Source organism: Vibrio sp. MMH1-50 (genome assembly GCF_022347645.1).
Lineage (GTDB): Bacteria > Pseudomonadota > Gammaproteobacteria > Enterobacterales > Vibrionaceae > Vibrio > Vibrio harveyi.
In genome coordinates, this window is the sequence record NZ_JAKRGG010000009.1 from 57,672 (window position 1) to 115,342 (window position 57,671).

Genomic DNA, 57,671 nt, shown 5'->3' on the forward strand with positions numbered 1-57,671 from the left:
CGCCAATTGCTATTAAGAGGCTCAGGTATTGCGCAGTTACCGACCTTTATTGCAGCCAAAGACTTTGCAGCAGGCAACTTAAAACCGCTTATGGAAGAATTCTCTCTTCCTGAGCATGCCATCTATGCGGTATTTCCAGAGCGTAAGCACATGCCATTGAAGGTACGTGTGTTCATCGACTTCATTAGCGAGAAGCTTGGCACTGATACACCGTACTGGGATCGCTATTGATCGATTTGAATACCAACTGACGAATACACATGTTTTGCTGAGATCAGTTATTGGTCTCAATCAGAAGATCTTTCTTCAATTTTAGCGCCATAATTTCCTTTCTCAGCACTTCTTTAGTTTCAGGATCTTCTGAGCTTTCGAATTCTTTCTGCTTCTTATCGATAAGCCGCATCATTTGCACCGCTGGCGGTAGGCAGTTTGCATCTTTAAGAATCTTCATACCCATTCGGTGCTCTGCGGGTGTTTTAAAATAGTCTTCAAGGTCGAGCTTTTTTCCTCTGTAGGGGTTGTCTTTAAGCTCACCTGTTTTTTCAGCATTGCGAATCCAACCACCGATCGCGTTATCAATGTATGACGACATATTCACCTCTCGTGTAATGCGTTCTATTTGTAAACGGCTTTGAGACCTTCGATCGTGATTCGAATACCATCATCGAAGTACTTTTCATAGTTCACGGGCTTAGCTTGACTCATTAACCACGCAAAATGAGGCAGTTGCTCGTCGTCCAATTCAGGAAGAGATTGAGGTTTATTGCGTGCAGCTTGCTCTTGATGCTCAACGATATCCGTCACTCGCGTATAAACACTCGCAAACGCCATAAAACCAACTTCTGCTTCAAATTTGGCCTCTCTGAAGATACCTAAAATATCGTTGACGATGATGCTTGAAGCCGGCGTGAAACTTTGGCTATGGCGAATAAACGCGACCGAACCCGGAATAGACATAAGTGCTTGTCTAAAGTTTTTCGCAAACGTGTAAAGGTATGCTTCCCAGTCTTTCTCTTGCGGCAATGCGACTTTCCCTAGTACATAGTCGCAACATAAATCGACCAACGCTTCTTTAGAGCCAACATGTCGGTACAGTGCCGTCGCGCTGACCCCCAATTGTTTGCCCAGTGCATGCATGCTTACATTTTCTAACCCTAGGTTTAAGGCACACTCAACCACGTCTTTTCTAGAAATTTGCGCAGGACGCCCTTTACTGCTTTTTTCGCTCATCATCGTCTCAAAATAAATAGTTAACACCATTAAGTTAATGCCATTAACTTAACCTGTCAATACTGCGATTTATTCAAAACGACGTACCACCTTATTTAGTTAATCTAATGTTTCATTTTTAACAGGTGCGCAACCGCTGTAGGAGCGCTAACTTAAGTAGCACGTCAACCACACCGGAGCGTTAAGCTATGAAAGTACTGATTCAATACACCCAAGCGGGTAAATATCGTGACCAAGCGTGGGAATCACTGACGCTAAAAGCAAAAGGCGAGATTCAAGCCGTGACGCCTTCTTATGCCGCTCAGCTTATCGAGCAAAACAAAGCGACGCTTGTAATGACCGAAGACGAACAAGTGATCTTCCATTCTTAATCTAATAGCGACTGACACTAAAAAGGCCTGCGTTTCTGCAGGCCTTTGTTTTTATTAGTTGAGGTTTAATTACTCAAAATCACTCGCTTCTGGCAGACGATCTAGCATTTCATAGTACTCACCGGCTACCGTACCGATGTCACCACGAATGTACGCTTGGATTAGATTCAGATCTTTCAGCCATAGATCTTTGTCTGCATCCGCAGACGCGACATAGCCAGCATACACATTATCAACTGCAAACATCATGTCTTTTGTGTAGTTGTTATAAATCAGAGCCATTGCGTCAGTGTAAGCTTCAAATACTTTTGTCGTCTTATGTGCTTTGCCACCTTTATAACTTAATGTTCCTGCAACTGAATCCATCACAAGATCACCTGAAGTCAGGTTCGCTCTCACAAAGTTACCGAATGAAGTACTAAACGTCAGCACACCTGCTGCAATGTCTGCATCAATGGTAGTTTTCATTGCATTTACCATTGGAGCATCCAGTAGCAATACCGCATCGTGGTATGCAGGAAGAATCGATGTACGGAATGGTCCCCATGCCTTTTCAATGTCCGAAGCAATCTTGCTTAGTTGCGCTGAGTCGTAGTTATCCAAGTAGTTTTTCAGATCGTAGCCTTCGCTGGTAACTAGCTGATTTGCGTAATCATAAGCCAGTTTGTTGGCTTTCGTTGCCACAAACTTCTTACCATCAATTACAAACTCTACTTTGTCACCTGCAATAATACCGTAGCGATCTTGTTGTTTAGTGAATGCATCAAACTGCGCTTTACCACGAGCCTTAACTTTGTAATCGTCAGACTGCATTTGGCTAACGCCCATTTCAAGGATCACATCACCGATACGTTCACGACTGACTGCGTCAATGCCCAAGAATCGATAAATACCACGTGGCATTGGAGGTAAGGACTCCATTTGCTCAGTAAGGTGTAAGTTCACCGTGGTACCTTTTAGGTTGGTGTATGACTTACCCTCTTTATCTACCAGCGCGACAGGCGTGCTTAACGCATCATTTGCCACAATGTTGCCCATGATATCTTCATATTCAGCTTGAACACCTGGTAGATCCAACAACGAAGCAAAGCTCACTTCATCGGTGTAGCGGTTAGAGAATCGACGTGCCAAGAAATAGCTCGCAAGCGCTTTGTCTGGCCAGTAACCCAACACTGACACAGCGTTTGACCAAGGGTAATCAGGGTCAAAGCTGCCAATAGAGTTCAAGAAGCGTCCGTTTTGTGTCTCTGCAACCGCCTTGTAACCTTCATCAGCATCTTCAATGAAACGCGCCGCTAACTCATCAAAACAATTTGCTGCCGACAAATCGTAATCCGCCGGAATTTGGTGTGAGTTATTATCCAGCAATTTACCAAACGAAATCACTTTTTGATTGCCTGACGCATTTTCAATCACACATTGGTGCTCTGGTGTACGCAAAACATCAAGGAAGAACGCTGCTGATTTCTTCGCACCATTAGCGTAGTCACAGAACCATGAGTTATCTGCTTTGCCTTCACTACAGTATTGAGGGTTTGATGCTAGGCGCAGCAAGAAATCGCCCGGCTTATCTGTACTAGCGGTATAACCTAAGTTGGTGTACAAGTTATCGATGCGTTCTAGATCTTCCACCTTGTCACGAATCGAGTTCATCTCAGAATAGCGGCGTAATAGGTAACCTATGTAATCTGTGGAGTACAACCCTGTCGTTCCGTAAAGCTGCAAATTGCGGCGGTCATAACTATCAAGGTAGTTTTGCCATTCATAAGAGACAATTTCTTCTAAGTTTGTCCCTTCATCAAAACGGTTACAGTCGCTGTTTAGCGATACGTTACCATCAGTACAGAAGTCATATGACTTACGCTCAATCTCATTGACTTTATCAAGATAATAGAGCACACCGTAACGCGTCTTCGCCTTAAGTTCCGAGTCATCAGACAGTGCTGCAGTGTCAAATCGGCTAAAGTCACAGTTGTACAGAGATTTACCACTGTCTGTGCCCGTTAACTTCTTAACTTCAGAACACACCATGAGTGCATCATTCTCAGCGTTATCACCAAATCTGTAGGCGAAGCTTTGCTGATAGTCTTGCAGTTCTTTTAGGTAGCTGTTGTATGCTGCTTTCGCTTCATCGCTAGCGTCGTCTGCTGGCTTCGCTACAGGTGTTGGAGCTGAGCCCGAAGATGCTTGAACGGTTTCAACTTTACGACCATAACCGAACTTAAACGCTGCAATATCGTACAGCCCCCATGTTGGTGTTTCATCCAACATACTTGGCGCGTAGTCCATGGTTGAGCTGTACGCAGGAATATTATTCAAGCCCAGTTGATGTGCTTGCTCTAGCGTGTAGTAGTTTGATTTGTCATTCGAACCTTTAAAGTTATGACGTAAACCTAAGTTATGACCAAGCTCATGAACCAGCGTATTACTGTAAGTCGCTACAGTAATCGCATCTGCCGTTTTAACCTGCAGATCTTTTGGTAGATGTTTCCAACGCTTAAGCTCTCGAGAGACTTCTTTGCCAGCGTCATCTAGCTTGATTTCGAAGTAACGGTCATCATCCAGTTTCAAATTATCAAGCATGGCTTTGCTGGTTGAAGAAACCCACGATGCTTCGATTGGGTAAACATTGTGCTCAGCCCAGAAAGACAAACGGTTTTCTTCTGTTGCGACCACCTTTTCAAAATCTAACTCATCGCTGAAGGTTTTCTTTAGCTCCGTTGGCGCTTTAGTCGCTGCTTTGCTTGTGGTCATTTCTTCTTTTGACACAAGAGGCGCAGGAATACTTTCGTCCGCTTCCAGCTTCGCGATTGCCGCCATAGTTGAGAGCGACTCAATTCTCTCTGAAACTTCTGATGTTGTTGTCGCGGAGCTTGTCGTTGGTAACGGATCGAGACCGTCTAAGTCCAATTGATTACGGTTGTAGAATCGGGCTAGGTTATCCCAGTAATAAGGAACCCCAGTTCTTGCCACACCAGCGTATTGGTTTACGTGACCTTTGATGATCTCGCCCGTCATTGGGTTAGCAACGGAAGGACCATAACCTAACAAGCCGTTCGCCAGCGGCTCATCCACCAAGTTGATCACGTTGTAACGCAAATCACCTGGGTGTATACCTGCACCTTTGGTTTTGTTTACGATTTCAATTTCTGGCTTACCAGAATCCGCACCAAATAATCTAAGTGCTTGGTTCATCTTATCGATGGATTCAAGCGTCGCATCTAAGAAGATTTTGTTTTTCTCTTCAAAGAAGTTATCGGTCAGATAATACTTGATTGAATCTTGATCAGGGTTGAAACGGTTCAGGTACACCACATCACGATCATACTTGTTTGTGATAGGGTTAAGCTGCTTTGTCTCAGAGACAAAGAAACCAATGTCATTCTCGTCACCAATAGGATATAGAACCGGTTGGTAGTCTTTGGTTGCCACCACACTCTCGTGCATTAGAGAGTAATAAAAACGAGATTTAAACGCGCCATCGACCAGCATGTCGTCAAGACCCGCTTTGGTATCTTCGTTGATGTAGGCTGACATGTTATCCAAGTCAATGCGGAACGAGCGCTCAAGTTCGAAGTTTAACGTGCCCTTCTCTGGATCAAAATCCCATGAGATTACGCGCGGCGAACCAATTTCGGTTAGCCCATCCGTGATCCCATACAGATCTTCCATATTGAATTCGGCGATCTCAAGATCTTCCGGACGCGGAGTAAAGTGGGTCTTACTCTTGTAGTTTAGACTCGCATCCTCGTTAGTTTCTTCTTTATTCGTACAGTCACCGTGACCATCTTCTTTACAGCGGTATGCTGCAAAGTCACCAGGAATAGTCAGAACATGTGCAAAGTTAACATCGTCATCATCGGCAACGAACTTCTCCTCGCCACAATAGTTGTTCGCGTCTTTGGTCAGATGTGCGTCTGGGTAGTTTTTGTCGTAATTACGAACTTCCAGACCTTCTTTACTGAAACACAGCTCAACATAACGAGGCGAACCTTGTAAAAATGGGAATTGGTTTAGCGCGAATCTTGGTGCTGCACCAGTTGTTGGTACGTAGAACCAACGACCGTCTTTTAGGTCTTTAACCGCGATTTCTTTTGCATCTCTTTCGACATAGTCATAAGCCTGATCGTCAGCACCACAACCGGCAAGTCCGGCAGTGATCGCTGACACCAGAGTTAATTTTTTAAACATGGTTTGGATATCCTTAATTTTTGTTATTTTCCTAGAAGGAGTAAGCAACAGAGGCGATGTATGACGCTTTCTCTTGGTCAAGCAGGTCGATATTGCCCAGCGTTCCTCGTTCCGCATCTTGATAGAAGCCGGTAGAGGATGCTGCCAACGTTAGTGACCAGCTCTTGTTGAATTTGTAGGTTCCGTATAAGGCACCTTCATACTGCCAACTGCTCCGTCGAGTCCCTTGATAACTGATGGTGTTACCACCTAAAGCCGTGATGCCCAGAGAGAACGAATCCCAAGACTTTTCAGCGACAGAAAACAGTGAATAGGTCCACTCTGTGAGTGAGCGACCGCCATTCGTTTTGTACTTGTGGAAGTTCTTTTTGAGTCGTGGCGCGATAGAAAAATCAACGCTCCACAAAGAAAAAGAGACCGGTACGGCTAAACGAAAAGCTGTTTGTAGCTCATCGTTTCGCGAGTCTTCTGAGGTAGGTATGGTGAACTGACCTGCAACAGCAATTTTCCCCGTTTCACCAAAGCGATACAGATTCGAGTATTGCAAGCCCAGTACTGAATCCGTTGCGTAAGTTCCAACTTCATCTTCTAGAGCGCGGTAGCCACCGGCAGAAAAGAAAGCTTTGATGTCTTTTGAAATCGCGTAGTTGAGATCCCCGCCCCAAGAAAAGTTGCGAACGGAGCGATAGTCGTCTTTGTCGTAAATATTTGTATCGTAAGAGAGGTAAACGGACCCACTTAGTTTACAAACTATACATGACGACTCTCCTTCATTTTGTGTAGATTCGATCCCGCTGCTATCAGCTACGTTGTTTTCTTCTGCGAGTAACGGCATTGAAAACAGCGTACCTAACAGCATCGCAAGCGGGGTCATCGTCCACTTAGTTGTGTGCTGCATGTTTTTAAACTTCCATGAAAATTAAGTTCATTAGAACAAACTTAAAGACAAACAGATTATTGGAATGACATTCTAAATAAGTAACAATCAGACCAATAAACCTATCAACCATAAGATTTCTCGTATGGTTAAATCCTTATTCTATTTTTGATAGATCTATTTTTAGTTATTTGTGCTATTTGAAATTTATAACTCGTGATAAGTCAACGTTGTTACAATATAACGATTCCATTTTTAAAAATTGCACAATCATATAAAGCAATCGTTGTCGTCATTACTAAAAAGACAACAATACCGACCTTTATCAACAACTTACAAAAACAAGCTTTGAAAGAGACAGAAATGAGAAATACATGTTAATAGAACAGATGCATTTATGAGAACATCATTCCGTTATAACAATCCTTGTTATGTCATTTTGGTAGGCTAATTATTTAATCTTATAACTGAAGAATACTAATAAGAGAAATCATCAAAACCATCCGTTGTTAATAATGAATTTCGCATTTAAAACAAAAGATGGAAATAATATCAAATTCGAATTTTCTAATATATTGACGTAACCCAAGAGTAGTTTGAATAGAAAGTCACCCATTAAGGTCGATAAAAATTACACAAACATTCACAAAATGAATAATTAAAGGCAGAGAACTCTAATTACAACACAAATGGGCTGCATATCTGTGAATTTATATTCATTTGACTATTTTTTATAAATTTGCATTTTATGTGACAAAAATCACAACAATGTGAAACAAAAGACACAAATGTCAATAAACTTGAGCATCAATTATCTCATCAACTCTCAAAAATGAAGGGAAGCTTAAGGTTGTCTTTCTCTGTTCTTCTTACAATAAAGTTTGAATTATTTATCAACAATAGCAGTAGGTTAGCGCCGACAGTCTCTCATCAAAAACTGAGTAGCAGGCATGGAAAGACGTTAAGAGTAAAAGCACTAACTCAATAAATTTCGGGTTTGAATATTCAGCGAATCAAAACGCACACTTATGCTCTGGGTAAGCTGCCAAGGCGACAGCTCAATCTTGAATGGTTTTGTTACCACAATTTTCACAGATCAAATGACGAGAAAAATCGTCCATCGAAGCTAAAAAAGCACCGAAGACAGCACTTTTGAGAAACCCAGTAATGAACTCTTTCTTCCTGCGGTTTTTATCACCCTCAAAAGCACTTTTCTTTCTAACTAAAACCACAACGTGGTGCGTTTCCACTCCACATTTAGGACACAGAAACACTTCTGTCTTTCTTGACATATTCGCCTCCTAGGTAGGTATTTCTTAGCAACGTAACGATTACCATGACCGTGCATCAACTTTGGCTCGCAATGCTCGAGCATACTCGGTTAACAGCCTTGCATTGTCTGCGCTTTCAGCGTCTCCACAAACTCGACCTTGATAGGTAATATTGGGGCTGGAATAGATGGGTACTATGTTCTTTTCGTAGCTCATGATGGTTCCAGAGTCACCACATAATGCAGCATGAGCATACCGCTTGATCTGTAACTGGTTATCCTCAGCTGTCATGGATTCAAGTGTTCTACCTTGAACTTGAGATGATAGCGTTTCTAAATCATGTTGTGCCCATGCTAAGTGCCCTAGTTCATGCTCCAAAGCTAGTGGACCAGCTCGTACATCGGAAACCACGAAGTTAGGAAATAAATCAACCCATGTTTCTGCTATTTTGTACTCAAAATCAAAGTAACTGCTGTCCTCACTTAACACCAACACGACATAAAAATTTGGTTCCTGATACGCACGTTCCAACAAACTGCTGTGTTGCAGGTTGAGTTCGTAATGTGAAGACAACATATCTTCAGGTTTAGCGTTGTGAGCATCAAAGAACTCATAACCAGCGCTCTTACGGATCATAGGAACACATGAGTTTGCGAGAATAAGATTCGAAAGGGCTAAATCCTCGTCGATTCGCTCTTCCAAGGCTTCTATGCTGAAGTCATTGAGAATTGAATAGTCAAATACGAATTGAACCCAAGTCTCCACTTTTTCTTCGTCAGCGCATTGCGAAAGTACGAGCTTTCGAGAGTCAAAATAGAGCAAAGCACTTACGAACGCCGTCCCCACAATTAAGCAAATACTTACAACTTTCAGCTTCATACATTCTTCTTATGAATTTCATAGACAACAAAAATAAGCATATGAAATTTATAAATTAATGAAATTGATATGTAAATAAGCGCTTATTGATTATGAGAATAAGCACCATGAGTAAGTGTGGTTATTCGTCCTCGTTTAGACGACGAATCAATTTGGCTGGCGTTCCACCATATAAACAATCTGGCGGCACATCACTGTTCACCACTGAGTTAGCAGCAATCACAGAACGAGCGCCAATGGTTACGCCTTGGTTGATGACTGAGTTCCCGCCAATCCAAACGCTATCTTCAATCGTGATTGGTTTACAAAACGTTTCCCATTTTAGTCGGCTACGGTAATCCAGCGAGTGAGATGCAGTGTAAAGCTGAACACTTGGTCCAATAAGCACATGATTACCAATGGTGATTTTAGCGCCATCAAGCATCACGACATTCATATTGATAAAGGTCTCTTCACCGATTTCAATCGTTTTACCAAACTCACAATGGAACGGCGCACGGATGATGCTCATCCCAACCTTGCCAAATAGGTTCTTTTGCAGTGCATCACGTTGGGATTCATCGGTGTTGCCATTGAATGCCATCAATGCATGAGTTGCGTGGGTTCGAATCGCATCAATTTCTTTGTCTGCGCCATCGAATACTTGGCCTGACATCATTTTCTCTAGTTCGGTCACAGGATCTTTCCTACAGCTTTTAACGTAGCTAGGTTAATGCAAAAGAGGAATAAAAAAAGAGAAAAGCACGCGCTTTTCTCTTTCCTATTTTATTTAAGTGGCACTAGGGTCGGTTACACGATTTCCCAGCTGTGAGTCATCTCTACGCCCTTACCGAGCATCAGGCACACGGAACAGTATTTCTCTAACGAATCAGCAGCAACTTTCGCTACGATTTCTGGCTCTAAGGCTTCACCCGACACTTCAAAATGAATGTTCACTTGAGTAAAAATACGCGGTGCCGTTTCACGACGTTCGGTTGTGAGCTTCGCATTAACAGAAGCCACTTTCTGACCTGCTGACTTCAATCCATCAACCACATCAACAGAACTACAACCACCAGCAGCCATCAATACCATCTCCATTGGGCTTGGTGCAGTCGCACCGCCATTGCCATCCATCACAACGGAGTGACCAGATTGAGACTGACCTAGGAATTTAAAGTCTTCGACCCATTTTACTTCTGCTTGCATGGTTTCCCTCATTATTACTTCTGTCTCATCGGCAACCTATCACCAATGAGCGTTTGTTTGGTGCCATTACTGTAGCCCTCCGGTATAAAAGGGCAAAGAATTTTTCACTATTGTTGCAATTTTTTAGCTCTAACTTCTGTCTCCTTACGTAACATTCATTGAGAAAAATGACGTTTGAGGAAGTTATGAAGAAAGTATCTAAGCTATTGGTGGGATTCTCATTCACACTCCCTGTACTGTCCATCTTATTAAGTAAAACAGGCACTGCCGATACCATGGATAAGGTGAACGCATCTGGCAAAACCGACATTGCTACTTTGGCTGGCGGCTGTTTCTGGTGTACTGAATCAGATTTAGAACAATTACCGGGTGTGTTGGACGTCGTATCTGGTTATTCAGGTGGTGATTTAGCAAATCCGACCTACCGACAAGTCTCTTCTGGCAAATCTGGCCATATAGAAGTGATTGAAGTGAAGTACGACCCAAGCATTGTTAACTACGAGCAAGTTTTGGATTACTTCTTCCGCCATATCGACCCGACTGACGACAAAGGCTCATTCGTCGACCGTGGTCCCCAATACCGTCCTGCGATCTTCTACCATAATGCGGAGCAAAAACAGATTGCTGAGCAATTTATGATGGAAATCGACAAGGCGATGATTTATCCGAAGCCACTTAAAACGGAGCTTATTGAGTTTGAAAAGTTCTACCCTGCGGAGTCTTACCATCAGGATTACTACAAAAAGAGTGCCCTGAAATACAAATATTACCGCTATGCGTCAGGTCGAGATAAATACCTAGATGAAGTGTTTGGTGAGGATCGTAAAGACAACCCAAAAACACTACGCGAGCTTATCAACGAAAAAGATCTGATGACAAAACTGAAGGTCTATGAAAAACCGTCTGATAAAGAGATCAAAGCGAAGTTGACTGATCTGCAGTACTACGTAACACAAGAAGAAGGCACAGAGCGTCCCTTTAACAACGAGTACTGGGATAACAAAGAAGCGGGCATCTATGTGGATATTGTCACTGGTGAGCCACTGTTTTCATCGACGGATAAATACAAATCAGGTACAGGTTGGCCAAGCTTTACTAGACCAATCAATCCAGGTTACATCGTTGAGAAGACCGACTTTAAATTGGTTTATCCACGAACAGAGATTCGCAGCAAGTTTGGAGATTCGCATATTGGTCATGTTTTCAAAGACGGACCAAAACCAACAGGGTTACGTTACTGCATGAACTCAGCAGCCATGAAGTTTGTACCAGTAAGCGAAATGGCAAACCTAGGTTACGACGATTATCTGTACCTATTTAATAACTAAACTCGCTTAAGACAACGAATTAGGAGTGAACATTCAGAACGATGAAAGGTTTTAAATCCAACCTTCCCATAAAAGTCTGTCCAGTCTGTGAGCGCCCGTTTTCTTGGAGAAAGAAGTGGGCGCGAAATTGGGATGAAATCGTTTATTGTTCTGAGCGTTGCCGAAGAAGAAAATCAACGAAGACGTAGGTCACTCCGAACCTCTCTAGTGCGTATTTTGCCCCAGTTAGTACAATCTTTACCAAGGTAGTAATGCGCCATCATAAGCCCAAAACGCCCCGCTATCTTGCGGGGTTGCTTTTTCTATTAACCCTAGCAAATCCTTTGCCACTCGCTCTGGCGTGAACAGTTTTCCCTCTGGCACATTGGTTTGAAAAGGCGCAGACAACGCCGTATCGGTGGTTCCCGGATGGAGCGCGAGTACCGTGCCATGCTTGAGCATTCTTTGCCATTCGATTGACATGGTTTTAAGGAACATATTCAACGCGGCTTTTGAGGCTCGATAGCTATACCAACCGCCCAATTGGTTATCGTTAATACTGCCAACTTTAGCAGAAACAGCCGCGAACTTAGGCTGTGTGCTGCGTTTGAGCTTAGGTGTAAAGTACTTCGCCAGCAGTAAACTGGGCAAGGTGTTTACCATTATCGTTTGCTGGAAAAAGTCTGCGTCGAGAGAACTCAAATTCTTCTCCGGACCTTTCTCTTGGGAGTGCAACATACCCACGCAGTTCACCAACCAATCAACATGCTCGATGTACTCACTGAGCGCTTTCACCTCCTCATCTTGTGTCACATCCACTTGATGCCAAATAACATTGGGATGATGCCAGTTGGGGTGTTGCCTACGATAGGTCGCGTGAACACGAGCTTGAGGAAAATGTTCCGCCGCGCACGCAACCATGGCAAATCCAATTCCGCCATTCCCACCTACGATCAATATTTCCATTACAAGGTCTCCAAATTTTCCATGTGGTGCTCCGCGGTTTCAAGGATAGCTTGTCGTTGCTGTGGTTCCATATTGTCCCAAGAGCGGAAAATCATCCCGATACGAGGATTGGTCGCCAATCGCTTGTCATGCTTGTTCATAAAACGCCAATACAAGCTGTTGAATGGGCATGAACCTTCACCACTGCGTGCTTTGTTGTCGTAATGGCAGCCCTTACAGTAATCACTCATTTTATTAATGTAAGAACCACTAGCTGCATAAGGTTTAGTGCCGACAATACCTCCATCAGCAAACAGCGCCATACCACGTGTGTTTGGCATCTCTACCCACTCGATCGCGTCAACGTATATACCGAGATACCATTCATCCACTTGGGATGGTTCGATCTCAGTTAGCAAACAGAAATTACCAGTGACCATTAAACGTTGGATATGGTGCGCATAGGCGTAGTCAAGGGACTGACCAATCGCATTACGCATGCACGCCATTTTTGTTTCGCCATTCCAGAAGAAATCAGGCAGTTTTCTGTTCGCTTCCAGTTCGTTCTTTTTCGGGTAATGAGGCATGTTCGCCCAGTACACTCCGCGGATGTACTCTCGCCAACCTAAAATCTGGCGAATAAAACCCTCAACCTGAGAAATATTAATGTCTGGGTTTGAATGGAATGCCTTGAGTGACGCATCAATGACTTCTTGCGGGTGTAGCTGTTTGCTGTTGAGAGAAAACGAAATCCGACTGTGATACAAACTCCATTTAGCGTCGTGTTGCCCAGTCATCGCGTCTTGAAAACGACCAAAAAGAGGCAAACAAACTTGGCAAAAATGAGCAAGTAGAGACAAGCTTTGAGCACGGTTAATCGGCCACAATAAATCCCCTTCAAAGTGCCCTATCGTTTTAATTCCATGACGTGTTAATCGCGCTTGTATCTCACTGACATCGGTACTAAACATTAAAGGTTGTGGCAACTGCTCAATATCTTTAGTTTTGAGTTTGTTGCGATTATTCGCATCATAGTTCCACTTCCCCCCAACAGGTTTGCCATTTTGCATTAAGATGTTGAAACGCTTGCGCATACGGCGATAAAAGTGCTCCATCATGATGTGTTTGCCTTGCGGGAACTGCTCTTCGATCTCTTCAAACGGCAACAAAAAGTGCTCTGAGTCAACGCAACGCGTTACTACGCCATTGAGCTTAAGTTTGGCAAGTTGTTCCAATAATCGGTATTCATCAGGGCGTTGATATTCAAACTTGCTTGCACCAACTTCGCTGACAAAATGCTGGAGAAGTTGCTCAAGATCCCCAAAAGATTGGGTATCATCCAACGTAAGGTGCAAGACTTGATGGCCTTCGCTCTGACGCTCTTTCGCAAACTTTTCCATTGCAGAAAAGAACGCACATACTTTTTGAATGTGATGCGTCACATACGTATTCTCTTGTTTTAACTCTGCAATCAAATAGAGAACGTGGTCATCAGGTTGCTGAAACCAAGTATGTTCGCAATTGAGTTGATCACCCAAGATCAACCGAACGGTATCAAACTGCATCATGATTTCTCCGTAGAAGACGCATTGCCATGACTTTCCATCGCAATCGGCCAATCAACCATGTCCACATTATCCAAACGTGCACCATCACAATGCCCATCCCACTTATCAATAAACTCATGGTTGGGGTCGTACATTTGCGTCTGCTTTTCAAGATTGAATTGCCTTGAACCACGAGGGTCCGCACCAACGCCTGCGAGGTATTGCCAATTTCCCCAATTTGAAGCCACATCGTAATCAATTAATTGAGACTCAAAATATGCAGCGCCATAGCGCCAATCTAGCCCTAGTTCATGTACAAGGCAGCTCGCGACCAGTTGTCTGCCACGATTCGACATGTACCCAGTTTCATTGAGTTGATGCATACACGCATTAACGAGCGGGAATGGCGTCTCGCCTTTTTTCCATTGTTGGAAACGATGGGCGTAAAAGCTGGTCAATGGCGTTTGATTGCGAATCCCACCAAAATGAAACAGCTGCCGACCATATCGTCGCGCATACCAATAAAAGTACTCACGCCACAGCAATTCAAAGTAAATCCAATACGTCGAATCATTAGCACCATAATCCGCTTCATAACGCTTTAACATGTCCACGATCCTTTTCGCCGAAACACAGCCATGTGCTAACCACGGGGAGAATTTAGTGGAATAGTCCATGCCATCTAAACCGTTGCGTGTCTGTTTGTATTCACTCGCAAGCGGCGAATCAAAATACCGACGACAATGCTCAAGCCCCGCATGCTCTCCCCCAGCAAATGGCATTGGCTTTAAGTCGCGAGTTAAGCTCAATGTTGGTAAAGAGAGACCTTTGGGTAGTGGCGGAAGTGTAGATACTCTGTCGGCAGGTTGCGAAATAGATAGCTTTTCTACTTGCTTACGAAACTGGGTAAAAGTATCAGATAGCTCATTGAGACTGAACGGGAGGTCAGCCAACCTAAATAAACTTCGCATTTCGTGCTGAACAACCGTTACGTGGCGTTCCTCCGCCTTAATTTCTTCGATGACACTTTGCTCGTCGCAACCCGGCATAGCATCAACGTAAAGCCTTGTAACACCAAGATTTTTGAAGGCATGTTTTAATGCTTGATAAGGATGCAAGTCGACAACAAACAAACGTTGTTCAAGTGCATTTAAAGACAGGTTGAGGCAGTGTAATGACTCATCTAAAAACTGTCTTTTTGGCTGACCAAACTCGGATGTTTGAGCATAGTGCGCCAAAAATGGTGAAACCTTGGGATAACAGTAAAGACAGACAAGAAAATCCACTTCTTCTGCAGCTTTGGCCAGATTTGGGTTGTCATCCAGTCGCAAATCATTGGTAAACCAATACAGTCCTATTGTTTTGTTCAAACGAAGCTCCTTTTGGCACTTTTCTGTTATGCGCATGCCAGATTCTACGAACCTTAGTTGGTCAAGATCAGCACTTCGTTTACATTGCTCAAAACTCCATCACTCAAACTTTTATGGTAAACAGAATGTTACGAAGGATTTTATGAAATTTTAAAATCAAGACTAATATTCATGAAACCATTTGATTATTTGCTCATATTTTTTAAGAAAACCAAGCAAAAATGACAAAAAATAAAGCGATATTGTTTTATATCCGTTACCCTTAGCTTAATTCCATTTTGCTTGTAACACTGCAGAAATGACCGACGAATTTAAGAAATCAACCGCGAACCTAAAAAAAGCGGTACCACTGATGATAAAAAACCACGTAGCGGCAACACCAGCCAACTACGCACTGTGGTACACCTACGTAGACAAAACTATCCCAGAGCTGAATCAAGAATTAGATATGGTTCTTGAGAACTATGACGTCTGCCCACCAGCAATGCATAAGCAGCTCTATAACAGCTATGTTGCGAGTAAAGCAGAAACCAGCTTAGAAGAACTCAAAACAAATGTAGAAGTGCTTTTGGGCGAAGTCTCTAGCTCGATGACTGACACGATTACCGACACCTCCTCCTTCTCCGACATGGTGGATAAGAGCTTTAACAAACTAGAAAAAGTTGAAGACAATAGCCTCAGCATCGAAGAAGTGATGAATGTAGTGCGTCAGCTTGTTGCAGAGTCTCGTGAAATACGCCACTCGACGAAGTTCCTAAATAGCCAACTCACAACGGCTAGCGAAGAGATCTCTCGCCTTAAGAATCAGCTAGCAGAAGTGCAGAAAGACGCCTTGTTCGATGGCTTATCCAACCTGTATAACCGTCGCGCTTTCGATAACGACCTGCAAATGCTGATCGATAACAACCAAGCAATGACACTGATCATGTTGGATATCGACCACTTCAAAGCATTCAATGACAACTACGGTCACCTATTCGGAGATACCGTAATCAAAGCCATTGCTCGTCGACTGCAACAAAGTTGTCGTGACGGCATCAGTGCTTATCGCTTTGGTGGTGAAGAGTTTGCCCTTATCGTACCAAACAAGTCACTGCGAATCGGTCGACAATACGCTGATACGCTTCGTCGAATGATTGAAAAGCTGCGTGTTCGTGACAAACGTTCAGGGAGCCAAGTACAAAGCATCACCGCCTCTTTTGGTGTTGCAGAATTTGAAGTTGGTGACACGCTCGATAGCATCGTAAACAAAGCTGATAAACAATTGTATGAAGCGAAACAACTCGGTCGTAACCGCGTAATGCCGCTTTAACACAGTCAAAACGAACAGGCGAAAGCCATTCAAACTGGCTGAAAATATAAACAAAACCCCAAGCAAGTGCTTGGGGTTTTGTCTTTCTTGGGCTGGCTCGTTATTCTCTGTACTTCTTAACTCATTAATCAATGCTATAGCAGTAGCTTAAGAAGTAATCGTCGCCATTTTTCGCGGTGTACTCTTTGTCTTCACTGCACGCCATTGGCTTTCCTTTCTTATCGCCTTTGATTAAGCTGATCCAATGACGCATCGCGGTTGGTGCATTACCAATTAGCTCAGGGCTAAAGGTAGTACGCGTTTCCAGTTGGATGTCGTCAATGTCCATCAACTCCACACAACCCGTACCTTTGTGACAACCGAACATTACTTCAACGTGACTGCCTGATTCATCTTTGAATAGGATCGATTTTGGATCTTCTTTCTCTCCTGTGTACGCCACAAAATGCTTTGGACTTTTCAGACCACTGTGTGTGCCGTCCTTGAAGTACGCCATTACGTGTCTGTAGTCGATCACGTAGCTTGATACATCTTGGTGTGACCCACTCTCCAATGGGAACATACGGTCCAGTAGTTGCTTCGCCTTAACTTGCTTCTCGCTCTGCTGCTCAGCACTTACCGCCTCGACGGCAAATACGGCTTCAGCGATAAATGGGCGTTCTTGTTGTTGGATGTCTTTTTTATCGAAGTTCAGCATATTCATCGTCGTTTCCTCGCACTTAAACACTCTTCCTAGAGTAAAAACTTAAAACCTCTGTTTAAGTTTCAGGCAAATCTGTGAAGTTGATGGTTAATTTCCTTGCCTGCTCATTATGTAGACTAGCGAAATATTGACTACAATTTCACAACAAAAATTTTACAATGTGAATTTTACAAAATGTCTGTGTCAAAAAGTCTTATCCGCCAATCTCACTTCTTAGGAACGAAAATTCGTAACCTAAGGAAGAACAACCATTTAACGATGGAAGATTTGTCTGCGCGTTGCGTTAGGATTAATCCTGAATACGCTCCGTCAGTTTCTTACTTATCCATGATCGAACGTGGAAAACGCGTTCCGAGCATTGATATGTTGGAAGTGATTGCCGAAGTTTTCCAAAAAGAACCCGCTTGGTTTTTGGACGATGAACCAGAGCTAGAAGCCATTACCCCCAACAAAGGTAATCGTGGTGGCATCAACGGAATGGCGCTCGAACCAAGCTTTTTATTCTCTAACGACATCCTACAAATCGCGATACCGGAAATGCTCTCTCAAACCGGCATCACGGGGCGTCAGTTCGCTCATCTCTTGATTCGAGCGCATCAAGAGAACCACCAAAACCACTTCCCGGACTTAGAACGAGCTGCAGAAGAGGTCGGCTTAAAACGTCTTAATCTTTCGGTAGAGGATCTGATTGATATTGCGAAAAGCATGGGATTGGATATTCGCTGGGTAGACCGCGCGCCACAAGATGTGATTGATGAACTCGGTGTGAGTGCCAAGCAGTTGATCACCTCGTTTATGGAAGCACCAGGGACCATCTACCTCAACAAGCGCATGCGAGACTACCCGACTCGATTGAAGTACGACTTAGCGGTATACATTGGGCACCGAGTGCTGCACAGCAGTGACGGCATGAATAACGTGTTGTCGATTGGTCACCAGAATAACTGGGAACAAAGCGGTTCGCAGGTTTCTAACTCTGAACTCAACTCACAAGATATTTTACAAGCGTGGCGCGATTTCGAGTCGAGTTTCTTTGCTGGGGCGTTGTTGTGTCCGAAAGTGCCATTTCGTCAGTTACTTGACCGCTCTGGCTATGAAATTGATGTTCACAAAAAAGCGGGCGTCTCGCCTTCTGTCGCGATGCGCCGCATGACGGTAGTGTCGCCATACCCACACTGGCATTACTTTGATGCCTATGGTCCAGGCAAACTGAAAGCCGTATATCGCGGTAATGGTATCCCTCTGCCTTGGGGGAACATGCGTAAAGTCAATGACCCTTGTCAGCACTGGGCGGTATTCCGCCGCTTATCACAACCGCTGGACACCAGCTCGGCGCAAATTTCGATTCTTAACGTCGGTAACGAACCCCGCATCTATTGCTGTGAATCGGTCAACGTATTTGACCCTGCAGGTAATAATCGCGTTCTGTGTGCAGGTATTGACCTCAATCCAGCGATTTCAGCCCAAGGTGGTGATGCGATTGCGATTGCTGAAGAGTTGAAGTCACTGTGTGTGTCTTCCGGTGGTAGTACTGTGATTCCACAGCACATCAAGAAAGATCTCACAACGATTGCCAAAATTCTCAACATCAATTGGATCGAACGAGGGATTCAAACTCAAGCAAGATTGATTTGTTCAAGAGGAGCAGTGTGTCCAAGGCAACCAAGTTGTTATAACAAGTGTGGCGAATCAGATGATTCGGGCGATGAGAGGCAAATTATTGAACTCTAAAAAGAAAAAACGCCAATCACAATGAGGTGATTGGCGGTATATACTTGTGAACAATGTGTATTCACTAACAACGTCAGTTGGCTAGGTGACCCTCGGCTTAATAAGGGTCACTCTGTATAAAGCACGATGCGTGCCAACTTTTAAAACTGCGTTTTTTCTTCGATCTTGATGCATATTGATGATTTATTAACCACACATTTTGCAAATCGCATTTGCAAAATGCAAACAACTGCAAAATATGCCACAACATGCATTGCTACTAATCCCTTTATCAGCAATGTCCTTTCTTAGTGATAAGAACGGCTTAAATGAAAAAGCCTCGCTAAGTGTGCGAGGCTTTCCGTTTAACTGTTTTAAGCGGGTGCTATACCATTCGTTTTAGCCGCCATAGTGTTTCTGTTGATACATTCGCTCGTCGGCGATTTTCATCATTTGCTGAGATGAAATCATTTCAGGGTCAAACATCGCGTAACCCATGCTGGTTCGCAGGTATATCAATTCTTCTTCATAGATCACCGGCGTTGAACACAAGGCAAACCTCAGTTTTTTCAACAACGCTTGAATGTTTTCTTCAGTCTTAGGGTTATGCACGATGATAAGAAACTCGTCGCCCCCCATTCGCGCCACAATATCTGATCGGCGCAATGTGCTTTTGATTCTTTCTGCACACGCCACCAACACCTTGTCCCCTGCGTCATGCCCATAGGTATCGTTAATATGCTTAAAATGATCGAGGTCGATGTTAACCAAGGCAAAGCTATAACGCTTTTTATAGCGCTTGGCGATCTCAAACTGCTGTTGATAAGACTTCATAAAGTAACGACGATTTGGCAGCTGAGTAAGCTCATCATGCAATGCACGGCTGTCCGCTACAATGTATAGGCGATAAATAACAATGAGCGCAATGCTCAAAGCAAGCACGATCGGATAGCCAACTAAACGCGCCATTTGTAATACATACCAAGGCACTTGTTGTTCTAACTCACCATTGGAGTACACCGCCAGACTCCAGCCACCATATGGGAAGAACACTTGCTCTTTGGCATAAATGTCCTCTTCTCTTCCCGGATTGCCAAAGATAACATCACCTAGCTCACCGCCACTGTCGTAGCCACGCATCGTCATTTGATATTGGTAAGAAAAATCAATGACACCCGTTTCTCTCAACAAACCATTGAAATCGATCACCGCACTAATAACGCCCCAATAGTCTTTATTAGTCGGAGGATCGCGGAACACAGGAACACGCACAATCAACCCTTTACCACCTTGTACAAGCTCGACAGGACCGGCGATAAATATCTCTTCAATGTCTTTGGCTTTTTGTACCTGAACCCATTGAGTAGGCACGCTACGATAATCAAGACCAATCACACGTTCATTGCCCTTTCGAGGGTATATATAACCGACGACATCATTTTCTGCGATGCCAATAACAGTAATGTGATTACTTTTGCTTAAGATACGATTCGCCGCCAAATTCAGCTTGTGTGTTTCGCTGTTCGGCAGCAATGTGATAAGCGTAGCCAGAGTGCTGGCTTTATATATGTCAGCCATCAGTTCCGCTTCCAAATTGGAACGGAGCATAGAAAGTTGTTCTTTGGCCTCAACTTGAACTCGCTCTCGGTGCAGACTGAGCTGATTTTGGTGTAATAGCTCAATAACTCCAACGCACAGGGCAAAAAAAGTGAGGAAGAACAATGCAAAGTAACCTTGCTTCTTCGGTGAGTACCGCATCTGTTCCCCACTAACTCATGGCAAACCAAGAGTTTTCTTTATTTATTGTTAAAATACTTATTTACTAAAAGAATAACCAATAGCCATCGTAAAGGTAATAAATATTTGTTCATTTTATAAAAGAGAAAGGTAAAGTGAGATGCAGGTACAAGGCGATTTATTCAAAAGCTCATTTTGGCAAGAAGTAGCACAAGGCAAGATCTACCATGATCCTCACTTTCTGAGTCATTCAGAAGCCGACCATTACTTTTCCCAATTGCGAACAACCCTACCTTGGCAACAAGAAAGCATCATGATGTTTGGTCGCTCAGTTCTACAACCTCGTTTGCAAGCATGGCACGGCGATGCAGCGTACACCTACTCCGGGCTCACAATGGTACCTCACCCTTGGACCACAGAACTTAGTGATCTCAAAGGACGCTGCGAAACCATTGCAGACGTTTCGTTCAACTCAGTATTGGCAAACCTGTATCGCAATGGACAAGATTCAATGGGCTGGCACCAAGACAACGAACCAGAATTGGGAAGAAACCCGATTATTGCGTCGATTAATTTGGGGGAAACTCGTCGGTTTGTGCTAAGGAATTTACATTGTAAAACCCAAATAGAGTATGAACTCAGCCATGGTTCACTGCTTATCATGGCAGGTGAGCTTCAGCACCATTGGAAGCATGCTGTCCCAAAAACTGCAAAAACCAAAGGAGAACGCATCAACCTAACGTTCCGCCATATCGTGACTAACTATTGACTGAGCCATTACATACCGATAAAGCATTGATGGTAGGTTTGAATTCTGGCTTTCTAACGGAATGTGTATATGCGTATCAAACCTCTCAGCTTAGCCGTGTTGCTCTCATGCTCACTGGTTTTTCAGGCGCAAGCCTCTCAAGAGTCTCCAGCTTTGACCTATTCACAATCTGCTCAGTTGATCAAAAGTACCTATGAGTCACAGCTCTATACCTTACCAGCGTTTCGAGAAGGGCATTTCGGTCTTCGTATGTACCGCCAAACTTTGGATGATAAATACTTACCTGCGGTATGGACTGACATGGCGCAAGTTGCCAGCCGTTTAAATCGCTTTGCCAGCGATGTCACCACACCAGAACAGATTTTTCTGTATTCAGAGGAACGTTTAGCCAGCTACCATGACGACGAAGACGAGCGCGGGCAGCGCCGTTATACCGTTACCAAACATCAACCAGAATACTTGTATTTAGGTGTTGATTTACTTGGCGCAATGGCACGAGCCGATGAGTATGGTTTAAAACATAAGCAAGACAAAACGCTGAGAAGCATACTAAAACGTTATGACTTTGCTCGTTACGCCACTGACCCCGCCATGATTGAGGCTTGGGCAGCTCAGTTGGCGAATCAGGTTTATTGGTTGCGTCAACTCGGCGAGCAAGATGTCGTTAAAGCGTTTACAGATGCATTCCGAAGCACCTACCCAGATAGCCTAGATAAGAAGCTCTCACCGCAACAATACGGCAATAAGATCTACGGCATGACACACATCATTTTTGGAGATTCTCAGTACTACCAAAAACAGGTTAACGAAGCCGATCATCAATGGATCTATGACTACTTTCGCGACAACATAGACACCATCATTCTCCGTTCAAAAGAAGATGTGATTGCTGAAGTCGGCATTACTTTCTTGTTGGCTGGTTTGGATAACGATCCGGTTGTTGAAAAAACGCGTCAAGCGATTCAAAGCGCCCTTAATACTGAGCAAGGCATGATCCCTTCTGTGGATGGTGAGTTCGACCTAACTTATGGTGAACACCGTAATGTCCTCGCGATCATGCTGTTAGATTGGCAAGGAGTGCATCAAGCACCGACGGTAAAAAACCAACCACAAGCGTTTAGTTCAGTACCATACGGATTGGTACCCAAGTCGTAATCAACCTTACTGAATCTAGTTTGAGATCAGGAAGCAGAGCTAAACACTCTGCTTCTTAAGCATTTGCTCGTAGCGAACCAAGCGAAAATCTTGAAATCCTTGCATCACGCTCCGGATCATTGGGTTCTCAAAAAATTGCCGGCTGGTTCCTGTGTAGAAAGTGATGCAATGACTTGAACAACATCGTTCTAAAAAACAATCTTCCATAAACTGATTCAAGCTATGATCCCGAATCGGGAAAAACACCATCAAATCTTTACTAATTTCAGCAATATGATTGAGTAATTGAGTTCGAATTGACTTGGTCAAAAATACAACGCTGACCAAGTAAATGGCGTTATTCTTCTGTTCATACACCACATGTCCAATCAGCATTTTTTGGTAATAGAAACAGTAGATTTTAGGTTGATGAAGCTCAAGCTCATTCAGAGTTTCGACAAGCTCGTTCCCATTCAAACGTTGATGGGAATCCATAACCAATGATCTATCTTCTCCTTCCAATTTATCCAAAGATACGTGACTGGTATGCGTGATCTCATACTCGTACACCGTACTTAAATTTTGGAAGTTGACCGGATGTTGGAGTGCTTTCTTAACACTCTTCAGCTCTTGAGTATCGTAGTGATATGGTTGCTGAAAGAAATGTGCGATCCCGAGACGTCGCAGTAACGTCGGCTCTATTTTCCTCCTCTCCCACTGGCTCAGCGTTGCTTGATTCAAGCTAGAGAATACACGGTGTGAAGAAGAAAGCAGCTCCGCCAAACTGTCTTGTGAGTATTTATATTTCTTTCTAAAGTGCTTCAATGCATCAGCAAATTGAAGTCGGTCGAACTGCATTTTTTCTCCTAGCCAAACGCCGTTAGTTTCGAAAATATGTATATTTACACACCAAATCTTGATTCTGTACGTCAATCACAATTCAACTCAAAATACCCGTATTACACGACGTTATCTGTAACGCCTTCGGGGTAATTCGCATGCAGTGGAGAAGCTTCTTGTTCAAAACCAACGCGACTGCCCCTCGGAATCACGACTAATCCACCATCCGTAATGTGAAAACGTTCTTTGTCTCTCTCCGGCTTTTCCCCAATCACGGTACCCGGAGCAATCTGAACATCTTCTTCAATGATAGTACGTGTAATGCGACTATTTTCTCCAATTTTGCACCGTCCCATTAATACGGACTCGTGCAGAATACTGTTTTTACCCAGCTCACAATCCACACCAATGACTGAGCGAATTGAACACGCCCCCTCAATATGGCAACCAGAAGCAATATAGCTGTCCTTAACGCGGACTTTGATCCCTTCAATATCGCAATATTGGCTTGGTCGTTGCGATTCAATTTGTCGGCTCAGCAACGCACTGGTAGATGGTTTGCTAGTATCACTTTGTTCCGCCAGCATCATCATTTGTAGTCGCCAATAATCATCAATGTTATTGACGTTGTGCCAGTACATAGGCGCTTGCTTTGCGTCAATCTCGCCGAGGTCAAACAACACGGTTTTTACTCTACGCGCAAGCAGTGCAACGATGTCCTTGGTCAAATCATGCTGACCATCCAGCTTCTTGGCATTATTGAACAAACCTTTGACCAACACGGGGCGCTGAAAGAGGTAATTTTCCGTTAATACCATAGCAAAGCCTGGTTTGTTTGGAATTTCTGCTGGAATTGGGGGCTGGTGTTGAATATCAATGACTTGACGGTGTTCATCTAACTCAACGACATGATACTGAGACGCTTGTGCGACAGGAACCTGAGCCACAACTAACGTGAGTTCGGCATTTTGGATTTGATGGTAGTGCAACAAAGAAGAAATGTAATTGCGATGGATTTGCTCACCACCGACCAACAAGACATGTTCATCGGAGGGTCGATTGATGACATCTAAATGCTGCAATAAAACATCAGTCCAATTCTGTTGCAGCTTAGGTAATAACTTAGCTTGAGAATAAATGGGTTCGAGCACTTCGATTCTCGATTTGTAGTGCTGCCATGCATGCTTAAGGTGAGCAACTAACGGTGCGCAATAAAAACGACTGAGGACAAGATTACGCTTTATTCCTGCTTGAATGAGGTTGGTTAGCGAAAAATCAATTAAACGGTGAGAACCTACGAAAGGTGTGATGGATTTACAGCATGTTTGAGTGAGTGGACCTAGCCCTGTCCAACCTTTATCGGTTAATACTACCGATACGACTTTTGACGTCACGTACGACTTCCTTATTCTATTAATAAATTAGAAAGTAAATGCAAACCGTACGCAAGCACTATTCAATCCTGATGTGAATTTACTCAATAATGAATATTGTCGAGCAATAGCCTACCTAATATTTAACCTAGCTCTCATTCAAATAATTTATAAAATAAAACCCGCCGAAGTGGCGGGTTTTGAATGGCTGTTTATGTGGAGGCGTTCCTTATAACGAGATAAAGATACCTGCTAAACACGCACTCATTAAGTTCGCTAATGTACCAGCCGCTACCGCTTTGAGACCCATGTTCGCTACATCTTTACGACGTTCTGGAGCCATCACACCGATAGAGCCAAGTTGAATTGCAATAGAACCGATGTTCGCGAAACCACACAGCGCAAACGTGATGATCACTTGTGTGTGTTCAGTCAGCGTTGCTTTATGTTGTACGAAGTCGATGAATGCAACAAATTCGTTCATTACGATTTTCTGACCGATGTAAGAACCTGCCGCTAATACTTCGTGACCCGGAACGCCGATTAACCAAGCGAGAGGGGCAAATAGGTAGCCAAAGATCGCTTGTAGCGTGATGCCCGCAAAGCCGAACATTTCGCCTAGGTTTTCCAGACCCGTGTTCACCATTGCAATCACACTCACAAATGCGATCAGCATCGTACCTACCGCAACCGCAACTTTCATACCGCCCATCGCGCCGCTTGCTAGCGCGTCGATCACGTTGCTCTCTTCAGACTTATCCAATTCGATGTTGTTGTAATCGCTTGGCGTTTGACGCTCTGGCACAATGATTTTTGCCATCAACAGGCTACCTGGAGCAGCCATGAAGCTCGCTGCGATTAGGTATTTCAGCTCTACACCTAGACCTGCGTAACCACCTAGTACACTACCTGCGACTGACGCCATACCACCAGCCATTACCGCGAACAGTTCTGAACGAGTCATGTTTTGCAAGAAAGGACGGATAAGAAGTGGCGATTCGCCTTGAGAGAGGAAGATGTTACCGGTTGCAACAAGAGATTCTGCTTTGCTGGTCCCCAAGAACTTTTGGATGGCACCACCGATAAATTGAATCACTTTTTGCATGATACCCAAGTAGTAAAGGGCAGAGATAAGAGCGCTGAAGAAGATGATGATAGGAAGAACGCGAACCGCGAAGATGAAACCAGTAGAAGCGAGGTCACCGAAGAGGAACTTGATGCCTTCATCGGCAAAACTCAATAACCCAGCGACACCATTGCTCAAACTGGCTAACGCCGCTTGTCCCCAAGGGAAGTAGAGCACCAAGGCTGCGAAACCCATTTGAAGCAGCAATGCTCGAGACACGGTTTTCCAATTGATTGAAGAACGGCTCTCTGACAGCAGGAACGCACAACCTAATAGTGCAACAATACCAAATAGACTAAATAGAACACTCATGAATCGGACCTACTTAACGTTGAAAAAGAAAGGAATGCCAAAAGCATTGGCAGAAGAAAGGGACAACGCATCGAGTGACAACGCACTCGTAGATCCAAATTGAAGGAAGAACGGATAGTTCGACATCTTATTTTTACCTTATACAAGCAATTGAACGTAGCTGGTCCGGTCCGTGGGGTCATTCACTGCTGGAGAGCTCTCGACTCTTCCTGCTCCATGTGACGGCTTGTATGGGTAAGGGTCCTGAACAACGAACCCTAATTCCCGCTTAAACGGGTCGCAAGTATAGCCAACAAAAAGAGATATTCATCACATTTATTTACGCAAACGTTCAAGCGTTCATAATTTAAGCAAAGATGCTATTTTGTGGTCATACTTGTAGGGAAAATAGGGGTATTAGGAGGGTGACCAATAGTGAAATCACCAAAAATGAACAATAAATGTCCAATCGAACACCAAAGACCAAAAATGAGCAATTTTGCTCTCGCCAATCTATGGATTTTGGATATACAATTTGGAACGCTTCATTTCGAAGCCTCTGTGTATTCAGAGCATCATGATGCCGAGATGGTGAAATTGGTAGACACGCTAGCATGAGGTGCTAGTGCCTTAGGTGTGAGGGTTCGAGTCCCTCTCTCGGCACCATTCCTTTCTTTCAAAGAATTTAGAGTGTAATGCAAAGTTCTAAACAGGCAAAACAGTCCGCTGACGCTAATCAATTACTTAGCGAGCTTGCGGTGCACGCCTTATTACACCTGCACTTCAAAATCCACGCATCATCGCGAATTCTTCCTCTTAAAGAACGTAACGACCTACTGCAAAAATGGCTTAAGCCTAAGCTCAAAAGTAATCGCTACAAACTGATTAAAAAGCCATTAAAGTCTCTGACTCAACAGGCAAAAGGGGAAAATGGCAATCTAGAAGCTTTACTTGAACGTTGTGTAGGTGCCGATAAACCTAGTAACCCACAACCTCACCTCGATAGCTACCTACTGCTGATCAACGAAGTCGAGAAGAAATTGGGTACGACGGTTCTGCTTTCTCGTCCTGAAGATGTCGATTTATCCCACGACCAACATGGTTGTTTGCTATGTGTTCTGTCTGATAACTTAAACCAACACTTCGACGATAATAACGCCTTAATCGCACCTATTTCGATGCTTTTCCGTGGACCTATGAGTCAACGTTCTCTGTTCTTAGGTAGTATTTATGCCAGCAATACCTTCAATTACGAAGTGCTGTACCAAGACGAGCAGTTTGTGCGAATCACGCTGGATTTAGCATAACTCGACACCCAGATGAGTTAAAAAAGCCGCGAAGTTCGCGGCTTTTTGCTTAATTAACGTTTATCAATCTCTGACGTATCGACAACCCGAAGAGTTCTCAATCCAGTTCGCGGAAACGAGCCGTAAAGTGGCGAAGTACTGGAGGTTCGTATTCAAACGTCAATCCTTTTAGTTCATCAGCACGATTCTTCAACTCGATGATCGCATCGGCGATGTAATCCATGTGATCGTTGGTGTAGACACGACGTGGAATGGTCAAACGCATCAACTCAAGTTCTGAAGCTTTTTGTTTACCCGTTTCCGGATCTCGACCAAGCAACAGTGAGCCAATCTCTACCGCACGAATGCCTGCCTCTAAATACAAGGCATTACACAGCACCTGTGCAGGGAATTGATCCGCGGGGATATGCGGTAAGATCTTCGCCGCATCAACGAAGACAGCATGACCACCTGTTGGGTATTGAATTGGAATACCCCCTTCGCGTAGACGTTCACCCAAATATTGTACTTGGCTAATACGGTAGTGAAGATAGTCTTCATCCGCACCTTCATACAACCCGCGAGCCAAGGCTTCCATATCACGACCCGCCATACCACCGTAAGTGACAAAGCCTTCCATCGGTACACATCGTGTTTGAACCGCTTGGAAAAGCTCTTGATGATCGCGAATACAACACATACCACCAATGTTCACCATCGGGTCTTTCTTCGCAGACATAGTGAGCATGTCGCCGTACTGGTACATCTCGCGAATGATTTCGAGAATCGATTTGTTCTCATAACCCGCTTCACGCTGCTTGATAAAGTAAGCGTTCTCACAGTAACGAGCCGAATCAATCACCACAGGGATGTCGTACTTGGTTGCGATTTCGTACACGCTGCGCATATTTTCCATCGACACAGGCTGACCACCAGAGCTGTTACACGTTACCGTCGTGATGATCGCACAGATATTGTTAGAACCGTGTTCTTCAATCGTTGCCACCAGCTTATTGAGGTCAAAATTACCCTTCCAGTCGTATGGTGTGGTGGTATCAAACGCTTCTTCCGTCACCACGTTAATCGCTTTACCGCCATTGAGTTCAATGTGACCCGCAGTGGTATCGAAGTGGTAATTCGAGATAAATACGGGCGTTTCACCACCGCGAACCTGACGCATACGCTCAATCAAAGCTGGGAATAGAATTTGCTCCGCCCCGCGACCTTGGTGCGCTGGCACAGTAAGCTTGTAACCAAAGAAATGCTCCACCGCATCGCACAAGTTGTAATAGTTACGACTGCCAGCATAGGACTCATCGCCCATCATGATGCCTGCCCACTGATTGTCACTCATAGCACCAGTGCCAGAGTCGGTCAGCAGATCGATGTAGACATCATCACTACGAAGAAGAAATGGGTTAAAGCCCGCTTGTTTAAGGGCAACTTCTCGGTCAGCCAAGGTCGTCATTTTGATTGGCTCAACCATTTTGATACGGAACGGTTCCGGGATACGTTTCATTGTTAATTTCCTTATACGCACGACCCTACGCACTTAAGCGTAAGATTAAAAACAAACTGATAAATTGCTTTTCAATGCGGGAGCATTGAGGAAATTAACGTGCAGAAATTTTGCTAAGAAGAGACAAGCAGTAGTCTAGGTTGTACCAGAACGACAGCACCAAACGGCTATCGAGAATATCCTTAATTCTCATCGTCTTCGTCCTCCTGATAAAAAGAAAAGCCAGAAACCCCATGTCTCTGACCTTTTCAATATAGTGCAGTTTTCAACCAAATTTCAGTGAAGCTTACCTCATTTTACGAAGGTCTCACCCTTTTCATTCTGCGTTTGATGTTGTTCTCTTTGACCATGTAGTCGAACAAAGGAGCAAACAAGTTGGCAAACAGAATCGCTAACATAATGCCTTCCGGATAGGCGGGGTTGAGTACACGAATAAATATCGTCATCACACCAATCAAGATACCGTAAGCCCACTTACCACCGTTAGTGAACGCAGCGGATACTGGGTCTGTCGCCATAAAGAAGGTACCAAACGCAACACCACCAATCACAAAGTGCCAGTAAAACGGCATAGAGAACATAGGATTAGTATTCGAGCCAATCGCATTAAGCAGTAGCGATGTCACAGCTAAACCCACAAAGACCCCAGCAACAATTCGCCACGAAGCGATCTTCATAAAGATCAGCACCAAACCTGTGAGCGCAATCAACAAGGTCGAAACTTCCCCCATTGAACCCGGAAGGTTACCAACAAATGCGTCCATCCATGAGATTGGTTGGCCCGTCATGTTGTTCGTCAAAGCACTTTGACCACCTTCATACCATTGGCTCAGCGGTGTAGCGCCAGAGTAACCACCTGCCGCAACCCAAACAGCGCCGCCAGACATGTTAGCGGGATAAGCAAAGTACAAGAACGCGCGCCCAGCCAATGCTGGGTTTAGGAAGTTACGCCCCGTACCGCCGAAGATTTCTTTCGCCACTACGATGCCAAAAGTGATACCCAACGCGGCTTGCCACAATGGGATGGTAGGCGGGAGAATTAAAGTAAAAAGAATAGAGCTGACAAAGAAGCCTTCATTCACTTCATGTTTACGAACGATAGCAAACAGCACTTCCCAGAACCCACCAACCACAAACACAGTCGCGTAGACAGGCAGAAAGTACGTGGCGCCGACAAGCATTTTACTTGCCCAACCCGCTTGGCTTGCGACTTCTACCGAACCCCAAACCCAGCTTAGCCCCCAAGAGGCATCAATGGCTTGCTGCGCTGCCACTTGGTCAAGGACATAGAGCAGAGCGTTGCTGGATTGTTGCCCTATGTTGTACATGCCCCAGAACATCGCAGGGAAAACGGCTAGCCACACCATGATCATGATGCGCTTTAAATCGATGCTGTCTCGAACATGGGTAACGCCATGATTCACTTTCCCCGGCGTATAAAAAAGGGTTTCAACAGCTTCGAAGAGTGGGTAGAACTTGTGATACTGGCCTCCTGGTTCAAACTTTGGTGAGACCTTTTCAAAATAATGCTTCAGACTCATAACGTCTCCTCCTCTAAAGAGTATTACGAATAGCCATCGAAAGGCGATCGTTTTTAACTCTTTCATCTTTCCGATACGTATCTATGAGCTGTTACGGAATGCCTCGTGATTATGTAAACCGTGAAAGTCGTGCTTATACTCAATCAATAACAAAACAACGGAGTGAATTATGAAGTTAAGGATGATGTGGACGGCTGTTTTGGTGTTATCTGCCCTGCCATTTGCAACCAGCACATTTGCAGTCGACAAACAAATGTCACCAGCTTTGAAGAAGAAAATGCAAGCCATCTGCAGCTCACAAGGTGGTGTACCAGGTGGTTGGCAGATTGCGAAAGTTACACCAGATGCGGAGCGCTCACTCAGTATGATTCTGCATCAAATGAACGCGACGGATAAGCTAAAACAAATCAATGATGTGAGAACTCAAGTCGTTGGCGGCATACACTACGCGATGGAGTTTGAACTCAAAGACGGGCAAGTGTGGAATGCGATTGTGTTGCACAGCGCCCGCGGCGATTACATGATCGAAAGACACGCCAAGAAGGGCGAACTTTGCCCTAAAGAAGGCGAGTCATAAAGGCTCTTCCAAATACAGCAAAGGCGACAGTTTAGTCGCCTTTGTTATTTTCTGGTTTAGCAACAGCTTCAAACGCTCGTGTAAACTGATAACTCATAATCTGAGGTCGAATCAAATCGCATGCTAAATCAGAAGCATCATGCTTGGTAATTGGTAAATGTTCCGATAGAACCTCTTTGGACTCTTTATCAACCGTTTGAAAAGATTCAACAATTCTTAGAGGAACGTGAAACTGACGATCTCTCACAAGAAAGAAATAGTATTGGAGATGCTCGCCATACGTCGCTGCGTTGTTAATCTCGCTACCAATTTTTACCGCTTCAACACGACTGCCTTCACAATCAAATTTAAACACATTGGTAATTTCTGTTTCCATAGAGCCTGGGACATAGACCACATAGTCAACACTGAGATCATGACTAACTAATACATAACTCTCGTCGCGCTCGTGCAGTTGATACGCAAAAGAATAAAATGCACTACAAAGCAAAATGAGCCCCAGCGGTGTCCTCATTCGGTCTTCCACTCATTTATGACTTTACGTACGAGACTCGTCTTAGCATCGGTATATTTTTCGATGGTAATTTCAGCTTGCTTCACCAAAGAAAACTTCAGAGCTAAGTACTCACTTCTAAGCTCAGCATTTCCATTTAGTCTATCTCGAAATTGAATCCAGTCTCGCCACAACTGTCCTTGATACTGAGTGAGGTGCAGATAGTGTGTTTTGACTTGATAAGAATCATCGGTGAACTTTGCAAAGACAATCTCATCTTGCTTTTCCACTTTCAAGCGCAGAAATCCAACACTTTTCAGTGCATCAATCAGCTTTGGAGAAACATGAGGAAAGTGCTCAATACCTAGCACAATATCGATAATGGGTTTGGCAGGCATATCCAAAATAGCAGTCCTGCCAATATGCTCGATTTGAGTTGGCGGAATCTCCGTCACTAACGCCAGTTCAGATCGGCTGCGTGCAAACTCCTGTCGCCATGCAGGGTCATGTTTAACGACGTCGACTTTGTGATTGGCTAAACCTAATTTCATCCATCCCTCTCCTAATAAACCCAAATATCATAAGAAGGAAATTATCCAATCACCAAAGTAAAAGCCAAACTTCCGGCACACCCGACAATAATCACCCAACAAATAGAGTCATCTCTGGTGTACTTTTGGTTTGGCTTTCTACTGTTAAACCGTCTCGGTTTTCGCCTCTATCTTCTCATTCACTTTATCGCAAATGTACTCCCCAATCGGCATTGCTGATGTCGCTGCGGGAGAGGGGGCGTTGCAAACGTGTAGGCTTCTTGCGCTCTCGGCAAACAAAAAGTCATGAACCAAAGTGCCATCGGATAACACTGCTTGCGCGCGAATACCCGCAGGATATGGTTTGAGGTCTTCGACCTTGATGCTTGGGCAGTACTTATTGACCAGTTTGAGATAGCCCGGCTTCCACCACGAGTTCTTAAACTCATCCAGTCCGGTTTTTAGATGCTTTTGTGTCACCTTCCAGAAACCGGAGAAACTGAGCATTTGCATGGTATCTTTCAAGCTGAAGTTAACCTTGTCGTACCCTTCTCGCTTCCAGCCTTGCACCGCATTTGGACCAACGGTCACACTGCCATCAATCATGCGAGTTAGGTGGACACCCAAGAATGGCAAATCAGGGTCTGGAATTGGATAAATAAGATGGTTCACCACTTGGTCGTGTTTGCTATCTAAACGGTAGTATTCACCACGATAAGGGATGATTTGGAAATCGGTTGGAATAGACATCATCTTCGTCATGCGATCCGCCATCAAGCCGCTGCAAGTGACCAAGAATTTGGCATTGAGCTGCATGGTTTGCCCGTCTGAAATGCAGGTCAATTGGACTTCTTCGTCCTTCTCTTCGGCAGCCACCACTTTAGTTCTCAGGCTAATTTGCCCGCCGAGCTTTTGGAACTCTTCCGCCATCTGCTCAGTAACCAAACGATAATCGACAATACTGGTGGTTTTGACATAAATCGCGCCCAAGCCAGTGATGTTTGGCTCAGCCAGTTTGAGTTGAACTTCATCTAGTAGCTTTACGTCGATGCCGTTGACATGACAGCGCTCATAGAGGGCATTCATGCGTTCGACTTCTTGCTCGTTTGTCGCAACCAGTAACTTGCCACAGTTCTCCACCGGGATATCGTGCTCGGCGCAGAACGAAATGGTTCGCTCTACCCCACGCTTACAAAAATCCGCTTTTAAGCTGCCCGGTGCGTAGTACACCCCAGCATGAATCACGCCGCTATTGTGTCCGGTTTGGTGCTTGGCAAAACCGGACTCTTTCTCAACCAATAAAATGGATTTGTCTGGATGACGTTGCTGCAGTTGCCATGCCGTCGACACACCAACGATACCGCCACCAACAATGATGTAGTCATAGACTGATTTCATACGACCTCTTATAAAACCGATAGTTGAGATTGTTGCAATTTGAACTTGCGACCACTGTAAATGAACACCGCGACAAATACCGCGCAGCTTGCCACACGAACCAACATTGGGATGTCGTGCCAAACCAGCAATGTACCCACCACTACCAACAAGAGACGCGTCAGAATGTTTAGAGGACCTTCCAAGTAGCCTTCAATCGCACCAATCAATGCATAGGTTCCGATGATGGCGAAGAAGCCCACGGTAATTACCGACGTTACATCCCAACTTACTAAGCCTGTGTAAGCAATCAGCAGCGGTACAAGATACAAACCTTTAGCGATTTTCCATGCCATCAAACCGGTGCGCATTGGCGGTGTTTTAGCGATGGTTGCCGCAGCAAATGCGGTCAAACACACTGGAGGCGTTACGTTACTGTCTTGCGATAACCAGAAGATGATGAGGTGAGCAGCCAGCAATGCCAAGCCTACCGCTTCCATACCCAAGCTTTGCTCCAGTAGAGTTTCCATAAAGTCCGCAGGTACTAGCGCCACCATTTCTTTCGCGGTTTCCAACGCCATTGGTGCATTAAGCAGTTCCAACTTTTCTGGCGCCGCCAACATGAAGATGGCTTTTGCTTGTTCTGGCAATTGACCCGACACCATCAATTCAAGCAATTGGTTTTCCGCAATCAACTTGTAAAGCGCAGGGGCGGACAGTGTGCCCAATACAATATACGCCGCTGTTACAGGTAAACCCATACCCAAAACAAGAGAAGCGAGCGCAATCAGAACGATCATGATGAACAAGTCGCCATTCGCCCAGCCATCAATCATCAATGAGAACGTGTTACCGATGCCCGTTGTGCTGATCACGTTGATCACCAAACCAATACCCACCAGTAATACGGCGGTTGTCGCCATGTTTTTCGCGCCTTGCGAAAGTGCTTCGATGATCGCTTTTGGTCCCATCTTGTGATCTTTCGAGAACCAAGACGCCACCACTACTGAAATGATCGATAAGCCAGCAGCGTAAGTTGGCGTAAAGCCTTGAACCAGCAAAGTAACCAATACCGCCAGCGGGATAAGGTTGTGCCAACCGCTGATCAACACTTTTAATAGAGATTCATCGCTGGTCGTGATTTTTTGAACGCCGCTACGTTTGGCTTCAATACGCACAAAGAACGCAACAGACAAGAAATAGATAAGGGCAGGGATGAAAGACACCGCGATGATATCGACATAAGGAATTTGTGTGTAAGACGCCATGATGAAAGCACCCGCGCCCATCACTGGTGGCATCAACTGACCACCTGTCGACGCCGCAGCTTCAACCCCCGCTGCAAAGCGCGAAGGGAAACCCGCTTTTTGCATCAAAGGAATACTGATAACACCGGTTGAAACCGTATTTGCCACACTTGAGCCCGATACTGAGCCCATCAAACCAGAGCCAATCACCGCAATAAAACCCGGACCACCAATGATTTTGCCAGCCGCAGCACGTGCCACATTGATGATGTAATCACCAACACCAGAGCGAACGAGAAACGCACCAAACAGAATGAACATGAATACGAAAGTCCAACTGATGCGCGAAATAGAGCCAAACATGCCCTCAGAGGAATAGAAACTGCGGTAGAGCAAGGTTTCCATGCTCAAACCCGGAAAGTGGAAAATACCTGTTGCCCACTTACCCCAGAGCACAACGTAACTGAGACACACCACAATCAGCACAGGAATAAACCAGCCCATGGTGCGTCGAATCAGCTCAATAACAATCAGAATTGCCATGATGGCGAAGACCCAATCGCTGGTCACGAACTTCACACCGCGTTCGTACAGCGCATCTTCGGCATAGGGAATGTAGAGCAAACACGCGACCGCGCCCATAGCAATTAACACATCGATACCGAGTGCAATCTTACTCTGCTTGAGAGAGATATGAGCCGGATACCAAAGCGCACAAATCACCGCAAAGCCAGCAAAGTGGGTCGCGGAAATCCATAACTCTGGTAACGTCGATAAGGTATTAAACCAAATGTGCAAAGCAGACAACACCACGCCAAACACTGTAATTGTGGTGGTTACCCACGGAAAATCAGTGCGCGTGGGCAGCTCAAACTTCTGCAATTCCTTTTCTATTGAGTCGCTCATCTCATACTCCAAGCTCTGGCGGCTTTTTCCATCTTAGAAATCGGTAGGGATAAAATGCCCCGAGCCGAAACTCGGGGCTAAGTAGGCGTTATTTCGCCATTAGATCTGATGGGATTTCGATGCCCATTTCTTTGTAGTAACGCGCTGCGCCTGGGTGAAGAGGCACTGGCAAACCAGCAATCGCTTTCTCAATCGCCATTGCTTTTGTTGCTTTGTGGATGCCTTGTAGGAACGGCAGGTTCTCGTAGATCGCTTTGGTTAGCTGGTAAACGTCTTCTTCCGAGATATCTTCACGAACAGCCAAGAAGTTTGGCTGTGCAATGGTGGTGATCGGTTTATCTAGACCTGGATAGGTGTTCGCTGGGATCTCGTACTTCGTCCATAGGTTGTAGTTACCGTTCGCCTCTTTAATCTGCTCATCGGTAAACGAAAGAATCGAAATGTCTTTACCCAACGCAGCAAAAGCTTGAGTAACCGCACCAACAGGTACACCTGCAGGCGTGTTCATGCCGTCAATGGTACCGTTTTGAAGTGCGCTCGCGCTGCCGCCGTAGCCCATGTAAGCAAGATTGAATTTATCAGGGTCGACCTTCAGACCTTTCATGATTTGGCGACCCGAGTTCTCAGTACCAGAGTTCTTCTTACCGATAGAGAACTTCTTGCCATCTAGGTTGTTCAGGTCAGTCACTGTGCCAGTTTTTGCTAAGTCAGAGCGAACAATAAAGTGCTCAACGTTTTGCCACAGCATAGAGACTGAACGCAGCTGCTCTTGGCGACCGCTCTTCTCATAAGGACCTTCACCAGACCAAGCCCACGCACCATAAAGACCTTGTAGAATCGCGAACTGTGCTTCGTTTTCGTTCAGCAGTTTGACGTTTTCACCAGAGCCCGCAGAGCTGATTGCAGAAAGGGAGAAGTGGTGCTTTGGTGCCAATTTCACTTTGCTTAACGTCGCCAACGCTACGCCCACAGGGTAGTAAGTACCACCTGTCGATGCCGTTGCAAGAATGTAACTACGATCTTCTGCCGCAGCGTTAGCAGCAATACCAAAAGAAGTCACAGCGACAGCCAAAGCTTTTACCAGCTTATTCATTTTCATTATTACTCTCCGTGTAGTCGTTTCACGATTGGGGATTTACATCATGTTAAACCTTTATTAACAACAAATTCTCTAGAGCAATTGAAATGCCAACTTTTAAGTCATTGTATTTATTGACATAAGCACAGAAAGACATCAAAAATGAGCAAAATTATGCTGATTTGATAGCAAAGCGATGAGCAAGATCTTGCTTATTCAAGAGGAGAAGGTTGCACGCCTAGATCGCAAAAGGTTAATAAAATGTGATCAAGACAAAATAAATGCACGATTGGCTGATAAGCAATATTTTGCCGACGTGATTTTGGATTGGACTACAACTAATGAGCGTCTTAACAATAAGAATAAAAAGCTCATCATTCTAAACTGCTCACTTTACCAGCGGAGGTTTATAGCCTAAACGACTACAAATAGCACAAAAATACAGCAAAACAATCCATGTTAATGAAATGAAAAGTCATTTATTCTAATTTTGAGTTTAAAAACCAGTTCGATCCACCACTTCAGAAACAAACATTGACCGTATCAACTTATTTTCTACTTCGGGGTTGTGCCAATAGCCTCATGTTCGTTAGGGTAACTACACACCAAGGCAAACGTATTCCTTGGTGCTTTTTTGTCACTAAGGATCACTCATGTCAGCAACTGCGCAATCACAATTCGCTTTAAAACGCCCATCTGGCGTTGCTGCTGCGATCCTCCTGCTCTCTCTGGAACTGATTCAGAGCTGACAGGCTATATCTAAACTTTCTGTCAGCTTGAGAAGAAGCTGACGGGAACACCACATACTCCTCCCATTCCTTTCAGTTTCTTCCAAGCGAAACATAAGAGGAATAACAATGTTAAGCGCACGCAATATCGCCGCTTTGGGCTTCATGACTTTCGCCATGTACTTAGGCGCGGGTAACCTGATCTTCCCTCCATTTTTGGGTTACCAAGCAGGTGAAAACTTTCTGAGCGGGATGTCTGGTTTCCTCTTAACGGGCGTAGGTCTGCCTGCAATGGCACTGGTGATAGTCGCTATCGTAAACGGTTCAGACAAATTAACCGCCGCCCTACCTAAACCTTTGGCGACCAGTTTTTGGGTAATGGTATTTATCGTGATTGGTCCTGCATTCGTAATACCACGTGCGATTACCGTGGCTTACCAATTTAGCTTTGCACCAATGTTTGGTGATGCCGCTTTGGTACCTTTCACAATTGCTTTCTGTGTTATCACCATTTTGTTTGCGCTATACCCGGGCAAATTAGTCGACAACCTAGGCAAGATCTTAACCCCGGCATTGATGGCTATTTTAGTGATCATGTCTGTAACCGCTCTGGTTTATCCAGCCGGCGAGCTTACTACTGCAACGGGACCATATGTATCTGGCGCATTTGCTGAAGGCTTAACCCAAGGCTACATGACCATGGACGCGCTAGGTTCTATCGGTTTTGGTTGGATCATCTTCCGAGCGATTCGCAGCATGGGTGTGGATTGTCCGAAAGCCACCGCAAAATACACGCTGATCGCAGCTTTGATGTACGCCGTTGCCATGGCATTTGTCTACATCTCATTGGCTTACATTGGTTCGACAAGCTCATACTTGGGTTCTGAGTTCAGTAATGGCGGCGACATCTTAACGGCATTCACCTTCAGCCACTTCGGCGCATTTGGTTCACTATTACTAGGTGCCGTGATGGTATTGGCGTGTTTGACTACTGCTATCGGCGTAACCACAGCAGGCAGTGAGTTTTACGACAACACTTTCAGCAAAGTGAACTACAAAGGCTGCGTGATCACGACCATGGTATTGGCAGGTTTGATCGCTAACGTAGGTCTAGAGCAACTATTGGCTATCACATTGCCAGCCGTTGTGGCGCTTCATCCAGTAGCGATTGCATTGATGATCATGGCACCAGTGCGTAACAAGATGTCGCAAATCATGGTCGTCGCGACGGCGTTCACTGCTCTAACGTTTGGTTGTGTTGATGCGCTGCACATCCTAGGTTACATGCCAGAAGCCACAAACCAATGGTTAGACAGCAACATGCCACTGTACCACTACTTTGCAAGCTGGATTGTTCCGACGATTGTCATGGTGGTTGTGGGTGTAGTCTTTACCCGCAAGGCAAACCAACAACACACCGAGTTGGTAAACCAAGCCTAGATTGGCAAGTACCTCAACAAAAAACGGCTTCCTCAGAAGCCGTTTTTTCTATGTATAGTCAGAGCGATTTAAACCAAACTTCTGCATCTTTTGGTTGAGGGTTCGGCGCGGTAAATCTAGCTCGACCATCACATCCGTAATTCGTCCTTGGTGTCGAACTAGCGAGTCATGCAGCACTTTACGTTCAAAGTTGTGTAGCTGAATCGCCAATGGAACGCCTGCTTGTGTCTCTTCGGTTGTAGAAGATGGTCGACTGGAGAGAATTTCCATCACGGAGACGGTTTCATCCAGTGCAAAACGCATCGCGACATTCCTCAGCTCGCGCACGTTACCGGGCCAAGCGTAAGCAAGAATGGCTTTTCTATCGGCTTCACTCAGCGGACGACTCCCTGGATTACTTTTCAGAGCAAAGTGTTCGAACAAGATCAACGCGTCTTCTTCTCGCTCACGTAGTGGTGGCAAATAGATCTGCGCCACATTGAGGCGGTAGTACAAATCCTGACGAAACTCGCCATGATCATTGAGATCTTCTTTCGCAGCGGCGATCACTCTCAAATCAACCGAGATCTGTTGATTGCCCCCAACGCGCTCTACTGTATGTTCCTGCAATGAACGCAACACTTTCACCTGCATCGACAGCGGCATACTCTCGATTTCATCAAAAAATAAGGTGCCTTTATCCGCGTATTCCAATTTACCAATGCGCTTTTTACCCGCTCCAGTAAATGCCCCAGCTTCGTGCCCAAACAGCTCACTTTCAAACAGGTTCTCAGGAATTGCACCACAGTTGATTGGCACAAAATGATGGGTTCTGCGTTGGCTTTCATTGTGCAAACTGGTCGCTACCAGCTCTTTACCACAGCCTGTTTCGCCGTAAATAATCACGTTAGTATCAATGCGTGCTAACTTGGCAACTTGTTCTCTAAGCTGTTGCATCACTCGGCTTCGCCCAATCAACACTTCTTCTAAGCCGCTAACGCTAGACAGATACTCTTGGCGATCTTGAGTAGAAGTTTGTGCGCGATAACTCTCGACCGCATCGGTCACTCGCTGGGATAGGCGCTCAGGTTGGAAAGGTTTCTCGATAAAATCGAACGCACCGTTTTGCAACGCCCCTACTGCCATATCGACATCACCATGTCCGGTGATCAAGATAACCGGCGTTGGAATGTGATTGGCAATCAGGCTTTCTAGTATCGACAAGCCGTCGGTGTCCGGCAGGCGAACATCACTGACAATCGCATCAAATTCTTGGCTAAGAATGGCGGCTTTGCCCTCCTCCCCCAAACTAAACGCGGTCACGTCGAACCCCGCGAGTTGCAACCACTGACTGGTAGCCTGACGAACAATGTCATCGTCTTCGATAAGTGCAATTTTAGGGATGTCGTCAAAAGCCATCAGTTACTGCCTGCTTTATGGGGTGGGAAAGAAATCGCTCTTTGTTAACGGTAGCAAAAACCACTGAGGAGAAAAGGAGCTAGATCTCACTTCTTGATTACAAGTCTTTAACATCCAACCAGTTAGGCGCACTCTTTAATGACTCTCGGTGAGAACGCACTAGCTGAATGGAGTCAGTATGCAGCGCAAAAGGAATGGCAAAACATGGCTTGTGGTCGCAATTGCGGCAGTGCTGATGTTGTCTTGCTATAGCGCCAGTAGAGAGGTCGCCCGTCAATGGTTAAGTGTGCAAACTCAAACCGAAGCTCAGCAAAAGCTGCTCGACTATATTGGTGAAGTTCGCCGTGCACTTAAACGCTTCTACCATCTGCCTTACCTTGTTACCAACAATCCAGAAACCATCGCGTTTGTGAAAGGAAACCGAACTTATTACGAACCGTTGCAAACCCAGCTGACTCAACTCGATAAAGCTGCCAATACAGAAGGGTGGTTAATCCTGTCTAACTCTGGCGAAGTATTGGTATCGAGTTTGATCGAAGAGCGCTTTAGCCTGTCTGACCGGAAAGCCATTGTGGAACAAATTCACAATCAAGGCGGCGGTGTTTCCTTGGTGAACAAAACCAAAGGTTCGAGCCCGTTGTATTATCTTGCAGCCCCTATCTACGACGGTCTGGATATCGCAGGCATTGTGGTGGTGCAAATCAACCTCAGCCTGTTGACCGAACAGACCATTACTAGCCAAGACATCATTACGTTGCAAAATCGCCAACAACGCTTTTTCCTATCGAGTAGCTCGCTTTATAATGCTGACTGGTTTAACGAACCGAGCAACACCGTTCAGTTAGAAACGCAACGCTTATACGACAACACCAATATCAGTGTGTGGACGCTCAACCAACAACGCTACTTTGCGCACACCGTTAAATTGGATGATTTGAATTGGTACGTCAGCTACCTCACCCCTTCTAAGCCGATTCAACAAACCATAAACGTGATTGGTTGGAGCGTAGCGGCGCTGCTCTTATTGGTTGTATTACTCGTCATCATTGGTCTACAACGTCGCCAAAAGCACATCAACCAACAGCGAATTCAAGCCCTGTTGGAAGAGTCCCAACGCCGCTTGAAACAGATGATCAATAAGACCCACGTAGGTTTGCTATTGATTGATGAACAAGGGCAACTGTTCGATCTCAACCCAATGGCAAAGCGCTTGTTCTGTTTGCCAGAAAGCGTCAATCGACACGCTTTTGCTTGGGAATTATTCGACGCAGGTAATCCCAATTCCACCACACTTAAGTTACTAAAGGACTTGCCTAAACATAAAGAGCTCGCAGAGATCAGCACGGTTGAAACCATTGCCAGACGCAGTGACGGTAGCATCTTCCCTGTCCTGTTCTCGCTGACCAGTTTCCCTTGGCATGGTGAGCAGTATTTCCTTGCAACAATCATCGACATCACTAAGCGGAAAAAAGCTGAGCAATCGCTGCAACAAGTAAACCAAGAGCTGGCGCAGCGGGTAGAAGAGCGTACTCAAGCGCTAAAAGAAGCTCAAAGCCAGTTGATTGAATCGAGCAAAATGGTCGCTTTGGGTCGCATGTCGAGCGCGATCACTCATGAGCTCAATCAGCCACTAACAGGCTTGCGAACCCTGCTCACTACAAACGAGCTGCTAGCGGAACGTGGCGAAACGGAGATGATGAAAGCCAACAATGTTTTGGTACAGAAGCTGATTGATCGCATGGCAAGCATGACCAGTCAGCTAAAGACGTTCGCCTACAACAAACCAGAAAGCTTACAGGCAATTTCTCTCACCTCTGCACTCGAAGATACTTTGCGGGTGTACCAATCCCAATTAGAGAACGTGGACGTACGTGTGCGCGTTCCTCATGACTTACCTAACATCATGGGTGAAGAACAACGGCTTCTGCAGGTCCTTGGCAACCTTGTGTCGAATGCATTGGATGCAATGGACCAAACCGCCAATCCACAGCTGAGTTTGATCGTCACCCCAGCCGACAATCAAGTAGAGCTCACGGTAAGTGATAATGGCTGCGGCGTCTCGGATAAAATGCTTGAATCCATGTTCGAACCATTCCAAACCTCAAAGAAAATTGGTAAGGGATTAGGGCTGGGATTAGCGATCACCGCCAATAATATGCGCGATATGAACGGGCAAATTATCGTGAATAAAAATGAACAAAATGGGCTGATTTTCACTTTATTGTTCAAGTCAGCGTGATTTTGTATCGATTACAAAACCACCGTTAGAACTAGGCATCCCCGTCGTTTGAGAAAAACACGATCTCGATACAAGAATCCCTCCTTGACCTACACTATTCTCGAACACAGAAAACATACACTTCAAAACGATAAAGAGTGAGAAACATGATTAAGTTTCCTGAACATTTTCTTTGGGGCGGTGCTATTGCTGCAAACCAAGTAGAAGGGTCGTACAACCTTGGGGGTAAAGGGTTATCGACATCAGACATGCTGCCAAACGGTATTTTGAGTCCGCATCAAACCCGTGAAGAACGTACGCCGGGTATCAAAGACGTGGCGATCGACTTCTACAATCGCTACCCAGAAGACATTGCGCTATTTAAAGAGATGGGCTTTAACTGTCTGCGTCTGTCTTTGGCATGGAGCCGCATCTTCCCGAACGGTGACGAGCTAGAACCTAACGAAGAAGGTTTAGCGTTCTATGATAAAATTTTTGATGAACTGGCGAAGCACGACATCCAACCTTTCGTGACCTTATCTCACTACGAAATGCCTTACGCACTGGTTGAAAATTATGGCGGTTGGGGTGATCGCCGCGTCATCGAATTCTTCGAACGTTATGCTAGCACCGTGCTGGAACGCTACAAAGACAAAGTGAAGCTGTGGTTAACATTCAACGAAATCAACATGTCACTGCACGCACCATTTACTGGTGTTGGTTTGCAAGAAGACGCCAGTGAACAAGAGATTTACCAAGCGATTCACCACCAGCTAGTCGCAAACGCAAAAGCGGTAAAACTGTGTCAGCAAATCGTACCAAACGGCAAGATAGGTAACATGCTGCTTGGCGCAATCAACTACCCATATACCTGTAATCCTGATGACGTGCTTGCTGCAATGCATGAAAACAACAAGTGGTTGTTCTTCGGTGATGTACAAACACGTGGTCAATACCCTGGCTACATGAAGCGTTACTTCCGTGAAAATGGCATTGAAATTCAGATGGAAGCAGGCGATTTAGAAGAGATCGCATCAGCAAGTGTCGATTTCATCTCATTCAGCTACTACGCAAGTGGCTGTGCAAGTGCGGATCCGAAACAAAAAGAAGTGGGTAACATCGTCGATAGCGTACCAAACCCATACCTTGAGAAGAGCCAATGGGGTTGGTTGATCGATCCAAAAGGCCTGCGCGTTTTGCTGAACTTCCTTCACGATCGCTACCAAAAGCCACTGTTCGTCGTAGAAAACGGATTAGGTGCACGTGATGAAATCGATGAAAACGGTGAGATTCAAGATGATTACCGCATCGCTTACTTGAACGACCATCTTGTACAAGCACATGAAGCGATTCTGGATGGCGTTGAGCTGATGGGCTTCACCAGTTGGGGACCCATCGATTTGGTCGCGAACTCAACCGCTGAAATGAGCAAACGTTACGGTTACATCTACGTTGATCGCCACAACGATGGTCAAGGTACATTAGAACGTAAACGTAAGAAGAGCTTCTTCTGGTATCAAGATGTGATTCGCACTGCGGGCGGCTCACTGAAAAACTAAGCTTATTATCTAGATACAAAGTGCATGTTTATTTAGATATGAAACAGCAAAGCCCTGCAAACGCAGGGCTTTTCTTATTCCCGATTTCAGTTCAGTCACATGACTAAACGCCAATTTCACCACCGTCTTCACGGCGAATAACCACCGTTGCGGCACGTGGGCGCAGTTTCATACCCGCAGGTGTTTCTTCCGCAGCATTGTCGCTGTAAGGCCAGTTACCCGGATGCTGAATGTTCACGAACAAGGACTTGTAATCTGGGCTAATGGTAAAGCCCGTCACTTCACAGCCGTTAGGGCCAACAAAGAAACGCTTCAGCTCAGCTTGGTTTTCTGCACCAATCACCTCTTGCGTACCGTTTTCATCCGTCAGTTTTGAAGGTACAACAGCAAGCATTTGGTCATTGGTGTAAGACGTCACTTCATCTGCGCCGTTATCCGTTTGAATCCACAGGATGCCACGAGGATCAAACGCCAATCCATCTGGGCTCGCAAATTGATTCAGTTCTGTCAGGCTGGAACGGTTAGTGTCCGCATCGCCGTTAGCAGGAGCTCCAAACACGAAGATATCCCAAGTAAAGTCTGTCGCCGCTTCCCCTTCATCCCAACGGATTACGTGACCAAACTTGTTGTTCAAACGTGGGTTCGCAGGGTTGGTCTCATCCGTACGTTTGGTGTTATTCGTCAGCGTTAGATAAACCGAGCCTGTGAATGGGTCAACAGTACACCACTCAGGGCGGTCCATTGGCGTCGCACCGACAAGATCCGCCGCACCTGCTGTGTTAAGAATAATTTCAGCCAACGAGTTAAAGTTGTCTGCCAATGTGCCACCAGAGACTGTCGCGCTGTCTAGTGTCAGTGGTAACCAAGTACCAGAACTGTCTTCATTAAAGCGCGCCACATACAGTGTGCCTTCATCCATGTACTTATCGCCAGTGACCAAACGGTTTGTCGGATTTGCATCTGCTGGGTCCCATGCTGCCGCCGACTCAAATTTGTATAAGTACTCGAAGCGAGAATCATGACCTGAGTAAAACACCACAGGTTTGCCTTCTTCAAGTTTACCAAACGTACAGCCTTCATGGCGGAAACGACCTAGTGCAGTACGCTTCTTCGCACGCGAGTTTTGCGTGTATGGGTCGATTTCAACAATGTAACCATGACCATTCGCTTCGTTACGGTAATCGTCCAATGCGCTTGCTCCGGTTGGTTCAACGTTAAATCGTGTAAACTCATCCAAACGCTCTTCAGCATTACCAGCCAACGTTTCCCAAAGATAACGAGTTCGCTCATCATCAACACCAATACGATCTTGTTCTTCAGTACGAACACCAGCATTAACGAAATAGCCCGGCCAGTTTTCTTCACACGTAAGGTAAGTGCCCCAAGGCGTAAAACCATTACCGCAGTTGTTTAATGTGCCACGTGCTTGGCTACCATCTTGCGAAAAGCGAGTAACAGTCAGGTCTGTATTTGCCACTGGTCCCGAGAGATCCATCACTGTCGCACCAGTATAACGGCGGTTTAGTGGATCGGTATCAACCAGTTTCCACATGTTGTCTTCAAGTTGAACGCGAACCACAGAGACACCGTGGGCGTTAATTTCTTTACGTACTTCATCGACGATAGTGCGCACACCACCCACAACAGTAGGACCACTTGGGTGCAATGCTGAGGTATCAATGTATTCATGGTTAATACACAGTAATCCATCGGTGTCACTGTCGTTTAGTGAGAAGAAATGCATGCCGTCATGGTGCATACCAAGCGCATTAAGCTGATCGGCACTCGTGTTGCTGCCATCGTCTTTCCAAGCATTACCTTGTGCATTTAAAGGCGTCCCCCAAGGCACCAACACTTGTGCGACGTAACCTTGCGGAATCGAAACAGCATCTGTCAGTGAGCCAGGAATCGAATCAAAATTGAGGACTGCACTTGAAACGCCAGAGCCATTCCCCGCCGAAGTGCCCGAGCTAGAGGAGTTGCACCCAGAGAGACCAAATGCACCAAAAGCGGTCATTGCACCGACCCCCAAACCACCTTTCAGGATACTGCGTCGAGATAGGCTCGCTTCCAGTACTTCTTCAAAAGGCTTGTTATTACTCTGGTTGTAACGCGTCGCGTCGAAGGTTTCCTTACTCATGGTGTTGCTTTCCCAGTGTTAGGTTGAATTATAGGTTTGTATACCCAAGTGACTTCAAGATGCAGGATTCAGAGCGTTGTCATTGAGCGAGAGGAAGTTTGGAAGAGAAAAGTGACAGAACTAGTCTATCTTTATGAACTTTGTGTTTAGAAAATGTTATAAAACACACATCTATTCTATGTACTCCCGATTTTGCTTGGGCTAAGCCAGATTTGGGGGTATAAGGTGTACTCAAATCATCCACGAGAGATAATCATGAAACTAGATAAAATCGATAACAAAAATCGTCGTCTGCGTAAAAAGCTATTCCTAGGTGAATTCGCAATCCTAGGTTTTGAAATCAGCTGTGAAACAGACATCAACGACTTCGACCGTTACGATGCATTCGTAGATGAGTTTATCGACTACATTGATGGTCTAGATCTGTGCTTCGGCGGCGGCGGTCTAGAACTGTTTGAAGGTTTCCTATGTTCAACTGAGCGCTACGGCAGCGCGACAGAAGAGCAAAAAGCACAAGTTGTCGCTTGGCTAGAAGCTCGCCCAGAAGTAAGCAGCGCGAAAGCGGGCGAACTGGTTGACGCAAACTACCTGTAATTGCAGAGTCACTCTGTAATAAACAGAGTTGAGCAAGTAATGAGAAAGCTGGTCCTCGGACTGGCTTTTTTGCGTTTAGAAGCCGTGAATTTCTGAAGTACTGAGAACCGGAAGCGCGAACCGCTTTGATGGCTTGGAACCGTTAGTCTTTGGGAGTATCTTGGTATTTGGGATTACGTAGATATCTGGAAAATGTGGTGAGCGAGAAATAATGGCAGTTTTAGATAATTTTAGAGCTGGCATTTTATGGAAGGTTATCCGTCCATTGCCAGCTCAGTGTCACGAGTGTGGTTAACTATGCTTTTTTGCTAGCGTCAGTTTTTGTGTCTTTCCAGTATTGGATACGTACACGATGCAACTGTGCTTTTCTCATCTTTTTCATAGCAATCTCCCTCATCTATATAGGTAGCGCTCATCATGAGCTTATTGTCTAAGGTTGTTTTCCCCTCCAATCTATCGGGGAACGAATAAATTAACCGTGATTGATTTCACAACATAATGACAAAACACGCCATGTTGCAGTCAATTTTTGAACAGTTCGACTGTGTTTTATCGTATGGCAAGGGTTAACCTATCCACTGAATATGACAGATTAATGGCAATCAAGTTCCCTATTCCATCTGTCATTGAATCTTAATAATGATTCTCGAATAGCCTAGCAATTAATATACCAGCTGCGCATAACGATACCACGCATGTGCTCAAGCTAAGGTTGGATTCGCTGCTGGTAATGTTGTCGGTAGTCTCGCGGAGTCAGCCCCTTGTAGGTTTTAAAATGGCGATTAAACAAAGCTTGATTGCGATACCCTACTCGCTCAAACACAATGCCAATGGGCAACTCAGTTGATTGCAGCAAGTCGGCGGCATGGTTAATACGCAGTTTCATCAAGCGTTGGCTAAAGGGTTCTTTAAAGTGCTTTTTAAACAGACGAGTCACCGCACTTTCACTCAGCGATAAATCATTAGCGAGATCGGCAAGTGTTATCTTGCGAGCGAAGTGTTGTTCTAGATACGCGCTCACCTTAGCAACACGCTCTCTTTCTTGTTGCTCATGTTCGCTCATCGAGAGATAAGAATGTGTCATCAGTGTTTTGGCTGCTTCATCATGCGCAAGTAACGAAAGTACATGAATAAAGCGAGCTAGTTGCTCCATCGCAGGTACTTTCATCAACTCATGAAGAAGCCCCACAACTTGTTGAGCAGTTCGCTCAGAGAACACTACTCCTTTATTTGCTGCCTTGAGCAACGGATCGAGTTTGCGCAGTTCCGTGCAATAAAACATCAGATTGGCAATCCACTCACGCTTAAACCAAATTACATGGGTTTCACAGTTATTTTCTACCAACGTGGAATGAATAGAATGAGGAACACCCGGCGCAATCAATAACATTTGATTGTGGGTCACTTCCAACTCGTGATGACCAATGTGCAGAGTTCCAGAAAAGTGTCGATGAATGACCAACTCGTACACATCATCATGAAAATGGAAGTCATACTCCTTTTTAAGCTCATCAATACGACGATAGCGCCAAGAAAAGCCAGGTCTCTGCGGTACTTTTTCGATGTGCGCCATTTGTCACTCCACAAGATAGTATTGTTATACGCGCAAATAATATCAGTATTACCGACACATTCTTTACTACGCCTCAATAGTATTGATATTGAGCGGTATACTATCAACTTAGCTCCATCACGCTCCTTATCCTTGCGTTGAAAAGAAGGCAAACCAAGGAGCTGTTATGAGTAACTTCAAAACTAAGCTGCGTCAGATCATGCAGAAAACTCGTGATGAATGGGCAATATTTGCAGTAAAAGAGATGGGAATTTCATCCGACACTGTCGCTAAATCTTATGGCTACAACTCGAGTTGTGATCTTGAGCAAACTCTTAAACAAGACGAAAAAGACACCGATTCGTACATTCGCTCGACACCTTGTGCGAGATCTCTCACAAGCGATGTAAGTAAAAAGACCATTTTTGACTAAGAACAAATCAACCAATAAACCTAACTAATTGAAAATTATTAATTATCCTTTTTTAAGCAATATTCGCTGCCAAAGTTTTTTTACCTAGCTGATTGAGAGTAATCAGCAAAACAACAATACTAAACATGTCGACAGGATGTTGGCGGGAACAGGAAAAAAGCCTAAAGGATTGGGTATCTTCAGGAAGAAGATTTGGTAGCTTAGGATGAGTTATCAGCAAGGATGTAGTTAAGCTCTAGGATAGAGTTCGCCCGTCAGGATGATAGGCAAGAATGGACACCGCTAGGAAGGCGATGAACAAGGAACTCGGTTAAAGGACTTAGCCACAATCAAGGATAGATGCAGGGAGCACCTATTAGTAGCCGGATTGCTGCGAAAAAGAATAAGCCCCGTCTGGGAAACCAGGCGGGGTTTTATTTTGCCCGTCATTTATGCTCCTCTCTACGTTCGGTCTTGCATCATGCTATTATTTCAGCAATTTCTTTAGCAGATTCATTCTCTGATAGACGCTTTCTTTAATAAACATCGAGCAAACGACGCCCTATGCTGAATCCAGTTTGGTTACACACATTCAAAACACTAGTTGAAGTCGGTCACTTTACGCAGACGGCAGAAAAGCTTTATATGACTCAACCCGGTGTCAGCCAGCACATTAAAAAGCTGGAGCAAGCTTGTCAGCACCCATTGATTAAGCGCGAGAACAAAAGCTTTGAACTTACGGAGCAAGGGCGCATGGTGTATGCCTACGCGCTAGAACTTGAAGAAAAAGAAAAAAGCCTACTAGAAGATTTGAGCTTTGATGATCCACATGCTGGATACTGCAAACTCGCATGCTCTGGTGCGCTTGCCTTGATGCTGTTTGATCCGCTCCTTGAAAAACAGAAACAACATAAAGGCTTATCGATTCACCTAGAAGCTGCGCCCAACCAATCTATTCTTAATGGCGTTGCTGAGGGTCGAATTGATATGGGCATCGTAACCTACTCACCAAATAAAAGCGTGTTCCAAAGCGAACAAATTGGTCGAGAGACTTTATGTTTGATCTTACCTAAATCCTACCGAGGAAAAACGCTCACACCGGAGTTACTGAAAAGCTGTGGTGTGATTGGTCACCCAGATGCTGAACATTACATGACGCTATTTTTCGATCAATGCGCCGAACCCTTACTAAAAGAGATCAAAGTCAGCGACATGCCGTTATCCGGGTACGTCAACCAGTTAAGCCAGATCTTACTGCCAGTGAGTAAAGGACTCGGCTTTACCGTTTTACCGCGCAGTGCGGTGGAGAGCTTTGCATTAAGAGAAGAGTTATATGTCGCCGAATTAAAGCAACCGGTATATGAAGATTTATTTTTGGTTAGAAAACGCAGCCGCACATTGCCACTGCGCTACCAAACCATCAAGCAGGTCTTATTGAATGTGATCGGTACTGCTGTTCATCAATGATGTCAGCCATTCTTCACTAGTAATACGCTTATCTTGGCAATCCACCCAATATGGCTTGCCAGATAACCAACTCTTTGACGCCAGCTCTTTTATAAACACATCCACAGAATCAACGTCATCTTTGGCATAATCCCATTTGTTGCGCATGTGTTCTGCCGCCTCGCGATTGGTATACGCCTTGCCGTTACGGATAAAGGTGCAATAGGATTGCTCAACTCGTTTTATCAACGTCGAGATATCTTCCTCTACCTCTGCTAATGCAAAGGTAGGCAGAATACTTAATGTAAGTAGCAACGACCACTTTGCTTTCATCATAGCTTTATCCTTATCCCTGACCACGTAACTACTACCAAGTAACTACTAATAAGTGGCTTAACTATTCAGCTGTTTAGCTCGGCAATTATTACCACCACGCCTTAACTGGCTGAGGCTCAGCAAGCGCCAAACGTTGCCCAATCTCAGGGCTAACTAAAGTCACACCACGTTCTTCACTGATGTCTAACGCACGTTGCATTGGTTCATTCCAATCGTGCATTGACAAATCAAATGTACTGTTATGAATTGGCATCATCACTTTACCCTGCACATCAATGTGTGCCTGGACGCTCTGCTCCGGGAACATGTGAATATCTGACCAAAGGTCATTGTATGCGCCCGTTTCAATCATTGTGAAATCGAATGGACCGTACCTTTCACCAATCTCTTTAAAGCCATTGAAGTAACCTGAGTCACCGCTAAAGAACACTTTATTTTGCTGTGCGTTGATAACCCAACTGCCCCACAGCGTCGTATCGCGGTCTGTCAAACCTCGACCAGAGAAGTGCTGAGTCGGAGTCAGTGTATATTCAATACCGTCGACAGAATGTGACTCCCACCAATCTAGCTCGACCACTCTCTCCTTAGGCACGCCCCAGTTCACCAGTAATTGCCCCACTTTCAAAGGCACCAAGAAAGTTCCAACCTTGTCACCAAGCTCTTTAATCGAGGCTTTATCTAGATGGTCGTAATGGTCATGGCTGATCACCACGACATCGATACTTGGCAAATCTTGCAAAGTGATTGGTGTTTGGTGGAAACGCTTTGGTCCTGCCCATTGGACAGGAGATGCTCGGTCACTAAAGACAGGATCGGTCATCACCAACTTACCATCAAGCTTCATCAACACGCTCGAATGACCAAGACGGTATATGACGTCATCTTGTTCTTCTAGTAGTTGTGTCGCAGTCATCGCATGCACTGGAATTTCAATTGTTGGGGTTGGATTCGCACGCTCAGTTGTGAAATAAGCTTTCATGATACCGAACATATCGCCCAAACTGCTTTTGTATTCCAACTCGGTGTTTGCAAATTTGTCCGGGTATGTTGGCGCTTTTTCAGTATCAACATTAGAACAAGAAATCATTGATGTACCCATCGCGAACGCTCCTACTGTGGCTAGCAAAGTTTTTTTCATAAAAAGTAAACCCGAACAAAAGTAAACTACACGGTGCAGTTTACATTCAAATTATCAAAAGTAAACTACTTAGTGTAAAATAGATCCAGAAATGATCTTCCTAACTTAACAAGTTTATGAATGTAAAAAGAAAAAGTCGTAGCGAGACCAAAAGAGAAGCGATTCTCTGCGCGGCGAAACAAGCGTTTCAAGAATTTGGGGTGCAAAACACCAGCATGGATAAGCTGTCTTCAATCGCTCAAGTATCAAAGCGAACCGTCTATAATCACTTCCCTTCTAAAGAGGCGATCGTGACCGAGTTGCTGACGGAGCTTTGGCGCTCATCAATGATGGACAGCGATATTGAGCGTTTACCCACACTGCCGCTGAAACAGCAATTGATTGAATTGCTCTACAGTGAGATCGTCGTCGTGACGGAACCTAACTATATTGAATTAGCAAAAGTCGCGTTTGGACACTTTTTGTTTAAGCCGGAAGATCTCAAAGAACAAGCTGAACGCATGTCAAAACAAGAAACCGCGTTACATCGTTGGCTCACCGAACATGCCCAAAACGGCGCGCTTAAGATCGAAGATGTGGATGTGGCAAGCATTCAGCTACATAACTTACTTAAAGGCAGTGCATTCTGGCCACAGTTAATGGGGATGCGTGCTTCTTTAACAGAGGAAGAGTCCAGAGCGCTAGCCACCCAAACGGCTGAACTCTTCTTAAGTCACTATAAAAACAACTAAAGTAAAGCGGTCAAATAGCCGCTTTTTTTAGTTTTCTCACATCGAAAAATGATGAATTTTTGACTCAATTTTCTTTTTCTCGCCCTTGACAGTCGCACACAGCAAGGCGCGAGAGTTCGATAAATTATTTTTGTCGTATCGACGATATTTTTTCGTTTTCATCTCATGAGAAAACGCCCTAAGGTGCGCACCTCTGACGACGTGGTTGTCCAACCACAATTCTAAATCGTTGAAGCGAGTGGATTCTGTCACATCAATTAAACCCACTCACTATACTCTATATTTATATTTTTAATTTGGTACTGACTTACTAAGGAATTGCCATGCGTATTGCTATTCTTTCTCGTAATGAGAATCTATATTCAACCATGCGCCTAAAGCAGGCGGGTGAAGAGCGCGGACATCAAGTTGATGTGATCGATACTCTGCACTGTTATATGGATATTACGAGTAACAACCCTAAGATTCGTTACATGGGTGAAGAATTGCCAAAGTATGACGCGGTTATTCCTCGCATTGGTGCATCTATCACTTTCTACGGAACTGCGGTTGTACGTCAGTTTGAAATGATGGGCACATTCTGTGTGAACGAGTCAGTAGCAATCAGCCGCTCTCGTGACAAGCTACGCTCTATGCAGTTGCTATCACGCAAAGGTATTGGTCTGCCTCGTACTGGTTTTGCTCACCACCCTGATAACATTCAAGACGTGATCAAAAACGTTGGTGGCGCACCATTGGTTATCAAGCTACTTGAAGGCACTCAAGGTATCGGTGTTGTACTTGCTGAAACAACGAAAGCGGCAGAAAGCGTTATCGAAGCATTCATGGGTCTAAAAGCGAACATCATGGTGCAAGAGTTCATTGAAGAAGCAAATGGTGCGGATATCCGCTGCTTCGTTGTAGGTAACAAGGTTATCGCAGCAATGAAACGTCAAGCAAAAGAAGGTGAGTTCCGCTCTAACCTTCACCGCGGAGGTTCTGCTCAGCTAGTGAAACTAACCAAAGAAGAGCGTGCAACCGCAATCAACGCAGCGAAAGTCATGGGTCTCAACCTATGTGGTGTTGATATTCTTCAATCGAAAAACGGTCCTGTTGTGATGGAAGTGAACTCTTCTCCAGGTCTTGAAGGTATCGAAACTGCAACAGATAAAGACGTTGCAGGTATGATCTTCGACTTCATCGAGAAGAACGCAAAACCAAACGCTAACCGTACTCGCGGTAAAGGCTGATAATTGTTTGAGTGGGAGCCTATAGACTAGGCTCTCTTTATCACTCATCGCTAGGATGACACTATGAATCAGAAAATGATCATTGGGAACGCCGAAGCAATTTGCTTACCTGAGTTAGGGATTACTCACCTTGAAGCGCGTATTGATACAGGCGCACAGACTTCTTCTCTGCACGTAGATAATCTAGAGTGCACTGAGCAAGACGGTCAGTCATACGTAGAATTCGATCTACACCCAGATGTTTACCACTTAGAACAAGTGGTTCGCTGTAAAGCTCCACTGAAGGCGAACCGCAAGGTGAAATCATCAAACGGAACGTTCGAACACCGCTGCGTGATCACAACGATGCTACGCATGGGCGACCAAGAGTGGCCTATCGACATCACGCTGACTAACCGTGAAAAGATGACCTACATGATGTTGCTAGGTCGTCAGGGTATGGCAGACAAAGTTCTGGTAGACCCGAGCCAATCTCACTTATTGGCTCCATAATCCCCGTAGCTTCAGATGAGCGAACTCCGTGGTCGCTCATCTGGCTCTTCTGTACTTTTCTAGCTGTCCTTTTCGCCATTCTCCTCTTTCATATTCTTACTTCTCAGTACAGAGCGCATTAACCCTTTAAGTTTTATCTTCGTCACTCGCCAATGCGTAATGGGTCTAACCGGCGCGGTATTGATGATGTGTTGATAAGCATCTTCATCAAACTCAACTTCACCACCATGTGCGGCCAATAAACAACTCGGATTCATCTCAAAAACTCGCTTTAACGACCGGCGATATTGGTTGGGATGAAAAATAGGAAACGGCGCAATCAAATGGCTTTTTACCTGCACCATTAAATCCGCGACATAAAGCACATCCTGCTCAGCATGAAAAACCGATAAGTCTCTATCAGTATGTCCGGGGGTTTCCAATATTTGCCAATCAGAAAATCCAGGCACGGCGTCACCATCCACCAGCTCAATATCTGGTCTTAGTTTTCGCGAATACCATAGATTCCGCTTTGGTTTACGCATTCGATTCGCCATCCAACGCGCCAAAATCAAATCGGTCAAATGCATCAACCAACCATCAAAGCCGCCATACCAATGAGTGTCTCGTTTCGCAGCTAAGATCTGGCACCCCGTAAGCTCTCGCAACTTGTGCGCAGCCCCCGCATGGTCAGGATGCATATGCGTGACCACCACCATTTTTAAGTCGGTGAACGAACGATTAAGCTGATGCTCAATAAAATCTTTGAGGTGTGGAATATCGGCTCGACTGGCGCCATCAAGCAACATTAACTTGTCTGGATACTCGGCGAGATACATGGTTTGGATGTATCCCTGAATTCTATGCAGCTGCAAAACATATCCTTGTTTTGTTGGGTCTTTATTCTTGTTTTTCTGCGACCAAATCCTTACTGGTCAGACCAACTATAACAGCAGAATGGACACTCTGTTAAATAAATGTTTACACCGCGACTCGACAACAGTTGTTAATCGAAAGAACAAATTTTAATCATTAGACTCTGATTGGGTTTTATCCGTTAATGCGCGCACACGGAGTTCGTGTCAGGGTATGAGGTTAGCGCCTCATGATTTGCTTTTTTGTATTTCCTCCTCCTATTTCAGCGAGGGTTTAAATACATTTTTGTGAGAATCGAGTTGGAAAAAGCAACTAAATTAGACCGCATCCGCGCGGACTACAACGTTCACTACTGGAGCCAAGGCTTCTACGGAATTGATGACCAAGGCGAGGTTTACGTATCTCCTCGTAGTGACCGTGCACACCAAATCCCTTTCAGTGCGATTGTAAAAGAGCTAGAAGCTAAGCAGTTGAACCTGCCTGTGCTAGTGCGCTTCCCGCAAATCGTGCACCAACGCGTGCATGGCATTTGCCAAGCTTTCAACCAAGCAATTGAAGAATACCAATATCCAAACAAATACCTGTTGGTGTATCCAATTAAAGTAAACCAACAGCGTGAAGTGGTTGATGAAATCTTAGCGAGCCAAGCGCAGCTAGAAAATAAACAGCTGGGTCTAGAGGCAGGCAGCAAGCCAGAACTATTGGCGGTACTGGCATTGGCTCAACAAGGCAGCTCCGTGATCGTGTGTAATGGCTACAAAGACCGTGAATATGTGCGTCTAGCACTGATCGGTGAAAAGCTAGGTCACAAAGTATTTATCGTACTAGAGAAGCTATCTGAGCTTGATCTAGTACTTGAAGAAGCGAAAAGCTTGGGTGTAACTCCACGTCTTGGCTTGCGTATCCGCCTTGCATCTCAAGGTGCAGGTAAGTGGCAAGCAAGCGGCGGTGAGAAATCGAAGTTTGGTCTATCGGCATCACAAGTATTGAGCGTGATTGATCGTCTAAAACACGAAGACAAGCTAGATACCATGCAATTGGTTCACTTTCACCTTGGCTCACAGATGGCAAACATCCGTGACGTACGCAATGGTGTGAATGAATCCGCACGTTTCTACTGTGAATTACGTGCCATGGGTGCAAACATTGATTACTTCGATGTTGGCGGCGGTTTAGCAGTAGACTACGACGGCACACGCAGCCAATCTTCGAACTCGATGAACTACGGTCTTGCAGAATATGCGCGTAACATCGTGAATACGGTCGGCGATGTCTGTCAGCACTACGACCAACCGATGCCAGTGATCATCTCTGAATCGGGTCGTTCTCTAACCGCTCATCACGCTGTGTTGATTTCTAACGTCATTGGTACTGAAACATACCAGCCGGAAGAAGTATTCGAACCTGCAGAAGATGCACCAATCTTGCTACAAAACATGTGGCGTAGTTGGGAAAACCTGCAGGATGGTACCGATGCACGTGCATTAATTGAAATTTACAATGATACCCAAAGCGATTTGGCCGAGGTTCACTCGCAATTCGCTACTGGCGTACTGAACCTTGAGCAACGTGCGTGGGCAGAACAACTGTCTCTGCGTATTTACTTCGAGCTAAGTCGTCAAATGAGTACCAAGAACCGTTTCCACCGTCCTATTTTGGATGAGTTGAGCGAACGTCTTGCGGACAAGTTCTTCGTGAACTTCTCTCTTTTCCAATCCCTACCAGACGCATGGGGTATTGATCAGGTATTCCCTGTTTTACCGCTTTCTGGTCTTGGGGATGTGGAAGAGCGTCGTGCGGTGATGTTGGACATCACTTGTGACTCCGATGGCGCGATTGATCACTATGTTGATGGTCAAGGCATTGAGAGCACGCTACCAGTACCAGCATGGAGCAAAGACAAACCGTACCTAATGGGCTTCTTCCTAGTAGGCGCATACCAAGAGATCCTTGGTGACATGCACAACCTATTTGGTGATACCCACAGTGCAGTAGTCAATGTTGATGAAGACGGTCAATTCGAGATCAGCTACATCAACGAAGGTGATAGCGTAGAAGACATGATGCGCTACGTTCACATCGACGTAGATGCGATTCGTGACAATTACAAACAATTGGTTTCAGAACGAGTTGAAACCAGTGAACAAGAACAAATCCTAGCTGAACTGGAACAAGGTTTGGCAGGCTACACCTATTTAGAGGACTTCTGATATGAATGATTTGTTTACGAAAACCGATTATTCGCTTTACTCCAACTCTATGTCGTTTCTACGTCGACCGTACATCAAAAATCCAGTATCGGCAGACGCAGACGTTGTGGTGCTAGGGGTTCCTCTGGACATGGCGACTTCTGGTCGTCCTGGTGCGCGTATGGGACCAGATGCGATCCGTCGTGCGTCAGTAAACCTTGCTTGGGAAGGCAAGAAGTTCCCTTGGGACTTCAACGTATTTGATAAATTGAAAGTGATCGACGCAGGTGACCTTGTATTCGATTGTGGTGACGCAGAAGATTTCACTTACCGTCTAGAAGCGGCAACAAGTGAGATTCTAAAGAGCGGTAAGACAATGCTAGGCTTGGGTGGTGACCACTTCATCACGCTACCGATCCTACGTGCTTACGCAAAACACCATGGTCAAATGGCATTGATTCACTTCGATGCGCACACTGACACTTACGC

At 45.0% G+C, this 57,671-nt stretch carries 50 protein-coding genes and 1 tRNA gene (2 of these 51 cut by a window edge); 22 read left to right on the forward strand and 29 right to left on the reverse strand.

Going from position 1 to position 57,671, the window contains the following annotated elements; all coding sequences use genetic code 11:
- Positions 1-231: the end of a LysR family transcriptional regulator gene (locus tag MHO32_RS09390; RefSeq protein ID WP_038898184.1), read on the forward strand. It extends 678 nt beyond the left edge of the window; the window shows 231 of its 909 coding nt (coding positions 679-909); the start codon falls outside the window, past its left edge; it ends in the stop codon at positions 229-231.
- 43 nt (positions 232-274) lie between these two features.
- On the opposite strand, the gene MHO32_RS09395 is transcribed toward MHO32_RS09390, so the two are convergent.
- Positions 275-592, reverse strand: coding sequence for a DnaJ family domain-containing protein (locus tag MHO32_RS09395; protein WP_005445426.1), 318 nt, complete (start codon positions 590-592; stop codon positions 275-277).
- A gap of 23 nt (positions 593-615) precedes the next feature.
- Complete coding sequence (locus tag MHO32_RS09400) at positions 616-1,233, reverse strand: TetR/AcrR family transcriptional regulator (RefSeq protein ID WP_230850236.1); 618 nt, start codon at positions 1,231-1,233, stop codon at positions 616-618.
- A 185-nt stretch (positions 1,234-1,418) separates the two neighbouring features.
- Between MHO32_RS09400 and MHO32_RS09405 the strand changes: the two genes are divergently transcribed.
- Complete coding sequence (locus MHO32_RS09405; RefSeq protein WP_005445428.1) at positions 1,419-1,601, forward strand: hypothetical protein; 183 nt, start codon at positions 1,419-1,421, stop codon at positions 1,599-1,601.
- 69 nt (positions 1,602-1,670) lie between these two features.
- On the opposite strand, the gene MHO32_RS09410 is transcribed toward MHO32_RS09405, so the two are convergent.
- The 6 genes from MHO32_RS09410 to MHO32_RS09435 form a co-directional block, all read right to left on the reverse strand.
- Positions 1,671-5,792 (reverse strand): zinc-dependent metalloprotease, encoded by a 4,122-nt coding sequence (locus MHO32_RS09410; RefSeq protein WP_050904375.1) that lies wholly within the window; start codon positions 5,790-5,792, stop codon positions 1,671-1,673.
- 31 nt (positions 5,793-5,823) lie between these two features.
- The gene (locus MHO32_RS09415) at positions 5,824-6,690 is read right to left on the reverse strand and encodes a hypothetical protein (protein WP_045487056.1); all 867 of its coding nucleotides are present in this window, start codon (positions 6,688-6,690) and stop codon (positions 5,824-5,826) included.
- Positions 6,691-7,727: 1,037 nt separating this feature from the next.
- Positions 7,728-7,961: a hypothetical protein gene (locus MHO32_RS09420; protein ID WP_239211386.1), complete on the reverse strand. Its 234-nt coding sequence runs from the start codon at positions 7,959-7,961 to the stop codon at positions 7,728-7,730.
- A gap of 39 nt (positions 7,962-8,000) precedes the next feature.
- Complete coding sequence (locus tag MHO32_RS09425) at positions 8,001-8,819, reverse strand: hypothetical protein (RefSeq protein WP_050908713.1); 819 nt, start codon at positions 8,817-8,819, stop codon at positions 8,001-8,003.
- Between the two features lie 121 nt (positions 8,820-8,940).
- On the reverse strand, positions 8,941-9,495 hold the full coding sequence (locus MHO32_RS09430) for a sugar O-acetyltransferase (RefSeq protein WP_017817349.1): 555 nt from the start codon (positions 9,493-9,495) through the stop codon (positions 8,941-8,943).
- 113 nt (positions 9,496-9,608) lie between these two features.
- Positions 9,609-10,007, reverse strand: coding sequence for an OsmC family protein (locus tag MHO32_RS09435; RefSeq protein ID WP_050908674.1), 399 nt, complete (start codon positions 10,005-10,007; stop codon positions 9,609-9,611).
- A 185-nt stretch (positions 10,008-10,192) separates the two neighbouring features.
- Between MHO32_RS09435 and msrB the strand changes: the two genes are divergently transcribed.
- Positions 10,193-11,335 (forward strand): peptide-methionine (R)-S-oxide reductase MsrB, encoded by a 1,143-nt coding sequence (gene msrB, locus MHO32_RS09440; RefSeq protein ID WP_239211390.1) that lies wholly within the window; start codon positions 10,193-10,195, stop codon positions 11,333-11,335.
- A gap of 41 nt (positions 11,336-11,376) precedes the next feature.
- A complete protein-coding gene (locus tag MHO32_RS09445) occupies positions 11,377-11,523 on the forward strand; it encodes a DUF2256 domain-containing protein (RefSeq protein WP_005453360.1) in 147 nt (48 codons plus the stop codon).
- 49 nt (positions 11,524-11,572) lie between these two features.
- Here MHO32_RS09445 and MHO32_RS09450 read toward each other — a convergent pair whose 3' ends face one another.
- The 3 genes from MHO32_RS09450 to MHO32_RS09460 are packed head-to-tail and all read right to left on the reverse strand — an operon-like array spanning position 11,573 to position 15,176.
- A complete protein-coding gene (locus MHO32_RS09450) occupies positions 11,573-12,280 on the reverse strand; it encodes an SDR family oxidoreductase (protein ID WP_050904288.1) in 708 nt (235 codons plus the stop codon).
- Entirely contained in the window at positions 12,280-13,824 is a 1,545-nt protein-coding gene (locus MHO32_RS09455) for a cryptochrome/photolyase family protein (protein WP_239211495.1), read from the reverse strand. The genes MHO32_RS09450 and MHO32_RS09455 overlap by 1 nt, the downstream gene beginning before the upstream one ends.
- Positions 13,824-15,176, reverse strand: coding sequence for a DASH family cryptochrome (locus tag MHO32_RS09460; protein WP_239211398.1), 1,353 nt, complete (start codon positions 15,174-15,176; stop codon positions 13,824-13,826). The genes MHO32_RS09455 and MHO32_RS09460 overlap by 1 nt, the downstream gene beginning before the upstream one ends.
- A gap of 298 nt (positions 15,177-15,474) precedes the next feature.
- Here MHO32_RS09460 and gefA point away from each other — a divergent pair, with 298 nt between their 5' ends.
- Complete coding sequence (gefA, locus tag MHO32_RS09465) at positions 15,475-16,488, forward strand: diguanylate cyclase GefA (RefSeq protein ID WP_005453351.1); 1,014 nt, start codon at positions 15,475-15,477, stop codon at positions 16,486-16,488.
- A gap of 124 nt (positions 16,489-16,612) precedes the next feature.
- On the opposite strand, the gene MHO32_RS09470 is transcribed toward gefA, so the two are convergent.
- Complete coding sequence (locus tag MHO32_RS09470) at positions 16,613-17,191, reverse strand: malate synthase (protein WP_009696876.1); 579 nt, start codon at positions 17,189-17,191, stop codon at positions 16,613-16,615.
- Between the two features lie 174 nt (positions 17,192-17,365).
- Here MHO32_RS09470 and MHO32_RS09475 point away from each other — a divergent pair, with 174 nt between their 5' ends.
- Positions 17,366-18,922 carry a DUF3612 domain-containing protein gene (locus tag MHO32_RS09475; protein ID WP_009696875.1) on the forward strand — a complete coding sequence of 519 codons (1,557 nt, stop codon included), beginning with the start codon at positions 17,366-17,368 and terminating at the stop codon, positions 18,920-18,922.
- 378 nt (positions 18,923-19,300) lie between these two features.
- Here the strand turns inward: MHO32_RS09475 and MHO32_RS09480 are convergent, their stop codons facing one another.
- On the reverse strand, positions 19,301-20,659 hold the full coding sequence (locus tag MHO32_RS09480; RefSeq protein WP_005453344.1) for a diguanylate cyclase: 1,359 nt from the start codon (positions 20,657-20,659) through the stop codon (positions 19,301-19,303).
- 139 nt (positions 20,660-20,798) lie between these two features.
- Here MHO32_RS09480 and MHO32_RS09485 point away from each other — a divergent pair, with 139 nt between their 5' ends.
- Entirely contained in the window at positions 20,799-21,407 is a 609-nt protein-coding gene (locus tag MHO32_RS09485; protein WP_029789595.1) for an alpha-ketoglutarate-dependent dioxygenase AlkB family protein, read from the forward strand.
- Between the two features lie 69 nt (positions 21,408-21,476).
- Positions 21,477-22,562, forward strand: a complete 1,086-nt coding sequence (locus MHO32_RS09490) for a DUF3541 domain-containing protein (RefSeq protein WP_005453339.1) — start codon at positions 21,477-21,479, stop codon at positions 22,560-22,562.
- Positions 22,563-22,601: 39 nt separating this feature from the next.
- Here MHO32_RS09490 and MHO32_RS09495 read toward each other — a convergent pair whose 3' ends face one another.
- From MHO32_RS09495 to MHO32_RS09505, 3 genes are all read right to left on the reverse strand, one after another.
- Positions 22,602-23,399, reverse strand: a complete 798-nt coding sequence (locus MHO32_RS09495) for a helix-turn-helix domain-containing protein (protein WP_005453337.1) — start codon at positions 23,397-23,399, stop codon at positions 22,602-22,604.
- A 101-nt stretch (positions 23,400-23,500) separates the two neighbouring features.
- A complete protein-coding gene (locus MHO32_RS09500) occupies positions 23,501-24,775 on the reverse strand; it encodes a sugar phosphate nucleotidyltransferase (protein ID WP_009696873.1) in 1,275 nt (424 codons plus the stop codon).
- A gap of 208 nt (positions 24,776-24,983) precedes the next feature.
- Positions 24,984-26,192 carry a NupC/NupG family nucleoside CNT transporter gene (locus MHO32_RS09505; RefSeq protein WP_005432553.1) on the reverse strand — a complete coding sequence of 403 codons (1,209 nt, stop codon included), beginning with the start codon at positions 26,190-26,192 and terminating at the stop codon, positions 24,984-24,986.
- Positions 26,193-26,753: 561 nt separating this feature from the next.
- On the opposite strand from MHO32_RS09505, the gene MHO32_RS09510 reads away from it, so the two are divergent.
- Together MHO32_RS09510 and MHO32_RS09515 are read left to right on the forward strand one after the other, a co-directional pair.
- Positions 26,754-26,837, forward strand: a tRNA-Leu gene (locus tag MHO32_RS09510).
- Positions 26,838-26,866: 29 nt separating this feature from the next.
- On the forward strand, positions 26,867-27,478 hold the full coding sequence (locus MHO32_RS09515) for a DUF2913 family protein (protein ID WP_009703776.1): 612 nt from the start codon (positions 26,867-26,869) through the stop codon (positions 27,476-27,478).
- A gap of 97 nt (positions 27,479-27,575) precedes the next feature.
- On the opposite strand, the gene MHO32_RS09520 is transcribed toward MHO32_RS09515, so the two are convergent.
- A complete protein-coding gene (locus MHO32_RS09520) occupies positions 27,576-28,976 on the reverse strand; it encodes a tryptophanase (RefSeq protein ID WP_005453331.1) in 1,401 nt (466 codons plus the stop codon).
- A 296-nt stretch (positions 28,977-29,272) separates the two neighbouring features.
- Positions 29,273-30,517: an NADH:ubiquinone reductase (Na(+)-transporting) subunit B gene (locus MHO32_RS09525; protein ID WP_239211401.1), complete on the reverse strand. Its 1,245-nt coding sequence runs from the start codon at positions 30,515-30,517 to the stop codon at positions 29,273-29,275.
- A gap of 169 nt (positions 30,518-30,686) precedes the next feature.
- Here MHO32_RS09525 and MHO32_RS09530 point away from each other — a divergent pair, with 169 nt between their 5' ends.
- Positions 30,687-31,094: a cystatin gene (locus MHO32_RS09530; RefSeq protein ID WP_038899451.1), complete on the forward strand. Its 408-nt coding sequence runs from the start codon at positions 30,687-30,689 to the stop codon at positions 31,092-31,094.
- A gap of 31 nt (positions 31,095-31,125) precedes the next feature.
- Here MHO32_RS09530 and MHO32_RS09535 read toward each other — a convergent pair whose 3' ends face one another.
- The 5 genes from MHO32_RS09535 to MHO32_RS09555 form a co-directional block, all read right to left on the reverse strand.
- Positions 31,126-31,620 (reverse strand): hypothetical protein, encoded by a 495-nt coding sequence (locus tag MHO32_RS09535; protein ID WP_239211403.1) that lies wholly within the window; start codon positions 31,618-31,620, stop codon positions 31,126-31,128.
- Complete coding sequence (locus tag MHO32_RS09540; protein ID WP_239211407.1) at positions 31,605-32,138, reverse strand: GrpB family protein; 534 nt, start codon at positions 32,136-32,138, stop codon at positions 31,605-31,607. Before MHO32_RS09540 ends, MHO32_RS09535 begins: the two co-directional genes overlap by 16 nt.
- Before the next feature lie 144 nt (positions 32,139-32,282).
- Positions 32,283-33,515 (reverse strand): L-2-hydroxyglutarate oxidase, encoded by a 1,233-nt coding sequence (lhgO, locus tag MHO32_RS09545; RefSeq protein ID WP_239211410.1) that lies wholly within the window; start codon positions 33,513-33,515, stop codon positions 32,283-32,285.
- Between the two features lie 8 nt (positions 33,516-33,523).
- Positions 33,524-35,647 carry a TRAP transporter permease gene (locus tag MHO32_RS09550; RefSeq protein WP_009705104.1) on the reverse strand — a complete coding sequence of 708 codons (2,124 nt, stop codon included), beginning with the start codon at positions 35,645-35,647 and terminating at the stop codon, positions 33,524-33,526.
- 88 nt (positions 35,648-35,735) lie between these two features.
- Positions 35,736-36,746: a TAXI family TRAP transporter solute-binding subunit gene (locus MHO32_RS09555; RefSeq protein WP_005374185.1), complete on the reverse strand. Its 1,011-nt coding sequence runs from the start codon at positions 36,744-36,746 to the stop codon at positions 35,736-35,738.
- A gap of 836 nt (positions 36,747-37,582) precedes the next feature.
- Here MHO32_RS09555 and brnQ point away from each other — a divergent pair.
- On the forward strand, positions 37,583-38,893 hold the full coding sequence (gene brnQ / locus MHO32_RS09560; RefSeq protein ID WP_239211413.1) for a branched-chain amino acid transport system II carrier protein: 1,311 nt from the start codon (positions 37,583-37,585) through the stop codon (positions 38,891-38,893).
- Positions 38,894-38,941: 48 nt separating this feature from the next.
- Here brnQ and MHO32_RS09565 read toward each other — a convergent pair whose 3' ends face one another.
- The gene (locus MHO32_RS09565) at positions 38,942-40,291 is read right to left on the reverse strand and encodes a sigma-54-dependent transcriptional regulator (RefSeq protein WP_239211415.1); all 1,350 of its coding nucleotides are present in this window, start codon (positions 40,289-40,291) and stop codon (positions 38,942-38,944) included.
- Between the two features lie 178 nt (positions 40,292-40,469).
- Here MHO32_RS09565 and MHO32_RS09570 point away from each other — a divergent pair, with 178 nt between their 5' ends.
- Positions 40,470-42,530 (forward strand): sensor histidine kinase, encoded by a 2,061-nt coding sequence (locus MHO32_RS09570; protein ID WP_239211426.1) that lies wholly within the window; start codon positions 40,470-40,472, stop codon positions 42,528-42,530.
- A gap of 146 nt (positions 42,531-42,676) precedes the next feature.
- Positions 42,677-44,068, forward strand: a complete 1,392-nt coding sequence (locus tag MHO32_RS09575; RefSeq protein ID WP_017188530.1) for a glycoside hydrolase family 1 protein — start codon at positions 42,677-42,679, stop codon at positions 44,066-44,068.
- Positions 44,069-44,171: 103 nt separating this feature from the next.
- Here MHO32_RS09575 and MHO32_RS09580 read toward each other — a convergent pair whose 3' ends face one another.
- The gene (locus MHO32_RS09580) at positions 44,172-46,208 is read right to left on the reverse strand and encodes a PhoX family protein (RefSeq protein ID WP_050937278.1); all 2,037 of its coding nucleotides are present in this window, start codon (positions 46,206-46,208) and stop codon (positions 44,172-44,174) included.
- Positions 46,209-46,463: 255 nt separating this feature from the next.
- Between MHO32_RS09580 and MHO32_RS09585 the strand changes: the two genes are divergently transcribed.
- Positions 46,464-46,802 (forward strand): YggL family protein, encoded by a 339-nt coding sequence (locus MHO32_RS09585; protein WP_005453308.1) that lies wholly within the window; start codon positions 46,464-46,466, stop codon positions 46,800-46,802.
- A 706-nt stretch (positions 46,803-47,508) separates the two neighbouring features.
- Here the strand turns inward: MHO32_RS09585 and MHO32_RS09590 are convergent.
- Positions 47,509-48,375 (reverse strand): AraC family transcriptional regulator, encoded by an 867-nt coding sequence (locus tag MHO32_RS09590; RefSeq protein WP_239211428.1) that lies wholly within the window; start codon positions 48,373-48,375, stop codon positions 47,509-47,511.
- A 166-nt stretch (positions 48,376-48,541) separates the two neighbouring features.
- Here MHO32_RS09590 and MHO32_RS09595 point away from each other — a divergent pair, with 166 nt between their 5' ends.
- Together MHO32_RS09595 and MHO32_RS09600 are read left to right on the forward strand one after the other, a co-directional pair.
- The gene (locus MHO32_RS09595) at positions 48,542-48,787 is read left to right on the forward strand and encodes a hypothetical protein (protein ID WP_005453301.1); all 246 of its coding nucleotides are present in this window, start codon (positions 48,542-48,544) and stop codon (positions 48,785-48,787) included.
- Between the two features lie 543 nt (positions 48,788-49,330).
- Positions 49,331-50,233, forward strand: coding sequence for a LysR family transcriptional regulator (locus MHO32_RS09600; RefSeq protein ID WP_009696858.1), 903 nt, complete (start codon positions 49,331-49,333; stop codon positions 50,231-50,233).
- Here the strand turns inward: MHO32_RS09600 and MHO32_RS09605 are convergent.
- Together MHO32_RS09605 and MHO32_RS09610 are read right to left on the reverse strand one after the other, a co-directional pair.
- The gene (locus MHO32_RS09605; protein ID WP_239211498.1) at positions 50,198-50,545 is read right to left on the reverse strand and encodes a DUF5329 family protein; all 348 of its coding nucleotides are present in this window, start codon (positions 50,543-50,545) and stop codon (positions 50,198-50,200) included. The two genes, MHO32_RS09600 and MHO32_RS09605, sit on opposite strands and share 36 nt — an antisense overlap.
- Before the next feature lie 91 nt (positions 50,546-50,636).
- Positions 50,637-51,647: an MBL fold metallo-hydrolase gene (locus MHO32_RS09610; RefSeq protein ID WP_239211442.1), complete on the reverse strand. Its 1,011-nt coding sequence runs from the start codon at positions 51,645-51,647 to the stop codon at positions 50,637-50,639.
- 155 nt (positions 51,648-51,802) lie between these two features.
- Here MHO32_RS09610 and MHO32_RS09615 point away from each other — a divergent pair, with 155 nt between their 5' ends.
- The 3 genes from MHO32_RS09615 (at position 51,803) to MHO32_RS09625 (ending at position 54,138) form a co-directional block, all read left to right on the forward strand.
- Entirely contained in the window at positions 51,803-52,417 is a 615-nt protein-coding gene (locus MHO32_RS09615; RefSeq protein WP_005453294.1) for a TetR/AcrR family transcriptional regulator, read from the forward strand.
- A gap of 323 nt (positions 52,418-52,740) precedes the next feature.
- Positions 52,741-53,646 (forward strand): 30S ribosomal protein S6--L-glutamate ligase, encoded by a 906-nt coding sequence (gene rimK, locus MHO32_RS09620; RefSeq protein ID WP_005453290.1) that lies wholly within the window; start codon positions 52,741-52,743, stop codon positions 53,644-53,646.
- A gap of 63 nt (positions 53,647-53,709) precedes the next feature.
- The gene (locus MHO32_RS09625; protein WP_005432588.1) at positions 53,710-54,138 is read left to right on the forward strand and encodes an ATP-dependent zinc protease family protein; all 429 of its coding nucleotides are present in this window, start codon (positions 53,710-53,712) and stop codon (positions 54,136-54,138) included.
- A 59-nt stretch (positions 54,139-54,197) separates the two neighbouring features.
- On the opposite strand, the gene MHO32_RS09630 is transcribed toward MHO32_RS09625, so the two are convergent.
- The gene (locus MHO32_RS09630; RefSeq protein ID WP_005453288.1) at positions 54,198-54,956 is read right to left on the reverse strand and encodes an MBL fold metallo-hydrolase; all 759 of its coding nucleotides are present in this window, start codon (positions 54,954-54,956) and stop codon (positions 54,198-54,200) included.
- A gap of 336 nt (positions 54,957-55,292) precedes the next feature.
- Here MHO32_RS09630 and speA point away from each other — a divergent pair, with 336 nt between their 5' ends.
- Both speA and speB read left to right on the forward strand, forming a co-directional pair.
- Positions 55,293-57,203: an arginine decarboxylase gene (gene speA / locus MHO32_RS09635; protein WP_239211444.1), complete on the forward strand. Its 1,911-nt coding sequence runs from the start codon at positions 55,293-55,295 to the stop codon at positions 57,201-57,203.
- 1 nt (position 57,204) lies between these two features.
- Positions 57,205-57,671 carry the 5' portion of an agmatinase gene (gene speB / locus MHO32_RS09640; RefSeq protein WP_222327104.1) on the forward strand. The gene runs 454 nt beyond the window's last position, so the window shows 467 of its 921 coding nt (coding positions 1-467); the start codon lies at positions 57,205-57,207; its stop codon lies off the right edge, out of view.

Bases quoted from the DNA above. Each gene is read 5' to 3' on its own strand.
- MHO32_RS09595 (WP_005453301.1), top strand. From the start codon at position 48,542: ATGAGTAACTTCAAAACTAAGCTGCGTCAGATCATGCAGAAAACTCGT.
- MHO32_RS09615 (WP_005453294.1), top strand. From the start codon at position 51,803: ATGAATGTAAAAAGAAAAAGTCGTAGCGAGACCAAAAGAGAAGCGATT.
- gefA (WP_005453351.1), top strand. From the start codon at position 15,475: ATGACCGACGAATTTAAGAAATCAACCGCGAACCTAAAAAAAGCGGTA.
- MHO32_RS09420 (WP_239211386.1), bottom strand. From the start codon at position 7,961: ATGTCAAGAAAGACAGAAGTGTTTCTGTGTCCTAAATGTGGAGTGGAA.
- MHO32_RS09455 (WP_239211495.1), bottom strand. From the start codon at position 13,824: ATGCAGTTTGATACCGTTCGGTTGATCTTGGGTGATCAACTCAATTGC.
- brnQ (WP_239211413.1), top strand. From the start codon at position 37,583: ATGTTAAGCGCACGCAATATCGCCGCTTTGGGCTTCATGACTTTCGCC.
- MHO32_RS09410 (WP_050904375.1), bottom strand. From the start codon at position 5,792: ATGTTTAAAAAATTAACTCTGGTGTCAGCGATCACTGCCGGACTTGCC.
- MHO32_RS09425 (WP_050908713.1), bottom strand. From the start codon at position 8,819: ATGAAGCTGAAAGTTGTAAGTATTTGCTTAATTGTGGGGACGGCGTTC.
- MHO32_RS09515 (WP_009703776.1), top strand. From the start codon at position 26,867: ATGCAAAGTTCTAAACAGGCAAAACAGTCCGCTGACGCTAATCAATTA.
- MHO32_RS09530 (WP_038899451.1), top strand. From the start codon at position 30,687: ATGAAGTTAAGGATGATGTGGACGGCTGTTTTGGTGTTATCTGCCCTG.
- MHO32_RS09565 (WP_239211415.1), bottom strand. From the start codon at position 40,291: ATGGCTTTTGACGACATCCCTAAAATTGCACTTATCGAAGACGATGAC.
- MHO32_RS09435 (WP_050908674.1), bottom strand. From the start codon at position 10,007: ATGCAAGCAGAAGTAAAATGGGTCGAAGACTTTAAATTCCTAGGTCAG.
- MHO32_RS09400 (WP_230850236.1), bottom strand. From the start codon at position 1,233: ATGATGAGCGAAAAAAGCAGTAAAGGGCGTCCTGCGCAAATTTCTAGA.
- lhgO (WP_239211410.1), bottom strand. From the start codon at position 33,515: ATGAAATCAGTCTATGACTACATCATTGTTGGTGGCGGTATCGTTGGT.
- MHO32_RS09585 (WP_005453308.1), top strand. From the start codon at position 46,464: ATGAAACTAGATAAAATCGATAACAAAAATCGTCGTCTGCGTAAAAAG.
- rimK (WP_005453290.1), top strand. From the start codon at position 52,741: ATGCGTATTGCTATTCTTTCTCGTAATGAGAATCTATATTCAACCATG.
- MHO32_RS09575 (WP_017188530.1), top strand. From the start codon at position 42,677: ATGATTAAGTTTCCTGAACATTTTCTTTGGGGCGGTGCTATTGCTGCA.
- MHO32_RS09505 (WP_005432553.1), bottom strand. From the start codon at position 26,192: ATGAGTGTTCTATTTAGTCTATTTGGTATTGTTGCACTATTAGGTTGT.
- MHO32_RS09475 (WP_009696875.1), top strand. From the start codon at position 17,366: ATGTCTGTGTCAAAAAGTCTTATCCGCCAATCTCACTTCTTAGGAACG.
- MHO32_RS09415 (WP_045487056.1), bottom strand. From the start codon at position 6,690: ATGCAGCACACAACTAAGTGGACGATGACCCCGCTTGCGATGCTGTTA.
- MHO32_RS09605 (WP_239211498.1), bottom strand. From the start codon at position 50,545: ATGAAAGCAAAGTGGTCGTTGCTACTTACATTAAGTATTCTGCCTACC.
- MHO32_RS09520 (WP_005453331.1), bottom strand. From the start codon at position 28,976: ATGAAACGTATCCCGGAACCGTTCCGTATCAAAATGGTTGAGCCAATC.
- MHO32_RS09540 (WP_239211407.1), bottom strand. From the start codon at position 32,138: ATGAAATTAGGTTTAGCCAATCACAAAGTCGACGTCGTTAAACATGAC.
- MHO32_RS09490 (WP_005453339.1), top strand. From the start codon at position 21,477: ATGCGTATCAAACCTCTCAGCTTAGCCGTGTTGCTCTCATGCTCACTG.
- MHO32_RS09445 (WP_005453360.1), top strand. From the start codon at position 11,377: ATGAAAGGTTTTAAATCCAACCTTCCCATAAAAGTCTGTCCAGTCTGT.
- MHO32_RS09450 (WP_050904288.1), bottom strand. From the start codon at position 12,280: ATGGAAATATTGATCGTAGGTGGGAATGGCGGAATTGGATTTGCCATG.
- MHO32_RS09555 (WP_005374185.1), bottom strand. From the start codon at position 36,746: ATGAAAATGAATAAGCTGGTAAAAGCTTTGGCTGTCGCTGTGACTTCT.
- MHO32_RS09470 (WP_009696876.1), bottom strand. From the start codon at position 17,191: ATGAATATGCTGAACTTCGATAAAAAAGACATCCAACAACAAGAACGC.
- MHO32_RS09570 (WP_239211426.1), top strand. From the start codon at position 40,470: ATGCAGCGCAAAAGGAATGGCAAAACATGGCTTGTGGTCGCAATTGCG.
- MHO32_RS09610 (WP_239211442.1), bottom strand. From the start codon at position 51,647: ATGGGTACATCAATGATTTCTTGTTCTAATGTTGATACTGAAAAAGCG.
- MHO32_RS09590 (WP_239211428.1), bottom strand. From the start codon at position 48,375: ATGGCGCACATCGAAAAAGTACCGCAGAGACCTGGCTTTTCTTGGCGC.
- MHO32_RS09395 (WP_005445426.1), bottom strand. From the start codon at position 592: ATGTCGTCATACATTGATAACGCGATCGGTGGTTGGATTCGCAATGCT.
- MHO32_RS09525 (WP_239211401.1), bottom strand. From the start codon at position 30,517: ATGAGTCTGAAGCATTATTTTGAAAAGGTCTCACCAAAGTTTGAACCA.
- MHO32_RS09480 (WP_005453344.1), bottom strand. From the start codon at position 20,659: ATGCGGTACTCACCGAAGAAGCAAGGTTACTTTGCATTGTTCTTCCTC.
- MHO32_RS09580 (WP_050937278.1), bottom strand. From the start codon at position 46,208: ATGAGTAAGGAAACCTTCGACGCGACGCGTTACAACCAGAGTAATAAC.
- MHO32_RS09550 (WP_009705104.1), bottom strand. From the start codon at position 35,647: ATGAGCGACTCAATAGAAAAGGAATTGCAGAAGTTTGAGCTGCCCACG.
- MHO32_RS09495 (WP_005453337.1), bottom strand. From the start codon at position 23,399: ATGCAGTTCGACCGACTTCAATTTGCTGATGCATTGAAGCACTTTAGA.
- MHO32_RS09600 (WP_009696858.1), top strand. From the start codon at position 49,331: ATGCTGAATCCAGTTTGGTTACACACATTCAAAACACTAGTTGAAGTC.
- msrB (WP_239211390.1), top strand. From the start codon at position 10,193: ATGAAGAAAGTATCTAAGCTATTGGTGGGATTCTCATTCACACTCCCT.
- MHO32_RS09485 (WP_029789595.1), top strand. From the start codon at position 20,799: ATGCAGGTACAAGGCGATTTATTCAAAAGCTCATTTTGGCAAGAAGTA.
- MHO32_RS09405 (WP_005445428.1), top strand. From the start codon at position 1,419: ATGAAAGTACTGATTCAATACACCCAAGCGGGTAAATATCGTGACCAA.
- MHO32_RS09630 (WP_005453288.1), bottom strand. From the start codon at position 54,956: ATGTATCTCGCCGAGTATCCAGACAAGTTAATGTTGCTTGATGGCGCC.
- MHO32_RS09625 (WP_005432588.1), top strand. From the start codon at position 53,710: ATGAATCAGAAAATGATCATTGGGAACGCCGAAGCAATTTGCTTACCT.